The 56,028-nt window shown below is 70.7% G+C and carries 51 protein-coding genes, 1 tRNA gene, 1 other RNA gene and 1 pseudogene; 27 read left to right on the forward strand and 27 right to left on the reverse strand.

Annotation, left to right across the window (positions count from 1 at the left end; translation table 11 throughout):
* Positions 1–1,535 precede the first annotated feature (1,535 nt).
* Together J5X75_RS46410 and J5X75_RS19080 are read right to left on the reverse strand one after the other, a co-directional pair.
* Positions 1,536–1,910, reverse strand: a complete 375-nt coding sequence (locus J5X75_RS46410; protein WP_208468763.1) for an Rv3235 family protein — start codon at positions 1,908–1,910, stop codon at positions 1,536–1,538.
* Positions 1,911–2,731: 821 nt separating this feature from the next.
* Positions 2,732–2,962 carry a helix-turn-helix transcriptional regulator gene (locus J5X75_RS19080; RefSeq protein WP_208468764.1) on the reverse strand — a complete coding sequence of 77 codons (231 nt, stop codon included), beginning with the start codon at positions 2,960–2,962 and terminating at the stop codon, positions 2,732–2,734.
* 148 nt (positions 2,963–3,110) lie between these two features.
* On the opposite strand from J5X75_RS19080, the gene J5X75_RS19085 reads away from it, so the two are divergent.
* Positions 3,111–3,626 (forward strand): DUF6912 family protein, encoded by a 516-nt coding sequence (locus J5X75_RS19085; protein WP_208468765.1) that lies wholly within the window; start codon positions 3,111–3,113, stop codon positions 3,624–3,626.
* Here the strand turns inward: J5X75_RS19085 and J5X75_RS19090 are convergent.
* A complete protein-coding gene (locus J5X75_RS19090; protein WP_208468766.1) occupies positions 3,578–4,528 on the reverse strand; it encodes a hypothetical protein in 951 nt (316 codons plus the stop codon). The two genes, J5X75_RS19085 and J5X75_RS19090, sit on opposite strands and share 49 nt — an antisense overlap.
* A gap of 388 nt (positions 4,529–4,916) precedes the next feature.
* Between J5X75_RS19090 and J5X75_RS19095 the strand changes: the two genes are divergently transcribed.
* From J5X75_RS19095 to J5X75_RS19135, 9 genes are all read left to right on the forward strand, one after another.
* Entirely contained in the window at positions 4,917–5,432 is a 516-nt protein-coding gene (locus J5X75_RS19095; RefSeq protein WP_208468767.1) for a PadR family transcriptional regulator, read from the forward strand.
* A gap of 51 nt (positions 5,433–5,483) precedes the next feature.
* The gene (gene prfB / locus J5X75_RS19100; protein WP_208468768.1) at positions 5,484–6,596 is read left to right on the forward strand and encodes a peptide chain release factor 2; all 1,113 of its coding nucleotides are present in this window, start codon (positions 5,484–5,486) and stop codon (positions 6,594–6,596) included.
* A gap of 141 nt (positions 6,597–6,737) precedes the next feature.
* Positions 6,738–7,418: a cell division ATP-binding protein FtsE gene (ftsE, locus tag J5X75_RS19105; protein ID WP_183224950.1), complete on the forward strand. Its 681-nt coding sequence runs from the start codon at positions 6,738–6,740 to the stop codon at positions 7,416–7,418.
* Between the two features lie 66 nt (positions 7,419–7,484).
* A complete protein-coding gene (gene ftsX, locus J5X75_RS19110) occupies positions 7,485–8,360 on the forward strand; it encodes a permease-like cell division protein FtsX (RefSeq protein ID WP_208468769.1) in 876 nt (291 codons plus the stop codon).
* A gap of 106 nt (positions 8,361–8,466) precedes the next feature.
* Entirely contained in the window at positions 8,467–9,708 is a 1,242-nt protein-coding gene (locus J5X75_RS19115) for a M23 family metallopeptidase (RefSeq protein WP_307798155.1), read from the forward strand.
* A 51-nt stretch (positions 9,709–9,759) separates the two neighbouring features.
* The gene (smpB, locus tag J5X75_RS19120) at positions 9,760–10,236 is read left to right on the forward strand and encodes an SsrA-binding protein SmpB (protein ID WP_208468770.1); all 477 of its coding nucleotides are present in this window, start codon (positions 9,760–9,762) and stop codon (positions 10,234–10,236) included.
* 92 nt (positions 10,237–10,328) lie between these two features.
* Complete coding sequence (locus J5X75_RS19125; protein WP_208468771.1) at positions 10,329–11,036, forward strand: cellulose binding domain-containing protein; 708 nt, start codon at positions 10,329–10,331, stop codon at positions 11,034–11,036.
* A 25-nt stretch (positions 11,037–11,061) separates the two neighbouring features.
* Positions 11,062–11,443, forward strand: a transfer-messenger RNA (tmRNA) gene (ssrA, locus tag J5X75_RS19130).
* A gap of 118 nt (positions 11,444–11,561) precedes the next feature.
* Positions 11,562–12,650, forward strand: a complete 1,089-nt coding sequence (locus J5X75_RS19135) for a hypothetical protein (RefSeq protein WP_208468772.1) — start codon at positions 11,562–11,564, stop codon at positions 12,648–12,650.
* On the opposite strand, the gene J5X75_RS46025 is transcribed toward J5X75_RS19135, so the two are convergent.
* Genes J5X75_RS46025 through J5X75_RS19150 form a run of 3 tightly spaced genes read right to left on the reverse strand, consistent with a single transcriptional unit; the run spans position 12,618 to position 13,577 of the window.
* Positions 12,618–13,001 carry an exo-rhamnogalacturonan lyase family protein gene (locus J5X75_RS46025; protein WP_208468773.1) on the reverse strand — a complete coding sequence of 128 codons (384 nt, stop codon included), beginning with the start codon at positions 12,999–13,001 and terminating at the stop codon, positions 12,618–12,620. The genes J5X75_RS19135 and J5X75_RS46025 overlap by 33 nt on opposite strands.
* Positions 12,955–13,329, reverse strand: coding sequence for a type II toxin-antitoxin system VapC family toxin (locus J5X75_RS19145; RefSeq protein ID WP_208468774.1), 375 nt, complete (start codon positions 13,327–13,329; stop codon positions 12,955–12,957). The genes J5X75_RS46025 and J5X75_RS19145 overlap by 47 nt, the downstream gene beginning before the upstream one ends.
* Positions 13,326–13,577, reverse strand: a complete 252-nt coding sequence (locus J5X75_RS19150) for a type II toxin-antitoxin system Phd/YefM family antitoxin (RefSeq protein ID WP_208468775.1) — start codon at positions 13,575–13,577, stop codon at positions 13,326–13,328. Before J5X75_RS19150 ends, J5X75_RS19145 begins: the two co-directional genes overlap by 4 nt.
* Positions 13,578–13,978: 401 nt before the next feature.
* On the opposite strand from J5X75_RS19150, the gene J5X75_RS45515 reads away from it, so the two are divergent.
* The 4 genes from J5X75_RS45515 to J5X75_RS19165 all read left to right on the forward strand — a co-directional run bounded on the left by J5X75_RS45515 (position 13,979) and on the right by J5X75_RS19165 (position 16,443).
* The gene (locus tag J5X75_RS45515; RefSeq protein WP_274383586.1) at positions 13,979–14,113 is read left to right on the forward strand and encodes a hypothetical protein; all 135 of its coding nucleotides are present in this window, start codon (positions 13,979–13,981) and stop codon (positions 14,111–14,113) included.
* Positions 14,114–14,544: 431 nt separating this feature from the next.
* Positions 14,545–15,147, forward strand: coding sequence for a DUF4360 domain-containing protein (locus J5X75_RS19155; protein ID WP_208468776.1), 603 nt, complete (start codon positions 14,545–14,547; stop codon positions 15,145–15,147).
* Between the two features lie 30 nt (positions 15,148–15,177).
* Complete coding sequence (locus J5X75_RS19160) at positions 15,178–15,768, forward strand: DUF4360 domain-containing protein (protein ID WP_208468777.1); 591 nt, start codon at positions 15,178–15,180, stop codon at positions 15,766–15,768.
* 84 nt (positions 15,769–15,852) lie between these two features.
* A complete protein-coding gene (locus tag J5X75_RS19165) occupies positions 15,853–16,443 on the forward strand; it encodes a DUF4360 domain-containing protein (protein WP_208468778.1) in 591 nt (196 codons plus the stop codon).
* Between the two features lie 45 nt (positions 16,444–16,488).
* Here J5X75_RS19165 and J5X75_RS19170 read toward each other — a convergent pair whose 3' ends face one another.
* The gene (locus J5X75_RS19170; RefSeq protein WP_307798156.1) at positions 16,489–17,166 is read right to left on the reverse strand and encodes an aggregation-promoting factor C-terminal-like domain-containing protein; all 678 of its coding nucleotides are present in this window, start codon (positions 17,164–17,166) and stop codon (positions 16,489–16,491) included.
* 193 nt (positions 17,167–17,359) lie between these two features.
* Between J5X75_RS19170 and J5X75_RS19175 the strand changes: the two genes are divergently transcribed.
* Complete coding sequence (locus J5X75_RS19175; protein ID WP_208468779.1) at positions 17,360–18,688, forward strand: extracellular catalytic domain type 1 short-chain-length polyhydroxyalkanoate depolymerase; 1,329 nt, start codon at positions 17,360–17,362, stop codon at positions 18,686–18,688.
* 51 nt (positions 18,689–18,739) lie between these two features.
* Here J5X75_RS19175 and J5X75_RS19180 read toward each other — a convergent pair whose 3' ends face one another.
* Positions 18,740–19,546, reverse strand: coding sequence for an S-methyl-5'-thioadenosine phosphorylase (locus J5X75_RS19180; protein ID WP_208468780.1), 807 nt, complete (start codon positions 19,544–19,546; stop codon positions 18,740–18,742).
* A gap of 121 nt (positions 19,547–19,667) precedes the next feature.
* On the opposite strand from J5X75_RS19180, the gene J5X75_RS19185 reads away from it, so the two are divergent.
* From J5X75_RS19185 to J5X75_RS19195, 3 genes are all read left to right on the forward strand, one after another.
* Positions 19,668–20,216 (forward strand): YqgE/AlgH family protein, encoded by a 549-nt coding sequence (locus tag J5X75_RS19185; protein ID WP_208468983.1) that lies wholly within the window; start codon positions 19,668–19,670, stop codon positions 20,214–20,216.
* Positions 20,217–20,294: 78 nt separating this feature from the next.
* Positions 20,295–20,367 (forward strand) — tRNA-Ala (locus J5X75_RS19190).
* Between the two features lie 134 nt (positions 20,368–20,501).
* Positions 20,502–21,881: a glycoside hydrolase family 6 protein gene (locus J5X75_RS19195; RefSeq protein ID WP_307798157.1), complete on the forward strand. Its 1,380-nt coding sequence runs from the start codon at positions 20,502–20,504 to the stop codon at positions 21,879–21,881.
* Positions 21,882–22,046: 165 nt separating this feature from the next.
* Here the strand turns inward: J5X75_RS19195 and J5X75_RS19200 are convergent, their stop codons facing one another.
* The 10 genes from J5X75_RS19200 to J5X75_RS19245 form a co-directional block, all read right to left on the reverse strand.
* Positions 22,047–22,439: a response regulator transcription factor gene (locus J5X75_RS19200; protein WP_208468782.1), complete on the reverse strand. Its 393-nt coding sequence runs from the start codon at positions 22,437–22,439 to the stop codon at positions 22,047–22,049.
* A gap of 129 nt (positions 22,440–22,568) precedes the next feature.
* Positions 22,569–23,150, reverse strand: coding sequence for a type 4a pilus biogenesis protein PilO (locus J5X75_RS19205; protein ID WP_208468783.1), 582 nt, complete (start codon positions 23,148–23,150; stop codon positions 22,569–22,571).
* Positions 23,150–23,836 (reverse strand): PilN domain-containing protein, encoded by a 687-nt coding sequence (locus tag J5X75_RS19210; protein WP_208468784.1) that lies wholly within the window; start codon positions 23,834–23,836, stop codon positions 23,150–23,152. The genes J5X75_RS19205 and J5X75_RS19210 overlap by 1 nt, the downstream gene beginning before the upstream one ends.
* A complete protein-coding gene (gene pilM, locus J5X75_RS19215) occupies positions 23,836–24,858 on the reverse strand; it encodes a type IV pilus assembly protein PilM (protein WP_208468785.1) in 1,023 nt (340 codons plus the stop codon). The genes J5X75_RS19210 and pilM overlap by 1 nt, the downstream gene beginning before the upstream one ends.
* A 22-nt stretch (positions 24,859–24,880) precedes the next feature.
* Positions 24,881–25,663 carry a prepilin peptidase gene (locus tag J5X75_RS19220; RefSeq protein ID WP_208468786.1) on the reverse strand — a complete coding sequence of 261 codons (783 nt, stop codon included), beginning with the start codon at positions 25,661–25,663 and terminating at the stop codon, positions 24,881–24,883.
* A 79-nt stretch (positions 25,664–25,742) separates the two neighbouring features.
* On the reverse strand, positions 25,743–26,219 hold the full coding sequence (locus J5X75_RS19225) for a prepilin-type N-terminal cleavage/methylation domain-containing protein (protein ID WP_208468787.1): 477 nt from the start codon (positions 26,217–26,219) through the stop codon (positions 25,743–25,745).
* Positions 26,220–26,340: 121 nt separating this feature from the next.
* Positions 26,341–27,570: a type II secretion system F family protein gene (locus tag J5X75_RS19230; protein WP_208468788.1), complete on the reverse strand. Its 1,230-nt coding sequence runs from the start codon at positions 27,568–27,570 to the stop codon at positions 26,341–26,343.
* 4 nt (positions 27,571–27,574) lie between these two features.
* A complete protein-coding gene (locus J5X75_RS19235) occupies positions 27,575–28,693 on the reverse strand; it encodes a type IV pilus twitching motility protein PilT (RefSeq protein ID WP_208468789.1) in 1,119 nt (372 codons plus the stop codon).
* A gap of 107 nt (positions 28,694–28,800) precedes the next feature.
* Positions 28,801–30,471: a GspE/PulE family protein gene (locus J5X75_RS19240; protein WP_208468790.1), complete on the reverse strand. Its 1,671-nt coding sequence runs from the start codon at positions 30,469–30,471 to the stop codon at positions 28,801–28,803.
* A gap of 30 nt (positions 30,472–30,501) precedes the next feature.
* Positions 30,502–31,518, reverse strand: a complete 1,017-nt coding sequence (locus tag J5X75_RS19245) for a GlxA family transcriptional regulator (RefSeq protein WP_208468791.1) — start codon at positions 31,516–31,518, stop codon at positions 30,502–30,504.
* Positions 31,519–31,571: 53 nt separating this feature from the next.
* Between J5X75_RS19245 and J5X75_RS19250 the strand changes: the two genes are divergently transcribed.
* Together J5X75_RS19250 and fxsT are read left to right on the forward strand one after the other, a co-directional pair.
* On the forward strand, positions 31,572–32,837 hold the full coding sequence (locus J5X75_RS19250) for an MFS transporter (protein WP_208468792.1): 1,266 nt from the start codon (positions 31,572–31,574) through the stop codon (positions 32,835–32,837).
* Positions 32,838–32,883: 46 nt separating this feature from the next.
* Entirely contained in the window at positions 32,884–35,304 is a 2,421-nt protein-coding gene (gene fxsT, locus J5X75_RS19255) for an FxSxx-COOH system tetratricopeptide repeat protein (RefSeq protein WP_208468793.1), read from the forward strand.
* On the opposite strand, the gene J5X75_RS19260 is transcribed toward fxsT, so the two are convergent.
* The 3 genes from J5X75_RS19260 to fxsA are packed head-to-tail and all read right to left on the reverse strand — an operon-like array spanning position 35,299 to position 38,653.
* Entirely contained in the window at positions 35,299–36,960 is a 1,662-nt protein-coding gene (locus tag J5X75_RS19260; protein WP_208468794.1) for a putative bifunctional diguanylate cyclase/phosphodiesterase, read from the reverse strand. The genes fxsT and J5X75_RS19260 overlap by 6 nt on opposite strands.
* 47 nt (positions 36,961–37,007) lie before the next feature.
* The gene (locus J5X75_RS19265) at positions 37,008–38,447 is read right to left on the reverse strand and encodes an aKG-HExxH-type peptide beta-hydroxylase (protein WP_208468795.1); all 1,440 of its coding nucleotides are present in this window, start codon (positions 38,445–38,447) and stop codon (positions 37,008–37,010) included.
* Positions 38,448–38,461: 14 nt separating this feature from the next.
* Positions 38,462–38,653 (reverse strand): FxSxx-COOH cyclophane-containing RiPP peptide, encoded by a 192-nt coding sequence (gene fxsA, locus J5X75_RS19270; RefSeq protein ID WP_307798158.1) that lies wholly within the window; start codon positions 38,651–38,653, stop codon positions 38,462–38,464.
* A 167-nt stretch (positions 38,654–38,820) separates the two neighbouring features.
* Between fxsA and J5X75_RS19275 the strand changes: the two genes are divergently transcribed.
* Both J5X75_RS19275 and J5X75_RS19280 read left to right on the forward strand, forming a co-directional pair.
* On the forward strand, positions 38,821–39,006 hold the full coding sequence (locus tag J5X75_RS19275) for a hypothetical protein (protein WP_208468796.1): 186 nt from the start codon (positions 38,821–38,823) through the stop codon (positions 39,004–39,006).
* Positions 38,996–39,388 (forward strand): hypothetical protein, encoded by a 393-nt coding sequence (locus tag J5X75_RS19280; RefSeq protein ID WP_307798159.1) that lies wholly within the window; start codon positions 38,996–38,998, stop codon positions 39,386–39,388. The genes J5X75_RS19275 and J5X75_RS19280 overlap by 11 nt, the downstream gene beginning before the upstream one ends.
* 19 nt (positions 39,389–39,407) lie before the next feature.
* Here J5X75_RS19280 and J5X75_RS19285 read toward each other — a convergent pair whose 3' ends face one another.
* Positions 39,408–39,692, reverse strand: a complete 285-nt coding sequence (locus J5X75_RS19285) for a DUF427 domain-containing protein (RefSeq protein WP_208468797.1) — start codon at positions 39,690–39,692, stop codon at positions 39,408–39,410.
* A gap of 126 nt (positions 39,693–39,818) precedes the next feature.
* Here J5X75_RS19285 and J5X75_RS19290 point away from each other — a divergent pair, with 126 nt between their 5' ends.
* Positions 39,819–40,865, forward strand: coding sequence for a hypothetical protein (locus J5X75_RS19290; protein ID WP_208468798.1), 1,047 nt, complete (start codon positions 39,819–39,821; stop codon positions 40,863–40,865).
* Positions 40,866–40,956: 91 nt separating this feature from the next.
* Positions 40,957–42,378: pseudogene (locus J5X75_RS19295) on the forward strand (hypothetical protein); the annotation flags it as partial.
* 554 nt (positions 42,379–42,932) lie between these two features.
* On the opposite strand, the gene J5X75_RS19300 reads toward J5X75_RS19295, so the two are convergent.
* From J5X75_RS19300 to J5X75_RS19315, 4 genes are all read right to left on the reverse strand, one after another.
* Positions 42,933–44,741, reverse strand: coding sequence for a GAF domain-containing SpoIIE family protein phosphatase (locus J5X75_RS19300; RefSeq protein ID WP_208468799.1), 1,809 nt, complete (start codon positions 44,739–44,741; stop codon positions 42,933–42,935).
* Positions 44,742–44,872: 131 nt separating this feature from the next.
* Positions 44,873–45,718, reverse strand: coding sequence for a bifunctional DNA primase/polymerase (locus J5X75_RS19305; protein WP_208468800.1), 846 nt, complete (start codon positions 45,716–45,718; stop codon positions 44,873–44,875).
* Between the two features lie 20 nt (positions 45,719–45,738).
* On the reverse strand, positions 45,739–46,737 hold the full coding sequence (locus J5X75_RS19310; protein ID WP_208468801.1) for a beta family protein: 999 nt from the start codon (positions 46,735–46,737) through the stop codon (positions 45,739–45,741).
* A 36-nt stretch (positions 46,738–46,773) separates the two neighbouring features.
* Positions 46,774–48,078, reverse strand: coding sequence for an AAA family ATPase (locus J5X75_RS19315; protein WP_307798160.1), 1,305 nt, complete (start codon positions 48,076–48,078; stop codon positions 46,774–46,776).
* Positions 48,079–48,220: 142 nt separating this feature from the next.
* On the opposite strand from J5X75_RS19315, the gene J5X75_RS19320 reads away from it, so the two are divergent.
* Positions 48,221–48,598, forward strand: coding sequence for a YbaB/EbfC family DNA-binding protein (locus J5X75_RS19320; RefSeq protein WP_208468803.1), 378 nt, complete (start codon positions 48,221–48,223; stop codon positions 48,596–48,598).
* Between the two features lie 965 nt (positions 48,599–49,563).
* Complete coding sequence (locus tag J5X75_RS19325) at positions 49,564–50,232, forward strand: hypothetical protein (protein ID WP_183224913.1); 669 nt, start codon at positions 49,564–49,566, stop codon at positions 50,230–50,232.
* A gap of 116 nt (positions 50,233–50,348) precedes the next feature.
* Here J5X75_RS19325 and J5X75_RS19330 read toward each other — a convergent pair whose 3' ends face one another.
* Positions 50,349–51,257 carry a hypothetical protein gene (locus J5X75_RS19330; protein ID WP_208468804.1) on the reverse strand — a complete coding sequence of 303 codons (909 nt, stop codon included), beginning with the start codon at positions 51,255–51,257 and terminating at the stop codon, positions 50,349–50,351.
* Between the two features lie 131 nt (positions 51,258–51,388).
* Between J5X75_RS19330 and J5X75_RS19335 the strand changes: the two genes are divergently transcribed.
* Positions 51,389–55,780, forward strand: a complete 4,392-nt coding sequence (locus J5X75_RS19335) for a PDDEXK-like endonuclease domain-containing protein (protein WP_238488528.1) — start codon at positions 51,389–51,391, stop codon at positions 55,778–55,780.
* The last annotated feature ends 248 nt before the right edge of the window (positions 55,781–56,028 follow it).

Genomic DNA, 56,028 nt, shown 5'->3' on the forward strand with positions numbered 1-56,028 from the left:
TGGTGGCCGAGCCGGGTTCCGTCCCCGCCGTCGGCGAACACCTGATACTCACCACCTTGAGCGAGGCCTACCGCCCGAGCGGCGCCCTACCCGACCCCGCCGAAACCCCCTGGACGCACCGCGGCCCCCCCCCCCCCCCCCCCCCCCCCCGCCCCCCCCCCCCCCCCGCCCCCCCCCCGGGGGGGGGGGGGGGCGCCGCCCCCCCCCCCCCCCCCCCCCCCGTCCGCATCCCCACCCCACCCCACGCCCACCCCGCCCCGCCTCGCCCCAAGCGGCCCCGCGCCGCGCCGCCTCGCGTCGCCCCCAGAGCTGCCTCCCGCCGCGCCGCCTCGCCCCGAGCGCTCTCGCGCCGCGCCGCCTCGCCCCGCCTCGCGTTGCCTCGCCCCCGCCTCGCCCCGCCTCGTCCCCCGGCCCCGCCTCGTCCCCCGGCCCCGCCTCGCTCCGAGGGCTCTCCCGCCGCGCTGCCTCGCCCCGCCTCGCGTTACCTCGCCCCCGCCCCGCCTCGTCCCGAGCGCTCTCGCGCCGCGCTGCCTCGCCCCGCCTCGTCCCCGGCCCCGCCTCGCCCCCGGCCCCGCCTCGTCCCCGCCTCGTCCCCCGGCGCTGCCTCGCTCCGAGGGCTCTCCCGCCGCGCTGCCTCGCGTTGCCTCGTCCCGAGCGGCCCCGCCTCGCGCCGCGCGGCCTCGCGCCCCGCTAAGTACCCCCGCAGCCAGCAATCTTGGACGTTTTCCCACCGAATACGGTGGCGAGACGCCCAAGATCCAGTGGCCCTGATGGCACTGTCGCCCTCAGTCGGCGACCTTGGACGTTTTCCCACCGGTTCCGGTGGCATGGCGTCCAAGATTCCGACGTTCGGGTGCCCTGCTGCCTGCATCCGGCGTCATCCGTCCCGCCCGCAGCCGGGGCTCCTTTCTCACGGCCGGCGACCTTGGGCGATCGGCCACCGGATGCGGTGGCGAGAGGTCCAAGATCCAGACCGCTGCGTTACGGATCCGACCAGCGCGAAGGCATTGATGTCCCGGCCACCCGCGGCGGACTGTCCGGATGTCAGCCGATCGGTTCCGGCTGCTTGTGAGGGCTGTCTCGAGCGCTCAAGACAGCCCTCATAACCAGCTGGGCAAGATCGGCCACAGTGCACAGCCACCAGAACACCTACAGGCACGCCCATTCGCGCAGCGGCGAGCTTGGTGGTGCGGCCGGGTAGGTGAGGGCCCGGGGCGGCTGCCGCTTGGTGGTGCGGTGATGGGTTGGGCGGGGCGGGATGGTCGCTGCTTGGTGGTGCGGCGATGGGGTAGGTGGGGCCCGGAGCGGCTGCCGCTTGGTGGTGCGACGGTGGGGTGAGTGGGGGCCCGGAGCGGCTGCCGCTTGGTGGTGCGGCCGGGTGGGCGAGGGCCCGGGGCGGCTGCCGCTTGGTGGTGCGACGGTGGGTTGGGTGGAGCCCGGGATGGCCGCCGCTTGGTGGCGGTGAGGTGGGTGAGGCCCGGGACGGCCGCCGCTTGGTTGCTGACGGGCGCCCCGGGAGTGTGAGCGGTGGAGTGTCAGATGATCAGGAGGGCGGTGGTGGCCCAGGTCTGCTGGTGCAGCTCCATCCGGAAGGCCATCGCCCAGGTCCGCTCGCCGGTGGCCAGCGTGACCGCGGCCTCGACGGCGCCTGGCCGCGGCTCGCACAGCCGCAACCGCAGCACCGCGACCGGGGCGTGGCGGCGTGGCGGCCGGGAACGTGGGCGGCTCGATCGGCGCAGTTCGGCGGCCCGGCGTGCCCCGGCCAGGCCCTTCGCCACCACGTCGGCGGCCTCGGCGGGCAGTGCCATCCGCCGCAGATGAGCGGCCGGCCGGAACCCGTTGAGGACCTCGACGCACAGCTGCACGAACCGCCGGGCCGCAAGCCGCGCGTCACTGGAGGCTCCGGCCACGGCGGCGGACGCCGGCCGCGGCCCTGGGGGCGACAGCTGTGCGTTGCCGGGCCAGTCCGCCGACTGCGCTCCAGCTGGTCCCTTCGGCGCTGGTTGTGCGTTCCCGGACCACTCCACCGCCGACTGCGCTCCAGCTGGTCCCTTCACCGCCGCCTGTGCGTTGCCGGACCACTCCACCGCCGGCTGTGCTCCAGCTTGTCCTTTCGTCGCCGGCTGTGCGTTGCCGAGCCACTCCAGGTTCGGCTGTGCTCCAGCTGGTCCCTTCGGCGCTGGTTGTGCGTTCCCGGACCGCTTCAGCGCTGGCTGTGCGTTGCCGGAACCCGCCAAGGCCGTTTCCGTGTTGCCCGACCAACCCGGTGCCGGTTGCGTGTTGCCTGACCAACCCGGTGCCGGTTGCGTGTTGCCCGAACACCCCAGAGCTGGCTGCGTGTTGCCCGACTGCTCCGGGGTCGGCTGCGTGTTGCCCGACCATGCCCGGGGCGGCTGTGCGTTACCCGGCTCCGGGGGTGGCTGTGTGTTGCCGGGCCATTCCGGGGCCGTTTGAGCATGGCCCGGCCAGTCCAGGGCTAACTGCCGGGACGGGGCCCACACCTCCGGGGCGAACTCGTCGTCGAAAGGGGGGTCGGACCGGGGAACCGGGCGCAGCCGAATCGCCGGACGGCTTCCCGTGGACGCCTTCTCGACCGTCGATCGCATCGCCACCGCCAATCCTTGCGTTTGCCTCCGTTTGCCTTCGATGACGTGAAGTCTCGTCCAGTCTCCTTCGACCGGTCAACCGTCGGTCATCGATCCGGGAAGAGGCACAAAAGCCGCCCGCCCCCTCATTCCGCCTCACGGTCGGCCAGCGGGTTGTCGCGCACCCACGCGGCAGTTTCCGCGTACCTCTCCTGGATGTATTTCTCCAGCTGGGAGCGCTCGACGCGCCACTGACCGCGCCCACCGATCTTGATTGCGGGGAGTTCGCCGCTGCGGACCATGTGATAGACCTGCGAGTCGGAGACGTTCAGTTCGGCGGCCACGTCGGACAGCAGCAGGAAACGGGGCTCGGGCACGGATCCTCCTTTCGACGGCCTCAGTTTGCCACCGATGGCGTGCGGCGGACCCGGTGCGACCCCGATCCGGAGACTCCTGATGGAATGGGGCGTGTCCGGGCCGAGATGACGGTGTACTGTGCTCGCCCGACCGCCGAGTGCAGGAGGAATGACGGTGCCGATCACCGACCTGGTCCGGGTCTACCTGCCGGCCACGCTGCCGATGCTCACCGCCTTGCGGGCCGATGGGCGGCTCGGCGATCAGACGCTGGTCGCGCACGCGGTGACGCCCGGGCTCCGGGAGTGGTACGCGGAGGGCGACGAGGAGGAGCTGGAGTACGTCGCCTTCACCCGTGCCGCCCAGGGCGCCCTGCACCTGCTGCGACAGGATCCGTCAGCGCCGCGCCGCCGGGTGGTTCTCTCGGCCGACGTCCCGGCCGCCGGTCTGACCAGCGAGGACACCGAGCTGGGGTCGAGCACGGTTCGGCTGCCGCAACCGGTGAGCCTGGCCGAGCTGGCGAGCATCCACGTGGACGGGACCGATGCGGTCGAGGCGGTGGCGGCGGCCGCCGAGGTGGTCGACGAGGCGCTGGCCGGTGACCCGGACGCCCAGTTCACCGTCGACGGCGCCGAGGATCACGAGTTGGAGTGGTACGCCGTCTCCGAGCTGGACGAACTGATCTGAGACTGCTCGTCGCCCTCGTCACGGGCGGGGCCGAGGGTCCGGCCGACCGCGACGATGGCGGTGAACGCGCCGGCGAAGAGGACGATGAGCCCGTTGTTGAGCCGGGCCGAGCTGAGCATCTGCTGCACCGTCTGCTCCAGCTCACTGACCTTGCCGGCCAGCTCGAGCACTTCGGCGCCGGCGGTACGGGCGAGCAGCTCGCCGATCACCAGCAGCAGGCCGGGGCCGGCGCCGGCCAGCGCGTACAGCGGCCAGCGCAGTCCGGCACGGCGGCGCAGCATGAAGTACGCGATGAGGCCGGCCGTCAGACCGCTCAGCGCCGCCTGGCTGTAGGAGAACCACTGTGCCGCCTGCGCCGACGACGCGGTGTCCCCGGCCCCGAAGGCGTCGAGCACCGGGGACTGGAAGAGATTCAGCACGAACCCGACGAGGAAGACGCCGACCGAGCCGGCCCCGGCCGCGGCGATCACCGACGGGATCCGCAGGCCGGCCAGGGCGCCGCCGATGGTCGCGGCCGCGGCCACGGTGCCTCCGACGACCGCGTAGATCGTGCCGGCCGTGTTGATCGTGATGATCGGGACGGCGCTCAGCAGCCCGACGACCAGGCCGGAGCCGGTCGCCACGGCGAACCGGGCGGTCGGCCCGAGCGGCCGGCGCGCGCTGATCAGGGTGAGCACCAGAAGCGCCACGGCGGAGCCGGCGACCAGGTCGGCGGTGACCGCGCCGGGTAGCGCGTACGCCGTGGAGGTCACCTCCATCGCGGCGTCCGCCCGGCCGGTGATGGTGGCCCGGGCCGACCAGAGCATCGCGCCGGTCCAGGCCAGGGCGGCGGCCGCGAGCAGCGCCACGGTGAGCCGGGATTCCTCGACGGTCTCCGGGGTGGCGGTCTGGCGGTCAGTCATGGGGCTCAGGGTAACCGGCGAAACTGCACAGGCCCGACCGGCCGTCGGTGGGGTGCGGCGATGGGCGAAATCCTGTCCCCGACCGCCGCCCGGTGGCCCGATCCGCGCCGGCGGATCCGCTTCCGGGTGACGAATGTGCTGCTCTGCCCAGATTGTCTGGTTTAGCACGGCAGTATCCGCCTTTTCGCCGGAATCATGCCCGCAACACGCCGTCTGACCGTTTGGGTGCACCATATTACCTGGTCAACGCGCATTTGGAGGCGGAATCGCCAGTCCCGCTCACTCGTTGTCGGACTGTCTGTGCGGGACAGTCGTTTGTGGAGGCGCAAACTGGACGGATCAGGCTAAATCCTGGACGGCGGCGCGACAAAGTGGCAGCTTAGAAGGCATGCCCGACTTCCAAATCAATCCGACGGCGGCTGCCCTCCTCGGCCTCCTCCACGAGGGGGCGATGACCGGTGGTCAGCTGATGGCGGCTGCCGAACGCCGCCTCGGGCCCTACTGGTCGATGACGCGGAGCCAGGTCTACCGCGAACTGCCCGTACTGGCCGAAATGGGGTACGTCCGCCTCGGTAAGCCGGGCCCCCGGTCCAGTCAGCCCTACGCCATCACCGCCTCCGGCAAGCGCGCCTTCAGCAGGTGGCTCGCCGAGGCCCCGGGCCGGGACGCGCTGCGCAACCCGGTCGCTCTGCGGGTCGCCTTCGGTCAGCAGCACTCCGGCGACCAGTTGCAGGAGCTCTACACGTCCGCGAACCAGTACCACTCGGAGGCCATGGCGATGGCGAAGGAGCAGGCCAAGGAGGCGAAGAAGAACGGAGACCAGTACGGCGCGGCCGCCCTGGAGTTCGCGGTCGCCTACCACAAGGCCGCACTCACCTGGCTCAAAGCCGTCCCGACCGAATGAACGGACCCGCCCCGGCCAGCATTCTGGCCGGGCGGCGTAGTCTTGAGTGTCGTGACCGCTGCCGACTTTCCCGAGCAACTGAAGGCCCTCGACGCGACCCTGCGCAACATCGAGAACGTCCTGGACGTCGACAAGTTGCGCCGGGACAAGGCGGACCTCGAGGAGCAGGCCTCCGCGCCGGACCTCTGGGACGACCAGGCCCGTGCTCAGGAGGTGAACAGCCGACTGGCGTACATCTCGGGCGAGCTCTCCAAGCTGGAACGCCTGCGCTCCCGTCTCGATGACGCCGGGGTGCTGCTGGAGCTGGCCGAGGCCGAAGGTGACGCCGACTCGATCGCCGAGGTGGGCGTCGAGGTCGCCACCCTCAGCAAGTCGATCGAGGAGATGGAGGTCCGCACTCTGCTCTCCGGTGAGTACGACGCCCGTGAGGCCGTGGTGGCGATCCGGGCCGGCGCCGGCGGAGTGGACGCGGCCGACTTCGCCGAGATGCTCATGCGGATGTACCTGCGCTGGGCCGAGCGGCACGGCTACCCGACCGAGGTCTACGACACGTCGTACGCGGAGGAGGCCGGCCTCAAGTCGGCCACCTTCGCCGTCAAGGTGCCGTACGCCTACGGCACCCTGGGCGTCGAGTCCGGCACCCACCGCCTGGTGCGGATCAGTCCGTTCGACAATCAGGGCCGCCGGCAGACCAGCTTCGCCAGTGTCGAGGTGATGCCGGTGGTCGAGCAGACCGAGTTCGTCGACATTCCGGAGAACGAGATCCGGGTCGACGTCTACCGCTCGTCCGGCCCCGGTGGGCAGAGTGTCAACACCACCGACTCGGCGGTCCGGCTGACCCACATCCCGACCGGCATCGTGGCCTCCTGTCAGAACGAGAAGTCGCAGCTGCAGAACAAGGCGGCCGCGATGCGTGTCCTCCAGGCCCGGCTGCTGGAGCGGAAGCGCCAGGAGGAGGAGGCCAAGATGGCCGGCCTCAAGCTGGACACCACCGGATCATGGGGCGACCAGATGCGTTCGTACGTTCTGCACCCGTACCAGATGGTGAAAGATCTGCGCACCGAGTTCGAGACCGGCAACCCTTCGTCGGTCTTCGACGGCGAAGTGGACGGCTTCATCGAGGCGGGCATCCGTTGGCGGAAGCAGAATCAGCTCGCCTCATAGGCTGATCCGTGACCGTGCGCAACCTGACCTGAACGCTCGGTCAGGCCGGGTTGCGCCCGTTCCCGGTGTTACCGCAGCTTGTGAATATTCCCGACCCCGGTGGGGTTGGCGATTTCGTTACACCGCGTAGACTCCAGTCCCGTGATTCTGCTCGAGAACGTGACGAAGACGTACCCGAAGGCGTCTCGGCCGTCGTTGGACAATGTCAGCGTCGGGATCGAGAAGGGTGAGTTCGTCTTCTTCATCGGTCCCTCCGGTTCCGGTAAGTCGACGATCATCAAGCTGCTGCTCCACGAGGTCTCCCCGACCCGTGGCAAGGTGGTGGTGAATCAGAAGGACGTGACCACGCTGCGGTCCTGGAAGGTTCCCCACTTCCGGCGCTCGATCGGCTGCGTCTTCCAGGACTTCCGGCTGCTGCCCAACCGCACGGCGTACGAGAACGTCGCCTTCGCCCTTGAGGTGATCGGCAAGACGAAGGCCGTCGCCCGGCGCGTCGTCCCCGAGGTGCTGGAGCTGGTCGGCCTCGGCGGCAAGGAGCACCGGTACCCGCATGAGCTCTCCGGTGGTGAGCAGCAGCGTGTCGCGGTGGCCCGCGCCTTCGTGAACCGCCCGCTGATCCTGCTGGCCGACGAGCCCACGGGTAACCTCGACCCGGACACCTCGATCGAGATCATGCGCCTGCTGGACCGGATCAACCGGACCGGTACGACCGTCGTGATGGTCACGCACGACTCCAACATCGTCAACCAGATGCGCCGCCGGGTCATCGAGATCGAGAGCGGCCGGATCGTTCGGGACCAGGCGCGCGGTGTCTACGGCTAGGCCCGGCTCCGCCCCCCGTACCGAAACTGAAGCAGTGACACGCGGAGTCCTGGAAGGATCCCCCCGATGCGCGTGAAGTACATCCTCAACGAGGTCCTGGTGGGCCTGTGGCGCAACGTCACGATGACGATCGCCATGATCATCACCATGTCGGTCTCGTTGACCATGCTGGGCGCCAGCGTGCTGCTGTACATGCAGGTCGACCAGATGAAGGAGTATTACTACGGCAACATCGAGGTCTCGATCTTCCTGAACGACGACGTCACCGACAGTCAGAAGTTGGCGATCGACCAGGCCATCGACGGTAGCCCGCTGGTGATCTCGAAGACCTACGAGAGCAAGGAAGACGCTCTCAAGCGGTTCCAGAAGCTCTGGGCCGACACGCCCGACTTCGTGAACGCGGTCGGCTCGAACAGCCTGCCGGAGTCGTACCGGGTCAAGCTCAGCAACCCGGAGAAGTACGCCGACTTCGCCAAGGCCGTCGAGGGCAAGGAGGGCATCCGGCAGATCATCGACCAGCGCGAGTTGCTCGACAAGGTCTTCAAGGTCTTCAACTCGATCCAGGTGATGGCGCTGGTGGTGGCCGGCTTCATGGCGGTCGCGGCACTCCTGCTGGTGGGTAACACCATCCAGGTGGCGGCGTACAGCAAGCGGCGCGAGGTCGCGGTCATGAAACTGGTCGGCGCGTCGAACTGGTTCATCCAGTCGCCGTTCGTGCTGGAGGCGGTGGTCGCCGGCCTGATCGGCTCGATCCTCGGCTTCGTGGCGCTGTTCGTCAGCAAGATCATCGTGCTGGACAACAAGCTCCAGGCGCTGGCCACGATCCTCACGCCGATCCCCAACGGCAACGTGTGGCTGATGCTGCCGCTGCTGGCCGGTGTCGCCTCGCTGTTCAGCGCGGTCACCGCTTGGGTGACGCTGCGCTTCTACCTCAAGGTCTGACGCCACACAAGTACGTGTAAGTCCCGATGGCCGCAACCCTGTCCAGGGTTGCGGCTATCGGGCGATTTGGGGCTTTCCGGACGATTAGTCGCGGTAGCGTGGCGCCGTGGGGTGTTGCCGACCTGATCGCCTGATCGCCGCCTGCCTCTGCCTCGTTGCCCTGTTCGGGTTCATGCTGGCGGTGCCGGTGCCCGCCGCGGCTGATCCGGCCGACGACGCGGCCCGCGCCGTCCGTCGTGCCGAGGCGCTCCTGGAGAACGCCGGCGCCCATGCCCGGGCCGCCGCGAGCAGCCTGGCCCGCGCCACCGCCGCCCTGCCGGCCGTCCAGCGCCGGGTGGCCACCGCCCGCGGCGTGGTGATCGCCACCCGGGTCGAGGCGGACACCGCCCGGCGGCAGGCCGACGCCGCCCGGGCCGATCATCAACGGGTCGCCGACGAGTACACCGTCGCCGCCGGCCAGGTCGACGCCGCCCGCGAACGGGTCGAGGAGATCGCCCGCGCCAGCTACATGGGCAGCACCTTCAACCGGCTCAACCTGCTTGCCGGGGCGACCGGGCCGCAGGATCTGATGGACCGCCTCGGGCTGGTCGAACACCTCATGCATCAGGAGCAGGGCGAGGTCCGTACGCTCACCGTGGCCCGCCGGACCGCCCGGATCGCGCAGGACCGGGCCGGCGCCGCGAAGCGGATCGCCGAGACCGCCGAACAGGCCGCCGTCGACCGGCTCCGGGCCGCGCAGAACGCGCAGGCCGCCGCCGTCCGCGCCCAGCAGGACCTCAACCGGGTGGTGCTGGCCCGGCGGACCGCGCTGCAGGCCGCCGAGACACAGCGCGCCGGAGTGCTGGCGCAGTACCGGGCCGCGGTGCGGGCGGAGAACCGGATCCGTGCCGCCATGCGCGGCTGGGAGAGCCGGGCCGGCGTCGGCAGCCGCTACTCCGGCGGCCGCCTGCTGATGCCCGTCCACGGCTGGAAGAGCAGCGACTACGGCAACCGTTACGACCCCTACTACCGGGTGTGGCAACTGCATGCCGGCGCCGACTTCGCGGCCGGCTCGGGCAGCCCGATCCGGGCCGCCGCGTCCGGGCGGGTCATCCAGGCGGGCTGGAACGGCGGCTACGGCCGCTACACGTGCATCAACCACGGACGGGTGAACGGACACGGGTTCACCACCTGCTACGCACACCAGTCCCGCATCTATGTCGGGGTCGGCGAGTACGTCCGTCGCGGCGAGATCATCGGCCGGGTGGGCAGCACCGGCGCCTCCACCGGGGCGCACCTGCACTTCGAGACGCGCTTCGGCGGTGTGCCCCGCAATCCGCTCGTTTACCTGCCCGGCTGCCTGTGCTGAACCCCGGGTACTCTTTCCGTTCGGGTCCACACGAACGGGAGGTCCGCGGTCATGCCACGCGAACAGGGCCGCAAGCTCGTCGCCTCCAACCGCAAGGCGCATCACGACTACGCCATCCTGGACACCTACGAGGCCGGCATGGTTCTCACCGGCACCGAGGTGAAATCGCTGCGCGCCGGGCGCGCCTCGCTGGTCGACGCGTTCGGCCACGAGCGGGAGGGTGAGATCTACCTGCACGGCATGCACATCCCGGAGTACACGCAGGGCACCTGGACCAACCACGAGCCCCGGCGGCCCCGCAAGCTGCTGCTGCGCCGCGAAGAGATCCACAAGATGCTGGGCAGGCTTCGCGACGACGGCGTCACCCTGGTGCCACTCTCGGTCTATTTCCACAACGGGTACGCGAAAGTCGAACTCGGGGTGGCCAAGGGCAAGAAGAGCTACGACAAGCGTCAGGACATGGCCAGCCGGGACGCGCAACGGGAGATCAACCGGGCGATGGGCCGCCGTGCGAAGGGGATGGACTGACGGGGTATTCTGCCCGGCCAGGCTTATTGATCATCCACCGTTGATCATCACCTGTCGCTGATCTTCCGCTACCCCGAGGGAGACCCGCCCCGTTGTCGAAGCACGCCGCACGTCAGTTCATCCTGGCCCGATCCGTCCTCGGTCTGGCCGCCGCCGTCCTGCTCGCCCTGGTCGGCTGGATCGCGTTCCGCTCGGGTGGCTCCGCCGAGGCGGGTGATCCGCGGCTGGTCCTGCCGACCGCCGATCTCCAGGCAGCCGAGGGCTCGCTGCCCGCCACCAGCCCGACAACCGAGTCGACGCCAGCGTCGTCCCCGTCCTCGACGTCGCCGTCGCCGTCCGTGTCACGGTCGGCTTCGGCTTCGGTTTCGCCCTCCGCATCGCCGACACCGTCCCGGTCGGCGTCCACCTCGGCCAAACCCTCGCCGTCGAAGAGCACCGGACGGCCCAGCCCGACGCCGTCGCGCACCAGCTCCACCCCGGCCGCCTCCGATCTGTCGGTCAGCTACTCCACCAGCGCCTCCTGGCGGGACGGGTTCATCGCCGCGCTGCGGGTCACCAACAACGGCACGGCGGCACGGGACTGGACCGTCACCCTGTCCTACCCCTCCGGCAGCGGGCTCGAACTGCGCGGCGCCTGGAACGCCACGGCCAGCCTCAGCGGCAACACCGTCACCCTGCGCGGGAAGTCGCTCGCCGGCGGGTCCTCGATCAGCGTCGGCTTCCAGGCCGAGAAAGACCTGAGGGATCTGGTGAAGCCGGTCACCTGTGCCATCGGTGGCGGCAGTTGCCGGGTGAGCTAAGATTGCGAGGCTGTGACATGGACATGGGGGTGACTGGTTTCGACTTCGTACGTGGAGACAGGGGAAGCGAGCCGAGGAAGCCGACGTCGTCTCGAGAATCGGTCGTCGGAAACCTATAAGCGCCAACGATAAGTTTGACGCTGACCAGTACGCTCTCGCCGCCTGAGGCAAGTAGCGTGGTCTGTCGGTCTGGGAGCGCCTCCGTCCCAGCTGCCGGCATCAGCTAGGAGGCTGGCCAATGGGTCCCGGTCACGGGGACCTTGCGGCGAGATCAATCAGTGACTGGGCCCGTCGTCCGAACTTGCTCACGTGAGTCGGAGGGCCGAGTAGGGACATAGTGAGCTGCGCTCGGAGAAGCCCTGACAAAGCAACGAAGGACCCGGGTTCGATTCCCGGCACCTCCACTGCAAGATCATCGGCCGCGTCACCCGCTCGGGTGGCGCGGCCGAAGTCGTTCTGCTTCCGATACGAGCGGGTCCTGCCGAGCGTGCGGGCATGCCATCGAGAAGGTTTTATGATCTTGAAGTGCCGAAGAACGACGAGGCGTTGGGCCGCCTGATCGCCAACGAGAACAGTGCCAGTGATCTGCTGGCGTTTCTGTTCGAGCGGGATCCGGCGCCGCTGGTCCGGGTGCTGGGGCTGCCGGACGCGGAGTACCGAGTCCGGCGTGAGGGCAAGGCCGCGCGGAGCCGGTTCGACCTGGTCGTGTACCGGGCGGACCATCCGGTGGCGGTGCTGGAGTTGAAGGGCGCGTCGACCGAGCACGGGGATCAGCTCGACCGGTATCGGGCTTGGGCGGAGAAGTATCAGGCGGCCCTCTTCTACTGCACTCTGGATCGTGGCGATGTGCCGCCGGATCCGTGGCGGGCGGTCGGGCTCGTCGAGCTCTACGGGGCGTGGCGTGACAGCACCGATCCGCACGCAGCCTGGCTCGGCGGGGAGATCGCCGGGCTGTTCGCGAGCTGGGACCAGCAGGCCGAGGGTGTCATCGGTGAGTCCCGGGGCTGGTACGTGCCCGACCTCGTCACCCGCCGTGTCGCTCTCGACCTCGACCGGGTGCTGCGGGAGCGGGACGGGGAGGCCGAGGCGACCCGCACGAACCCCGGCAATCCGATGTTCCTGGCCTGGCGTCGGCATCCGAACGGCGACCCGCACGCGTGGATCGGTGTGGACGTGCGCTCCGAGGGCCGAAAGGCCCCGGCGGCCCGGTGGCTGTTCCGGCCGTGTGTACAGGTCGACGTGGGCGAGGGTACCGCTGTCGAGGCCCGGCGGAAGGCGCACGACCTGGCTGTGGCGCTGCTGCCGGCCCTGGTGCTGCCGGCGATCCAGCGGATGCTCGTCGAGCGGGGCCGACCGGAGCTAGGCCAGGCGCTGTCCGCGAACGAACACGGTGGCCTGGCCCGGCCCGCTGACGCCGCCGTGCTGGACGAGTTCCGCGACGGCGACCTCACCGGCTTGCATCCGGTGTTCCGCAACGACTGGAACCGGCGGCTTGCGACCCAGCTGACCCTGGACGTCGCGAGGGTGGACCGGTTTCAGGTGGCCGATCTCACCCTCGCGGTGCTGGATCACCTGGTGGCGTCAGCCCGGGAGCTTGTCGCCGATCAGGGCTAGGCACTGGATGGCGGCCAGGCCCGTACTGGGCTGAGGCGTTGGCGGAGAACCCGGCCTCGTCGACCGGCTCGAGCACGGCCGGCCCTCGACGCGGGTGCCGGCCCAGTTCTGGTTGCGCGGATAGCCGGCGTGCCCGTCGTAGCACTCCTGCCAGGCTCGGATGGCGAGCGCCGGGTTGCCCGCCTTCACCGCGGCGTAGGCGGTCTGGTGGGAGTGCGCCTGCCGCGGGTTCTGGCTGCCGAACGCGGCACCGGTCTCGGTGAAGGTGGTGGCGTTGCGGTGACCCCACGTGGCGGTGGGTGCGTCAGGCGGGTAGGACGGGCACGTCGTATTTGTGGATGTGCGCGTCACGCGTGACCAGGGTCAGGTGTTCTACCTTGGCCTGGGCGATGAGCATCCGATCGAACGGGTCTCGGTGGATCAGCGGGAGCCGTCCTGCGACGATGCCGTGCTCGGCGGTGATGTTCAGGTGCCGGAAGCCGCTGTCGCGGATGCGTTCAGGGAGATCGGCTGGCTTCTCGAGTTTGCCGAGCGACTGCTTGATGGCTACTTCCCAAATCGTCGCCGGGCTGATGTAGACGTCCGGTTCATGATCGAGGCGTTCCTTGATCTCAGCGGAAAGCGTGGGGTCGTCCGTGAGCCACCACAGCACGACGTGCGTGTCGAGGAGCAGGCTCATCCGAGGCCGAAATCCCGCGCGATCGACTCGTTCACCTCGGCGGAGTCCCAGTCGTCTGCCACGACGAGTTGTCCGGCGAGGGAGCCTCTGCCGACCCTGTCAACTCTGCGGTTGAGTGGAATCACCTTGGCGACGGGTGTGCCGGCCCGGCTGATGATGATCTCTTCGCCGTGCTCGACGCGGTCGATGATCCGCGAGAGGTTCGTTTTCGCGTCGTGGATGTTGAACTGCGCGGCTGCTTCGGACATGACGACCTCCTTAGCTAAGAGGTTAGCCCGGTATCGGAGTGCTGGGTGGGGTTCGGTCGGTTATCTGTCGACGGTCGCCCGCGGTTGTTCGACCTGCGCGCCGAGGTTCAAGTAGGCGGTCATCAGCTCCACCCTCTGGCGGCCCCGGTTTGCGAAAGCGAACCGGGGGCCGTTTCCCTTCTGCCCGGAGGTCGAGGCCTCAGACGCCCCGCGTCACGGTGGACCGGCCGGGTCGGTGGGTGCGTGGAGGGCGCTGCCGATTCTGGGTGTCGAGGGAACTCGAGGCCGATCCATGCTGCGGCCGGTGGCGACGGATCGACGTCTATCGTGATCGCTTGCCTGGTGGCCATGGGGGCTCAACCGAGCGCCGTGACCCGGGCGAAGGTCAAGGTGCACACCCGGTGATCGGCGGCCGGAAGGTCCGGATCCGGTGGGAGCGGCGCGGCGATGGCAACGTCTGCGGCTCCGGCTCGCACCCGACCACGGTGAACGTGCCAAGCACCGGAACGAAGCGGCTGAACCTGACGATCGGCTGATGAGCCGGTAAACGGAAAGCGGCCCGGTTCACGAAAAGCGTGAACCGGGCCGCTTCGTCATATTCGTTCCCGGGCCGATCCCCCGGAAACCCCATGGCGACTCCGCCGTTCAGGCAGTCGCTGTTCGTTCGAACCCGATCGGGTGGCGGCGTGAGTAGGCTCGGCGGAGCAATCCAGGCGGTGGCCGGTCTGAGTCACCGGATCATTTACAAGATCACCGGACTGCCCGCGAAGCCGAAAAGCGACCCGTTATTCACCTTGTCAGCGGTGGTCGCGGGCGGGCGGCGACAGGCCCACGCGGCCTTTTCATGGAACCGGATCGAGGTCGCGGCCGTAGCCGCCCAATTTCGCGGGACCATCGCATTCGTCGAGACAGCGAAGTGTCCGGCTATTCAACAATTTTTGGCGCATGCAGTGAATGGGAGGATCCCATGTTCGGGTTGAGAAGGGTGATGGCGGCCGCGGTCGCCGGAGTGCTGCTGACCGTGTCGCTGATCCCTTCGGTGGCGCAGGCGCGGCCTCGGCTGGTGGACCCCGTCGTCACCCTGAACGTCAAGGCTGTCAACGGCAGCGGTTGCCCGGAGTCGTCGAGCGTCACCACCGACGTGCCGGACAAGACGGCGTTCTCCGTGAGCTTCAGCAAGTTCAAGGTGACCGGCAGCAGTTACAAGAACTGCAATGTCGTGATCATCGTCGGCATTCCTGCGGGCTGGACGTATTCGGTGTACGAGGTCTTCAATCGGGGCTACGCCGTTCTCGACAAGGGCGCGTCCGGCCGGATCATCATGAATTCGTGGTTCACCGGTTTCCCGTGGACCCTGCGCGCGGACCAGACTTTCAACGGGGCGTACGACGACTTCTGGCAGACGAACAGTGCCGCCAGCGCGCTGATCTTCGCCCCCTGCGGCACGTCGGCCAACCTGATTCTCAACACCACACTGCGGGTCGCCGGGCCCGCGACGAGTTCGATGGAGTTGTTCGCTCAGGACGCCCGCGTGTCGACCATATTCCATTTGAAATGGAAGCAGTGCTGATTCCACAACATCACGATAAAGGGAGTTCTCATGTTCCGTACGAATAAGAAGGCGGCGGCGACCCTCGCGGGAGCGCTTCTGGCAACGCTTCTCCCGGTGGCGGCTCAGGCCGCGCCGGCGCCGGTGATCACCCTCAAGGTGCTGGGTGCCTTCGGCAGCGGCTGCCCCGCGGGTACCACCTCCGCTCAGCCCACCGCGGACAACACCGCGTTCAGCCTGTCCTACAGCGATTTCCGGGTGTACGGCAACGACTACAAGAGCTGCAAGGTGTCGATCCGGGTGTCCGTACCCCAGGGCTGGACCTATGCGGTCACCTCGGTGATCAACCGGGTGACGCCCGACCTGGGCTGGCAGTCGTGGGCCAGGTTGCAGATGAACGCGTGGTTCACCGGAAGCCCGTGGAACGCGTCGGCCAACAATTCGATCAACGGTCCGACCACCAACCTCTGGACCACGATGAGCAACGTCGGCACCCTCATCTACGCGCCGTGCAACGAGTCGCTCGACCTGAACGTCAACAACACGCTGCGGGTGAAGGGGGCCTCCTCGAATTCCGCCGAACTCATCGACACCGACACGAAGGCGTCGACGATCTTCAACGTGTCTTGGAAGAAGTGCTGACGTGCGAACGCCGACCGGTCGGCGACGGGGCCTTCTGTGGCCGACCGGGTCTCCCCGCCAGATCTCTCGTTGTGAGGGGGTCCCATGTCTGGATTGAAGTTGATCGTGATGGCGCTCGTCGGCACGTCCCTGTTCGTGCCGTCCGCCTCGGCGAGTTCCCTGCCATCGGGGACACAACCGCAGCTCACCGTGAAGCTGCTCAACGCGAACGGCAGCGGCTGCCGCCGCCATGCCGGTACCAGGTTGCCCGTCGACGCGCATGTGCTGCCGTCCGGGACGATCACGGTGCGGTATCGAGATTTCTCGGTCTCGGGCAACGACTACAAGAGCTGCGTCCTCTTCGCGAGCGTGGCTACTCCGGCCGGATGGACCTATCAGATCCCCGCGGTGGACAACCAGGCCACCGTCACCCTCGACGCGACCGAAACCGCGACCCTTTCCACGGCCATGTGGTTCACCGGCCTCAAATGGACGGTACGCGACACCGAGAAGGTGGTGGGCCCGCAGACCGGTGCCTGGAACACCAGCGCCGTACCCCACCCGGCGGCGTGGGCCCCGTGCGGCACATCGGTGAACGTGTCCGTCGCTGAGACGATGCGCGTCACCGGAAGCCCGGCGAGCAACGCCAGTCTGGTGGCGACGACCTTCGGTCCTCCGAAGTGGCGGCGATGCTGAACCGGGATCAGGTGCGCGCCGGCATCGCGGCGCGCAACGATCCGTCTAGTAGGAGCCGGCGTCCTGGAAGTGGTTCCAGGCACCGCACGGGGAGTCGTACCGGCCCTTGACGTAGCCGAGGCCCCACTTGATCTGGGTGGCCGGGTTGATCTTCCAGTCGTCGGCGATCGAGGCCATCTTGCTGCCCGGGTAGGCCTGCGGGATGCCGTAGGCGCCCGACGACGGGTTGGTGGCCCGGTAGTTCCAGCCGCTCTCGTGGTCCCACAGCTTGTTCAGGCAGGAGAACTCGCTGAACTCGAAGCCGGCATCGATCATCAGGGCGCAGCCGACCTCGCGGCTGCCGCTGAGGCTGCGGCACGCCGCCGGGATCGTTCCGGTGTAGGGCACCGGGCCCACCTCGGCGGCCCGCTTGGCGGCGGCCGCCTTCTCCGCCTCCGCCTTCTTCCGGGCGGTTTCCAGCGCCCGCGCGTCGGCGACGGCGGTCTTCACCACGGCGCTCGCCTTCTGCGCGGCGATGCGTTCCGCCTCGTCGCGGGCGGCCCGCGCGGCGGCGTGCTGCCGCTCGCGATCGGCCAGCAGCCGCTGGGTCTCGGCGGCGCCGACGGCGTCCGTACCGTGGCCGGGTCGCTGTGCCAGATAGACACCACCGGCCAGGCCGGCCAGCAGCAGTGCCGCCGCCGCGACGCGCGCGCCGACGGTTCTCATGATGTGCGGTCGAGTCACCGGGGGTCCCCTTCGACGGCCGTGGGTCGTCGCTGTGCAGTGAAATCCGACGGATCATACGCCCCGTCGCCGGTCCGCGCGGCTCCTGGGACGGCCTGGCGCGGCCACCGTCGAAGATAAATACTTGTCGATGCTTAGGGTGCTCCCCACACCGAAGCGTCCCCATCCCCACGAATCGTGCGAGGAACCCCCGATGCGAAAGAGACTCAAGCTCCTGCTCGCCGCACTGGTCACCACGACGATCGCGGCACTGGCCGCGGTCGCTCTTCCCCCGCCCGCCTCCGCGGCCGCGCTGACCGAGGTCACCGGTTTCGGCGCCAACCCGAGCAACCTGCGGATGTACCTCTACGTGCCCGACAACCTGGCGCCCCGGCCGGGTCTGCTCGTGGCCGTCCACTACTGCACCGGCACCGGGCCGGCCTTCTACAGCGGATCCCAGTTCGCCTCGCTCGCCGACCGGTACGGCTACATCGTCATCTACCCGTCGGTGACCCGCAGCAGCCAGTGCTTCGACGTCGCCTCCCCGCAGGCGCTCACCCGCGACGGCGGAAGCGACCCGGTCGGCATCAAATCGATGATCGATTACGTACGGGCGCGGTACCCGGTCGACGCGAACCGGATCGTGGCCACCGGCGTCTCCAGCGGGGCGATGATGACCAACGTCCTGTTGGGTCTCTACCCCGACGTGTTCAGCGCGGGCTCGGCGTTCGCCGGAGTTCCGTTCGGATGCTTCGCCACCACCAACGGTTCCGAGTGGAACAGCGACTGCGCCAACGGCCTCGTCACCAAGACCCCGCAGCAGTGGGGTGACCTGGTCCGCAACGCCTACCCGGGATACACCGGACGCCGCCCGCGCATGCAGACGTGGCACGGCACCAACGACGAGATCCTGCGCTACCCGAACTTCGGCGAGCAGATCGACCAGTGGACGAACGTGCACGGCCTCACCCAGACGCCGTCGTTCATCGACACCCCGCAGAGCGGTCACACCCGGACCCGGTACGGCGGCACCGGTGACAACGCACCGGTGGAGGCGATCAGCATGAACGGGGTCAGCCACAACCTGCCCGTCGACGCGGCCGCCGCCGTCCACTTCCTCGGGCTCGACACCACCACGCCGTCGTCGCCCAGCCCGTCGTCACCCAGCCCGTCGTCACCCAGCCCCTCGGTGCCGAGTCCCTCCGCGTCCAGCCCGTCGCCGGCCGGCGGCTGCCGGGTCGGCTACACGGTCAACGCCTGGAACACCGGGTTCACCGCGTCGGTCACCGTCACCAACACCGGCACCGCGGCGGTCAACGGCTGGACCCTCCGGTTCACCCTGCCGTCCGGGCAGACCGTGACGAACGCCTGGAACGCCACCGTCAGCCCGGCCAGCGGGGCCGTCGCCGCCACCAACGTCTCCTACAACGGGACGCTCACCGCCGGCGGATCCCAGACCTTCGGCTTCCAGGGCACCCACAGTGGCAACACCGCCGAACCCGGCGCCTTCACCCTCAACAACGCCACCTGCGCGGTGGTCTGACCCGTCGCCGCGGCGCCGGGCCTCAGTTCGGCGCCGCGTACGGCGTACGGATCAGGGAAGTTGAATCGGCAGTTTGATGCCCGCCAGGGCGTCCTTGCACGCGCACGTCCGCTCGGCGGGCAGCTTGACCACCGCGTCGAGCAGAACGTCGCGCAGCCGGGCCGTGTTGTCGGCGAAGACGGCGAAGACCTCCTCCTGGGTCACGCCGTGCTCGCCCTCGACGCCCGCGTCCAGATCGGTGACCAGGGCGATCGCCGTGTAACAGAGGGCCAGCTCGCGTGCCAGGACGGCTTCCGGATGGCCGGTCATGTTGACGATCGTGCCGCCGATCGCGGTGAACCAGCGGGACTCGGCCCGGGTGGAGAAACGCGGGCCCTCGACCACGACCATGGTGCCGCCGTCCACCGCCTTCACCCGCTCGGCGGAATCCAGCACCGTCGACCGGCCCACCGGACAGTACGGATCCGCGAACGACACGTGCACCGCACCGGAGTCGTAGAACGTCTGCTCACGGCCACTGGTCCGGTCGATCAGCTGGTCCGGCACCACGAACGTGCCCGGACCCAGCTCCGGTCGCAGGCCACCGACCGCGCACGGGGCGATGATCTGCCGGACACCCAGCGAGCGCAGCGCCCACAGATTCGCCCGATAGGGGATCTTGTGCGGGGGAAAACGGTGGTCACGGCCGTGGCGGGGCAGGAACGCCACCCGGCGGCCACCCACCTCGGCCACGGTGATCCGGTCCGACGGACGACCGTACGGGGTGTCGACCTCGTGCTCGGTGGCGTGATCAAGAAGCGCGTACAGCCCCGATCCGCCGATGACGCCGATCTCTGCTGCCGTAGGTGGCGGGTTCATGTCCAGACCTTATCGGTGGCCGGAAAGCCAAGCTAATGTGCTGACATGGCTACGTCGACTGGACGGCGGTAATCAGGTGTTCGGTGAGCAGCAGCGGATCGGAGGCCGGTCGGTGGAGTCGATGACCGGTCGGCTGCTCGTCGCCACGCCCACCCTCAAGGACCCCAACTTCGACCGGACGGTCGTGCTGCTGGTGGCCCACGAGACGGGCGGCGCGCTCGGGGTCGTGCTGAACCGCGCGACCGAGGTTCCGGTGGCCGAGGTCCTCGGCACCTGGGGTGAGCTGGCCGGTGACCCGGCGGTCCTCTTCGAGGGCGGCCCGGTGCAGCCGGAGTCGGCCATCTGCCTCGCCCGGACCCGGCCCGAGGTGAAGAAGCGGCTGTCCGGCTTCCATCCGGTCAGCGGGGCGCTCGGCACACTCGACCTCTCCGCCGACCCGGAGCGGATGCGGGAGAACGTCACCGGCATCCGGGTCTTCGCCGGCTACTCGGGCTGGTCCGCGGGCCAGCTCGAGGAGGAGATCGCCAGCGGCTCCTGGTTCGTCTTCGACGCGCTGCCCGGCGACCCGTTCGTCGAGCGCCCGGATGATCTCTGGGCCATGGTCCTGCGCCGGCAGGGCGACATCCTCGCCGCGGTCGCCCACTTCCCGCCGGACGTCTCGCTCAACTGAGGGGGGTGCCGGAAGGGGCCCGGTGGGGGTGTGTAGTATTTCCAGCGTGCCCGGGGGAAACGCCCCGGGGGCAAGCAAGGGGCTGTGGCGCAGCTGGTAGCGCACCACACTGGCAGTGTGGGGGTCAGGGGTTCGAGTCCCCTCAGCTCCACCCTTGGACGAAGGCCTGACCGGATCTCCGGTCGGGCCTTTTCTTTTAACAACCTCTCTTGTGGTGGCCGGGTATCGACGCCTATCGTGGGAGCGCTCCCACACTGGCAGTCGACCTCATCCCCAGGAGTGCCCGTGTCCCCATCCCGTTCCCGTTCCAAGATTCTGGCCACGGCCGTGGTGTCCGCCACCGTGGCCGGCGGCCTCTGGGCCGCCACCGGCGCCGCGTCGGCCGGAACGATCAGCGGCACGCTCTACCGCGACCCGGACGCCGCCGTGTCGCGGTGGGTGCAGGCCAACCCGAACGACTCACGTGCCACGGTGATCCGCAACCGCATCGCCAGTCAGCCCGCCTCGCGCTGGTTCGCCTCGTTCAACGTCTCCACCATCCGCAACGAGGTGTCGGCCTACGTCGGCGCCGCCAACGCGGCCGGGCAGATCCCGGTGCTCACCCTCTACGGCATCACCAACCGGGACTGCGGTGGCGCCAGCTCGGGTGGCGCGCCCGATCTGACGCAGTACCAGACCTGGATCAACGGGGCGGCGCAGGGACTCGGCGGCCAGACCGCCGTGGTGATTCTCGAGCCCGACTCGATCGCGTTGCTCACCTGCCTCAGCAGCAACGAGATCGCGGCCCGCAACCAGGCGCTGCGCACCGCCACGCAGACGCTCAAGGCGGCCAACCCGAACGCCAAGGTCTACCTGGACGCCGGGCACTCCACCTGGAACAGCGCCGGCGAGCAGGCGTCCCGGCTGGCGGCCGCCGGTGTGGCCGCCGCCGACGGCTTCTACACCAACGTGTCGAACTTCAACGGCACCTCGGGCGAGGCGGCGTACGGGCGGTCGATCATCAGCGCGCTCAACGGTCAGGGCATCAGCGGCAAGCGGCAGGTGATCGACACCAGCCGCAACGGTGGGGCCAGCGGTGACTGGTGCGGCGACGACAACACCGACCGGCGGATCGGGCAGTACCCGACCACGAACACCGGCGACGCGAACATCGACGGGTACCTGTGGGTCAAGCCGCCGGGTGAGGCGGACGGGTGCCGTTACACGGCCGGGTCGTTCCAGCCGGACCTCGCGTACAGCCTGGCGAGCTCGGCGCCGGACCCGTCGACCTCGCCCAGCGTGACGCCGTCCACGGCCTCACCGTCACCGTCGAACTCGGCGTCGCCGTCCACCTCGCCGTCCGCGTCGCCCTCCGGATCGCCGTCGACGGGCGGGTCGTGCACCGCCACGTTCCGGACGACGAGTTCCTGGCAGGGTGGTTTCCAGGGCGAGGTCACCGTCGCCGCGGGCAGTGGCACGCCGAACGGCTGGGCGGTCACCTGGACCCTGGCCTCCGGTCAGTCGATCAACCAGGTCTGGGGTGGCGTGCTCAGTGTGTCGGGCTCGACCGTCACGGTCCGCAACGCGGCCTGGAACGGGACGCTGCCGGCCGGCGGGAGTGCCCAGTTCGGGCTCATCGGGTCGGGCAGTTCCGGAACGCCGGTGCTGACCTGCGCCAGGGTCTGATTCGGGAGAAACCCGGCGAACAGGAATGGCCCGTGCCGCTACGGGGGGAGCGGCACGGGCCGGGCGTAACGATATCCGTCGTTTCGGGAGAATGCGAGAGGTTGGCGACCATGCATAGGAATTCCACAGGAATTCCCACGCAAGGTCGCCAACCGGCGGATCGGCTCAGGAAGCCGTTCCGGCGTAGCGGCGGCTGATCAGAGCCTGCAACTCGGCCACCAGAGCGCGCGGCGACAGCGGCTTCGCCAGGTAGCCGTCGGCGCCGGCGCTGAGGCCCGCGTCCACGTCGTACGTGTGGCTGTTCCCGGACACCATGAGGATCGCCATGTCGCGGATCTCCGGGGTGTTGCGCGCCAGCCGGCACAGCTCCATCCCGTTCATGTTCGGCATGCGTACGTCGGTGATCATGCCGACCGGTTTGGCGACCGTCATGATGCGGGCCGCGGCGTTGCCGTCCTTCACGGCGACGGCCTGGTATCCGGCCTCCTCCAGCGTCACGGTCAGCATGTCCCGGACGTCACTGTCGTCGTCGGCGATCAGGATCAGGTTCTGGTTCATCTCGGCCCTCCTCCTCGGTGACATCTGGCACTTCGGCGAGGACGGCCGAGGGCGGAGCGCTAATCGGTTGCGAGCCGGTTGCGGTCCGAGCCCGGCTCCGGGGTCGGAGCAGGGCCCGGGCCGGGTGGATCAGGAGTCGACCGAGATGGTCTGAGTCGTGGTGATGAAGGCGCTCAGCGAGAGGTTGAGCTCCCATCCGTCCGTGTTGTCGCCACTGAGCTTGGCGCTCTCGATCAGGACCGCTCGCGGCTGCATGGTTTGCAGGCGCTCCACGAAGTCGATGATCTTGTCGACCTTGCCGCTCTCGATGTTGAGGGTGATCGGCAGTTGCTTGATGGCCGGGGTGGTCTTGGACTCCTCCGGCACCGAGGCGCTGTAGCCGCTGACGTCGACGCCGTACTTGCTGCCGAGGACCTGCAACTGCTTCAGAAACTCGGGGATCTTGTTGGTGTTCTCCCCGTAGGGCAGGGCCTTCTGCGCCTCGACGAGGGTGTCCTCGTAGGTGTCGACCTTCTTGAGCTGTGCCTTCAGCTCGGCCAGCTTCCGCTGTTCCTTGGTCAGCTGGATCCGCGTGTCGGCGGTGTCGGTCTGCACGCTGTCCCGCGCGGTGTACTGGGGCGAGATCACCAGGAACCAGCCGCCCACCGCGAGCAGGATGGTCAGGGCCAGGCCCCCGAAGAGCCAGATCTGGTCGATGCGGCGTGCGTTCATCACTTGCCTTCGCTCGGGCAGTCGGAGGTGAAGCGGCCGCAGAGGGCCTTCTTGGTGATGGCGACCGACACGGTGAAGGACACCTTGCTCTTCTCCTGCTTCGTCACGCTGGTGACGAACGGGTTCTCCACGTGCCGCAGTTTGCCGAGCCGGTTCACGTATTCGGCGACCCGGCGCTTGTCCTGGGCGGTGCCGGTGATGGTCAGGTTGCCGACCGCTCCGGCGGCCGCCTCCTCGTTGCTCTCCTCGACCAGGCCGCCGCTGATCTCGGAGATGTCCACGTCGTCCTCCGCCTGGTCCCGGAGAAGGTTGAGCATGTTGGTCCAGGACAGGTCGTTGGCAAGCACCGAGGTCAGTTCGGCGTTCAAGGCCTTTCCACCGTCCTGGTATTCGACCAGGTCCCTGAGCGCGTCGGTCTTCTGAGCCGTCCGGGCCCGAGCGAGGGACTGGAAGACGTCGTTGTACTCGTCGTCCGCGGCCTGCTTGGCCAGACCGGCCTGCCAGTACCAGGTGCCCAGGCCGGCCAGCGTGACCAGCACCAGCACGATGATCAGCGAACGGGTACGCCGGGCCCGGCGACCGTCCCGGATCTCCGGGGGCAGCAGGTCGGCGCGGATGGTGAGGACCCGGGCCGCCTGCTGCGGCGAGACCGTGGGGTCGAGGGGCATCAGTGCGGTGGGAGTCATCAGGCCGCTCCGAGGGTGAGGCCGATCGACACCGCCGCCGACGGCACGAAACTGTCGAAACCGCGCTCCCGCGCCTTGCGGGTGTCGCGCAGCCGGGCCGCGCTGTCCGCGTACCGGACCGCGACGCCGAGCTGCTCCTGGAGGTGCTCGGCGAGGCCGGGCATGAGCGCGCTGCCACCGCACAGCGAGATCCGGGTGACCTGCTTCTGCCGCTCGCCGGAGGCCAGGTAGGTGAACGAGCTGCGCAGCTCGCTGGAGAGCGGGCGGACCGCGTCGACCAGGGCGGCCACCGCGTCCGGGTTGCCGTTGCCGTGCAGGCCGTACCGGCACTTGAGCGCCTCGGCCTCGGCCGTGTCCAGGCCCAGGCGGCCGGCGATGCTCTCGGTGATCTCGGCGCCGCCCCGGGGCAGGGTACGCACGAACAGCGGCTCACCGTCGGTGTGCACCACCACGCTGGTGATGTTCGCTCCGATGTCGACGATCGCCTCCACCTGGGCGTCCAGCCGGGAGGCGGCGCGCAGCATGGCGAACGAGGAGAGGTCGACACCCTTGACCTTGAGGCCGGCCTTCTGGACCGCCTGGACCAGGGTGACCACGGACTCCTTGGGTACGGCGATCAGCAGTCCCCGTACGGTCGGGTTGTCCCCGGGCTGCTCCAGCGGATAGAAGTCGAGCAGTGAGCGCTCGACCGCCAGCGGCAGTTGCTCCTTGACCTGGAAGGGCAGGGCCTGGCGCATCTGGCCGGCCGGCAGGTTGGCGATCGACGTCTCGCGGACCACCAGCTGCGGGTTGGTGACCGCCAGGGTGACCCGCTTGGTGCCGAACTTGCAGGCGGCCCAGAGCTGCTTGAGCGCCGCGGTGACCGCGCCCGGGTTCTGGATCACGCCGGCCGAGACGGTGCCCGGCTCCAGCGGGAACTGGCCGAAGTTGACCAGGGAGTACTCGTCCTTGCTGCGCCGGACCTCGACGGCCCGGATGGAGGACGAGCCGATGTCGAGCCCGATCGGCGGTGCGCCAGCCATCGGTTTTCCTTCCTTTGAGCAGTCAGACGGTGGGGGTCAGCAGGGTGGTGTACCAGTCGGCGAGCGGCGCCGCGGCGAAGACCGCCAGGAAGGCGCCGGCCAGCATGTACGGGCCGAAGGGCACCCGGGTCTTGCGGCTGACCAGCTTGAGGGCCAGCAGGACGCCGCCGACCAGGCCGCCGAGCAGGAACGCGGCGAAGGCGCCGACCGCTACCGCGTTCCAGCCGAGCCAGCCGAGGTAGAAGCCGAGCAGCGGGGCCAGCTTCACGTCGCCGCCGCCCATGCCCCAGAACGCGAGCACCCGGTAGACCAGGTAGAGCAGGGCCGCGCCGAGGGCGCCGCGGAGCAGGTCGCCGGAGGAGCCGGCGGCCAGCGAGACCGGCGCCAGGAGCGCGACGGCCACGCCGTACGAGGGAAGGACGATCTTGTTGGGCAGCCGCATGACGTCCAGGTCGATCATCGTCAGGGCGATCGCGACGGCGGCCAGGTAGAGGTAGGCGGGCAGTTCCCAGGACCAGCCGAAGCGGGCCGCGACCGCCGCGAAGAGGACCGCCGTGCCGGCCTCGACCAGCGGGTAGCGGGCGCTGATCCGGGTGCCGCAGTCGGCGCACCGGCCGCGCAGCACGAGCCAGCCGAGCACCGGCACGTTGTGCCGGGCCCGGACCGGGTTGCCGCACTCGGGGCAGTGTGACCCGGGCCGGACCAGCGACTCGTCGCGGGGCACCCGGTGGATCACCACGTTCAGAAAGGATCCGATGGCGAGCCCGAGGAGGGCCACGATGCCGATCAGCAGGGTCTGGGGCACGGCGGTCCTCCTCGGGTTCGTCAGGAGATGAGAACGGGTCCGGGTGGCACCGGAGTCGGCGCCACCCGGGAGTGGACGATCAGGCGCAGGTGTCGAGGTTGAGCTTCTTGCCGGCGTCGGCCACCGAACCACCGGTCGCGCTGTCGTACAGGTAGTACTTTTCGCTGCCGCCGGTGTTGGTCGCGCAGATCTTGTAGGCGCTCTCGCCGTTCTTGACGTAACCGAGCTGCGTCTTGTCCGACAGCGTGATGGTCGCCACGGTGCCACCGGTGGCCACGGCCGGGAGCTCCAGCTTGGTGGCGGTGCCGGAGTCGTCCTTCTTCGTGGCCGGGAACTTGTTGTTGTTGTTGGTGTAGAACTGCTCGACCGCGCTGATCGCGCCGCGCACGTCCGACTGAGCCGACTTGTCGGCAGCACCCTGCCGGTAGTTCAGGTAGACCGGCACGGCGATCGCGACCAGAACACCGATGATGACCACCACGACCAGGAGCTCGATCAGGGTGAAGCCTTCGTCGTTCTTCTTGCCGGCGCGGAGTCGGGAGATGATGTCCTGCATGAGGGTGCCTCCATGGGCGTGGTGTGGTTGGGGAAGGGCCGGGCTCGGGCACCCGGGAAGGTGTTGCTGTCGGCCGTCGGGAGTCGGCCGAGAGAACGGCGGTGGCGTCGTTGCCGGGTCGTCAGCCCTGGATGTTCTGGTAGATCGTGAACATCGGCAGGTAGAGGCAGATGACCATGCCGCCGACCACGGTGCCCATGACGAGCACCATGATGGGTTCGATGGACGCGGTCAGGGACTCGGCCGCGGCGTCGACCTCGCGGTCGTAGAAATCGGCAACCTTGTCGAGCATCTGACTGATCTGACCGCTCTCTTCACCGACCTCGATCATCTGGGTGACCATGGCCGGGAAGATCGGGTGGTTCCGTAGTGCCGAAGACATCGGGTTGCCGTCCCGAACGGTCGCCTGGACGTCCTTCATCGCGGCGTTGATGACTTCGTTGCCGGTGGTCTCGCCGACCACCGTCAGTGCCTGCATGACCGGAACACCGACGTTCAGGAGCAGGCCCAGATTGCGGGAGAAGCGGCTCATGGCGAGCTTCTGGAGCAGCGGCCCGAAGACCGGCATCCGCACCTTGATCTTGTCGACCCTGAGGCGGAACTCCTGGCTGTCGCGCATCCGGCGCTTGTAGAGGGCGGTTCCACCGATCACCGAGCCCAGGAAGAGCGGCCCGATCCAGCCCATGTTGTGGCTGGTGGTGACCAGGAACTGGGTGATCGCCGGCAGCTCGCCACCGAGGTTCTTGAACATCTCCTCGAAGATCGGGACGATGAAGATCAGTACGCCGGCGATCATCACGAAGGTGAAGGCCAGCACGATCGCGGGGTAGGTCAGCGCGCCCTTGATCTTGCCGCGGAGCGCGGTGTCCTTCTCCAGGCTCTCGGCGATCTGCTCGAGGGCCTGGTCGATCATGCCGCCCGTCTCGCCGGCCCGGATCATGGCGATCATCAGGCGCGGGAAGACACGGTCGTGTTTGGCCATCGCCGCCGAGAGCCCGGCGCCCGCGGCCACGTCGGTGCTCACCTCGGCGATCGCCTTCTTCAGCGACGGCGCGGAGGTCTGCTCCTCGAGGATCGCCAGCGACCGCAGCAGCGACATGCCGGACGCGGTCATCGTGGCGAACTGCCGTGCGAACACGGCGAGATCCTTCAGCTTGGCGCGGTTGCCCAGGCCCGGGATCTTGATCTCCCGATGGAGACCCTGACCGGCCTCGGTGACGCCGAGCGGCACATCGCCCCGCTGGCGCAGCATGTGGGTGGCGGCGGCCTCGTTGGGCGCCTCGATGGTGCCCTTGGCCTTCTTACCGGTGGCGTCGATCGCCTCGTACCGGAACATCTTGGTGGACGGCATCGGATCACGCCCGTCCCACGAGGCGCTTGAGCTCCTCGGCGGAATGGCAGATCTCCAGCGCGGCCGACAGGCTGACCAGGCCCTCCCGGACCTTCTCGCCCAGGTGCTGGTCGAAGGCGAGCATGCCCTCGCTGCCGCCGGCCTGCATGAAGGACGGGATCTGGTGCGTCTTGCCCTCCCGGATCAGGCTTCGGATGGCGGGCGTACAGGTCAGGATCTCGCAGATCACCAGGCGCCCCTTTCCGTCGGCGGTCGGCGCCAGCGCCTGGGTGATCACGCCCTGGAGGCTGGCCGCCAACTGGGCACGGATCTGGAGCTGCTGGTGCGGGGGGAAGATGTCGATGATCCGGTCGATGGTCTGGGTGGCGCTCTGCGTGTGCAGGGTCGCCATCACCAGGTGACCGGTCTCCGCGGCGGTCAGCGCCGTCGCGGTGGTCTCCAGGTCACGGAGCTCGCCGACCAGGATGATGTCGGGGTCCTGCCGCAGCGCGTGCTTGAGCGCGGTGGCGAAGTTGTCGGTGTCGGCGCCGACCTCCCGCTGGTTCACCACACACCGCTTGTGCGGGTGCAGGAACTCGATCGGGTCCTCGATCGTGATGATGTGGTCGGCCCGGCTGCGGTTGGCCAGGTCGAGCAGGGACGCCAGGGTGGTGGTCTTGCCGGAACCGGTCGGTCCGGTCACCAGGACGAGACCGCGGGGCAGATGGGCGAAGCGGGCCACCGACTCCGGCATGCCCAGCTCGTCCAGCGGCTTGATCTTGTGCGGGATGGCCCGGAAGACCGCGCCGTACGAGGCCCGCTGGCGGTACAGGTTGCCGCGGAACCGGGAGACGCCGACGATGCTGTGCGCGAAGTCCATCTCCTGGTCCCGCAGGAAGATCTCCCACTGTTCCGGGGTGACCGCCGCGCGGGCCAGCAGTTCGGTGTCGGAGGTGTTGAGCCGGCCGTAACCGGGCACCGGCCGCAGCGAGCCGTGCACCCGCATCATCGGCGGGGAGCCGACGGTCAGGTGCAGGTCGGAGCCGTTCGCCTCGACCAGGGTGATGAGCAGCTGGTTCAGCACGTCCAGGTCGTTCGCGGAGGCGCCGGCGCCGGGCCGTGCCTCGTGCTGGAGCGTGCTCATCTGTTCCCCCGGTCCCGCTCGGTGTTTCCCGACGCCTGTTGATTCGGCACCGGGGGAATCCGGTTTAGGAGCGCTCGGGTGCGGTGCGGGTTCAGCCCTGCAACCGTTCAGACGGCCACCCGGGAGACCTCGCGGATCGAGGTGAGGCCGCCCGCCGCCTTGGCCAGGCCGTCGGCGCGCAGGTCGTACATGCCCTGGGCCAGGGCGACCTCGCGGATCTCGCCGGCCGCGGCCCGCCGGATGCACAGCGACTCGATCTCCGGGCTCACCGGCATCACCTCGTGCACCGCGATCCGGCCCTTGTACCCGGTGTTGGCGCAGTTCCGGCAGCCCACCGGCCGGTACAGCACCTCCGGGAAGGCCAGGTCCGCCAGCGGCCAGTGGGCGCCGACGATCTCCTCCTCGGTGGGGGCGTACGGCTCCTTGCACCAGTCGCAGATCCGCCGTGCCAGACGCTGGGCCAGCACGCAGTCGAGTGACGAGCCGACCAGGAACGGCTCGATGCCCATCTCGGTGAGCCGGGTGACCGCGCCCGGGGCGTCGTTGGTGTGCAGCGTGGAGAGCAGGAGGTGACCGGTGAGCGCGGCCTCGACGGCGATCTGCGCGGTGGCGCCGTCCCGGATCTCACCGATCAGGACCACGTCCGGGTCGGTACGCAGGATCGCCGGCAGCACCGCCGCGAAGGTCAGCCCGGCCTTGGCGTTGACCTGTACCTGGTTGATGCCGCGCAGCCGGTACTCGACCGGGTCCTCGACCGTGATCACGTTGATCTCCGGCCGGCTGATCTTGCCGAGGGTGGCGTACAGGGTGGTCGACTTGCCGGAGCCGGTCGGCCCGGTCACCAGCACCATCCCGTGCGGCTTGCTGAACGACGCGGAGAAGCGTTGCAGGTTGTGCTGGGTGAAACCGAGTTTCGCCAGGTCCAGGTCGATGCCGCCGCCGGTGTCCAGGACCCGGAGCACGATCTTCTCGCCCCACACCGTGGGCAGTGTGGCGGTACGCAGGTCGACCGTACGGTCCCGGATCAGGGCGGTGATCCGGCCGTTCTGCGGGATCCGCTTCTCGGTGATGTCGACCCCGGACATGATCTTGATGCGGGAGATCAGCGCCGACATCACGCCCCGGGGCACCAGGTCCACCTCGTGCAGCACGCCGTCGATCCGGTAGCGGACCCGCATGTCGTCCTCGGTCGGCTCCAGATGCAGGTCGGAGGCACGGTTCATGACGGCCTGCTCGATCAGGCTGTTCACGTACCGGACGATCGGGGCGTCGTCGGTGCTGGTGGCCTGGGCCGCCATGCCGGCCTGGTCGTCCTGCCCCTCGTCGGCCAGGTCGGCCAGGTCGGCGCCCTCACGTTGGAGCCGCTCGATGATCCGGCGGACCTCGCTGCGCGCCACCACCACCGGGCGGATGGTCATGCCGGTGGACGCCCGTACGTCGTCCAGCGCCACCACGTCGGCCGGATCGGTGACACCGACCACCAGCTCGTTGCCGTTGATCGCCAGGCCGAGCACCCGGTGCCGGAGCACCACCGGCAGCGGGATCCGTTTCAGCGCGGCCGGCTCCGGGGTGAACCCGACCAGGTCCAGCGTCTTGATCCCGAACGCCGCGGCGGCCGCCTCGGTGAGCTGCTCCTCGGTGACCACCTGATCGTTGATCAGCACCGCGCGCACGGACCGGCCGCTGCGCTGGGCCTCCGCCGCGGCACGGTCGACCGCGGCGGGGTCCACGCCGATCTGTTTGAGGGCGTCGAGCAGCGGGCGGAAGGTCTGATCCATGCGTACCTCGGCGGCGGAGGGAAAGAGGGTTCATTGCCCCATCGGAAGGTTTCGCCCGGAACTGAGCGCGCGAAGATCAGGCCGGAAGGTCCGCCGGTACGCCGACGGCGCCACCCCGATCGTGGCGTGCATGTGCTGCCGCAGCGCGGTGGCGCTGCCCAGCCCGGCCCGCCGGGCCACCGCCTCCACCGCCAGATCGGTCGACTCCAGCAGGATGCGGGCGTGCTCGACCCGCTGGCGCAGCAGCCACTGCCGGGGGCTGAGCCCGGTCTCGTCCCGGAACCGGCGGGTGAACGTCCGTACGCTCATCCGGGCGTGCCCGGCCATCTCCTCCAGGGTGACCGGCTCGGCCAGCCGGTCCAGCACCCAGGCGCGGGTCGGCTCGGTGCCCGAACCGTGCGCGTCCGGCACCGGCCGCTCGATGAACTGCGCCTGACCGCCGTCCCGCCAGGGCGGTACCACGCAGCGCCGGGCCGTCCGGTTGGCCACCGCGGCGCCGTGGTCGCCACGGACGATGTGCAGGCACAGGTCCACCCCGGCGCCCACCCCGGCCGAGGTGAGCACGTCCCCGTCGTCGACGAAGAGCACGTCGAAGTCCCATCGCACCCGCGGGTACAGCCCGCCGATCCGTTCGGCCCAGGCCCAGTGGGTGGCGGCCGGGCGGCCGTCCAGCAGACCGGCGGCGGCCAGCACCGACGCCCCGGTGCAGATGGAGACGATCCGGGCGCCCCGGGCGGCGGCCGCGACCAGCGCCTGCCGCACCTCGTCGGGCAGGGTTCCGTCGGTCACCGGGCCGCCCTTGTGGATCCCCGGGACGATCACCGTGTCGGCCTCGGCCAGCTGTTCCAGGCCGAACTCCGGGATCAGGGTGAAGCCCGACTCGGCGACCACCGGGGCCGGACCGCAGACCCGGACCCGGTACAGCCGGTTCCCGTCGTCGTCGCGCGCCGACAGGAACACCTGGGTGGGCGTGCCCAGGTCGAACGGGACCAGGCCCTCCAGGACCAGGATGGCGATGAGATGCTTCATGGCCTGATTCTTGCGCATGATGGCCTACCGGCCACTCGTCCGATGGTTTCCGGGCCAGCAGGATCAGTGGCGTGAGACGTATCCATCCCGCCTGGGCCGTCGCGGCGGTGACCTTCGTGGCACTGCTCGGCGCGGCCGGCTTCCGCGCCACCCCGTCCGTCATGCTCCAGCCGCTGCACGAGGAGTTCGGCTGGTCACTCGGCACTATCTCGGCCGCCGTCTCGGTGAACCTGCTGCTCTACGGCCTGACCGCGCCGTTCGCCGCGGCCCTGATGAACCGGTTCGGCGTCCGCCGGGTCGCGATGGCCGCGCTGCTGCTGGTCTCCGCGGGCTCCGGGCTGACCCTGTGGATGACCCAGAGCTGGCAGCTGGTCCTCTGCTGGGGCGTGCTGGTCGGCCTCGGCACCGGCTCGCTCGCCCTCGGTTTCGTCGCCACCATCACCGGGCGCTGGTTCGTCCGGCACCGCGGCCTGGTCACCGGTGTGCTCACCGCCGCCGGGGCGACCGGCAACCTGATCTTCCTGCCGGTGCTGTCCCGGATCGTCGAGTCGGACGGCTGGCGGACGGCGGCGGTCACCGTGTCGATCGCGGCGCTCGCCGTCGTACCCCTGCTGGGTTGGAAGTTGCGGGACCACCCGGCGCAAGTGGGCGTCCCGGCACTCGGGGCCACGGAGATCGAGACGCCGGTGAAACCGGCCGGAGGGGCCGCGGGCAACGCGCTGCGGGCGCTCCGCGACGCCGCCCGGACCAGGGCGTTCTGGCTGCTCGCGGGTGGGTTCGCGATCTGTGGGGCGACCACCAACGGACTGGTCGGCACGCACTTCATCCCGGCCGCGCACGACCACGGGATGCCGCAGACCACCGCCGCGACACTGCTCGCGCTGGTCGGCGTCTTCGACGTGGTGGGGACCATCGCCTCCGGCTGGCTGACCGACCGGGTGGACAGCCGGATCCTGCTCGGCGCCTACTACGCGCTGCGCGGGCTGTCGCTGCTGGTGCTGCCGTCGCTGTTCGCGGCCACCGCGCATCCCAGCATGCTGATCTTCGTCCTCTTCTATGGGCTGGACTGGGTGGCCACCGTGCCGCCGACCGTGACGCTCTGCCGGGAGTACTTCGGCGCGGCCGGGCCGATCGTCTTCGGCTGGGTCTTCGCCTCGCACCAGTTCGGCGCGGCGGCCGCCGCCACCGCGGCCGGGCTGGCCCGCGACCGGTTCGGCGACTACACGATCGCCTGGTACGTGGCCGGCGGCCTGGCCATCCTCGGCGCGATCCTGAGCCTGATGCTCTACGCCGGGAAGCGGCTGCCCGTCATCGAGGAACTGCGCGTCCCGGCGTGACCGGGCCTCCTTTTCTGTGGCGAGGTATCCACGTACGGTAATCGGCATGTCGATCCGGGGTGGTCTCCCGCCGCGCAACTCCCGCTTCGTGGGCCGTGACGACCTGCTGAACCGGCTCCGCGACCGGCTCGGCAGCGGCCCGGTGGTGCTGCTGCCGAGCCCGGAACAGGAACTCGGCGGCACCGGGCGCACCCAGCTCGCCGTCGAGTACGCCCACCGCCACGCCGACGCGTACGACCTGATCTGGTGGATCCCGGCCGAGCAGACCGCCGGGGCACGGGCGTCACTGGCCGGGCTGGCCCAGCGGCTCGGGGTGCCGGAGGCCCGTGATCTCAACCGGACACTCGGCGCGGTGCGTGACGCGCTCAGCCGGGGCGAGCCGTACCGGAACTGGCTGATCGTCTTCGAGAACGCCAACCGGCCCGAGGACATCACGCCGTACCTGCCCAGTGGCGCCGGGCACGTGCTGGTGACCAGCCGCGACCCGCGGTGGACGGCCGAGGTGGCGCAGGCGCTGCCGGTGCCGGTGTTCTCCCGGGCGGACAGTGTGGACCTGCTGCGGTCGCGGTCGCCGGAGCTGTCCCCGGCCGACGCCGACCGGATCGCCGCCCGCCTCGACGACGTGCCGATGGCCCTCGACCTGGCCGCCGCCGTCCGCGACGCCACCGGCCGCGGCGCCGCCGCCTACCTGTCCGACTACGAGCGCCGTGCCGCCGACCTGGCCTCCCCCACCCCGATCCGGGTGGCCTGGGGGCTGGCCGCCGAGGCGCTCGGCGCCGGCGCCCCGGCCGACCGGATGCTGCTGGAGCTGTGCACCTTCCTGGCCAGCGCGCCGATCTCCTGGCGGCTGCTGTGGGCGGCCCGCACCCTGCCGCTGGAGGCGGAGCTGGCCCGGGTGGTCCGGGTGGAGCGCCGGCTGCGGGCCGCGATGCGCCGGATCAGCCGGTACGGCCTGGCCGAACTCGACCCGTCCGGGGAGCGGCTCACCGTGCATCCGCTGATCCGGAGCATGTTCGGCCAGGAGCTCAGCCCGGAACGGCACGCGGCGCTGCAGCGTACGGTCCGGGGCATGCTGGCGGCCGCCGATCCGGGCGACCCCGACGACCCGGCCGGCTGGTACCGGTACGCCGAGCTGGCCCCGCACCTGATCCCGTCCGACCTGCTCGGCGGCGACGCCGAGGAGGTCCGCCAGCTGGTGGTCAACTGCGTCCGGTACCACTTCGCCCGCGGCGACTACGACTCCAGCCGGGATCTGGCCGGCTCGGCGGCGGACCGCTGGCGCGACACCCTGGGCGAGTCCGCCGAGCAGACCCTGCTGGCCGGGTTCCACCTGGCCAACGCGCTGCGGGCGGTCGGGCGCACGGCCGACGCGCGGACCCTGAACCTGCGCACCCTGCGCACCCAGCGGGAGGTGGCCGGCGCCGACGACGAGGCCACCCTGACCACCGCCAACAGTGTCGGCGCCGACCTGCGGATCCAGGGTCACTTCGGTCAGGCCCGGCAGCTGGACGCGGACAATCTGGTCCGGTACCGCCGGCTGTTCGGCGAGGGCTACCCGACCGCGCTGCGCTGCGCCAACAACCTCGCCGCCGACCTGCGGCTGCTCGGCGACTTCCGGGGCGCCCGGGTGCTGGACGAGCAGGTGCTGCGGCACCGGCAGGCGATCTTCGTGGACGGCCATCCGGAGATCGTGGCGACCCGGGCCGGGCTGGCCTTCGACCTGTTCGGCCTCGGCGACTACGCGGGCGCCGCCGAGGTGCTGGCGGCCCGCGGCACGGACCTGCCGGAGGACCACGTCTTCGCGCTGTGGGCCGGCCGGGCCGCCGCGATGGCCGCCCGCCGCCGCGGCGACCCGTCGGCCCACGCCCTGGCCGAGGCCAACCTCCGGGTCTGCCGGCAGCGGTTCGGTGAGCTGAACGTCGACACCCTGGCCGCCACCGTGTCGACGGCACACTGCGCCCGCGCCGACGGCGACCTCGATCATGCCCACGAGCTGCTGGAACGCGCCGTGACCCGGTACCACGCCGTGCTCGGCGACGAGCATCCGTTCACGCTCGCCGCATCGGCCGGGCTGGCCGGGATGATCCGGGCCGCGGGCCGGCACGCCGAGGCGCGGACCATCGGCGCGGAGATTCTCGGCGGGCTGCGGCGCAGCGTCGGCGGCGATCACCCGTTCACGCTGGGCTGCGCCAACGGGCTGGCCGCCGATCTCGCGGCGGTGGGCGAGGCGCAGCAGGCCCGGGAACTGGCCGCCGACACGCTGCGCCGCTCCCGGGCGGTCCGCGGGCCGGATCATCCGGACACCGTGGCCTGCGCGTGGAACCTGGCGCTCACCGGCGGCGACGAGGCGGCACGGCAGCAGGCGCTCGACGCGTTCGGCAAGGCGTACGGCGACGGCCACCCGGTGTTCCGGGTGACCGCCGCCGGTCATGCCGTGGAGACGGAGATCGATCTGCCGCCGCTATAGGATCTCCGCCGACTGCTTGTCGAGCAGGTCCGTCACCTCGACGGCCGGCATCGGCCGGGCGAAGTGGAAACCCTGGGCCCGGCCGCAGGCCAGCTCGCGCAGCCGGTCCGCCTGCCCGGCGTCCTCCACGCCCTCGGCCACCGGGTCCAGGTTGAAGGTCCGCGCGATGTGCAGCACCGCCTCGGCCACCGACGCCCCACCGGTCTCCGGCATGGCCTGCACGAACGAGCGGTCGATCTTGACCACGTCGACCGGCAGGGTGCTGAGGTGGCTGAGCGACGAGAAGCCGGTGCCGAAGTCGTCCAGCGCGATCCGTACGCCGAGCGCCTTGAGCTCGTTGAGCACCCGGGCCGACTCGACCAGGTCGGTGAGCGCCACCGACTCGGTCAACTCCAGCACCAGATCCCGCGGGGGCAGACCGGTACGGGCGAGCACCTCCCGTACCTCGTCCACCAGCCGCGGGTCGGTCAGCTGGGACGCCGACAGGTTGACGTTCATCTCGAAGCCGGGGAACTGGTTCTGCCAGTTCATCGCCTGCCGGCAGGCCTCCTCCAGCACCCAGCCGCCGAGCCGGGGCACCTGCCCGAGCTGCTCGGCCAGATCCAGGAAGACCGCGGGCGGGACCAGGCCCTTCTCCGGGTGCCGCCAGCGGACCAGGGCCTCCACGCCGACGGTCATGCCGCCCGCGTTCAGGTCCACGATCGGCTGGTAGTGCACCTCGAACTCGCCGGCCTCCAGGCCGCGCATCAGATCCTGCTCGGCCAGCCGCCGCTGCTCCGCCTTCGCGAACAGCACCGGGTCGAACCGCCGGGCCACCCCGCCGCCGTCCCGTTTGGCCCGGATCAGGGCCTGGTCGGCGCGGCGCAGCACACCGTCCAGCCCGTCGCCGCCGTGCGAGACGGCGACGCCGGCGCTGGCCCGGATGCTGATCGCCAGCCCGTTCAGCTGCAACGGGCGGTGCAGTTCGGTGAGGACGCGTTCGGCCACCCCGACGGCGGCGTACTCGTCCTCCAGGCCGGACAGCAGCACCACGAACTCGTCGCCGTCCAGACGGGCCACGGTGTCGTTGGCGCGCACGTTCACGGCGAGCCGCTCGGCCGCGGCGCGCAGCAGGTCGTCACCGACCGCCTGCCCGAACGTCTCGTTGACGTCCTTCATGCCGTCCAGGTCCAGCACGATCACCGCGGTCTTGGTGCGGGCCGGCTCGGCCAGGACCTCCTCGGCGTACTCGACGAACATCCGCCGGTTGCCGAGCCCGGTGAGCGGGTCACGGAACGCCTGCTGCGCCAGCAGGGCCTGCTGGCGGTTCCGGTCCGGGTCGGCCCGGTGACTGAGGAACTGCCGCGCCAGGCCGGCCGCCGCGAGCAGCAGCAGCAACCAGACCGCGCCCGGGTGCAACGTGCCGGTGAGATGCCGGAGGCCCATCGCGGCGAGTGCGGCCGCCACCGTCGCATACCGCAGCAGACCGCGCCGTGTGTCCAGCAACAGCACGGCCAGGCCCAGGCAGAGCGCCGCCAGCAGCGACACGCTCCGCCCGATCAGCCCGCCGGGCAGCGCGGAATCGGCCGCCGGCCAGGCCAGCAGGACGAGCGACGCGAGGACCACGGCGTCGTCGACGACGATCCGCACCCGATCCCACCAAGCGTTGCGACCCATTTTGCACCTCCGGCGGGACACATCGGTACCGGCCGGGCGGGCTTGAGTCATCCTTGGCGAGGTTTCCCGAGCCAGTCGGCGAGCTCCGTGATCGAGGCCTCCGGCACCGCCCGGGCGGCGGCGCGCATCACCTCGGGCCGGGCACGCACGGCCGGGTGCGGGGAGACCAGGGCGAGGCCCGCCCAGGCCGCGTCGTTTCCACGGTCAACTTCAAGATCTTTTTCGTACGCTCGTCGCGCGCTGCCGTGGGCGCCCCGCAAGCAGGCGGCATCCGCGCCATTGCCGCGACCGCCGGGCGTAGCTGCCGGGTCACCCTTCAGCAGCGCCTTCACCAGGCGCAACCGGGAACTGTCCGGCAGTTCCCGCCCCGACCACGGCACCGGAACCGGGGCCACCTCCGGTGCGTCGCGCCCGGACCGGAAGGCCGCCGCGAGCCGGGCCGTGTCCGCCGGGCCGACGCTCAGGTTCCGTAGCCGCCAGCGCAGCCGGTGGTCGGCGCCGACCAGGCCGGCCAGGCGCTCCACCTCGGGATCCACCGGCTCGGCCAGCCACGGGCGCACCTCGTCGAGCAGGGCGGACACGAACCTGTCCCCGGCCGGGGTGAGCGTGCCCCCGTCCCGTAACCCGGACGCGGCCTCCGCGACGGCCGTGCGCCAGCGGGCGAACTCGAACGCGGCGGTCCGGTCCCGCCGTGCCCGCTCCCGCCAGAACCTGGTCACGGCCAGGTACGCGTAGGCGCCGTGCAACACCCCGAAGGCCGGGCGCGGATCGTCCCGCCACGGCGAATAACCCCTCGTGCCGTCCGGCTCGACCAGGTCGAAGAGCAGGTGGGCGGCGTTCAGGACGCTGTGCTGGGTCTCGTGCAGCAGGCCCACGGCCAGGGCCACCGGATCCGGCGGCACCGACATGGCCACCGCGCCGAACGCCTCCGCCGAGGTGGCGCTGATGCCGTCGGCGGCCGGGTCCGGCCGCACCGGGACGATCACCCGCAGCACCGCGGCCAGGGTGGTGGCGGCCGGGCGGTGCTCGCCGGCCAGCAGCGTCCAGGCCCGTTCCAGGCAGGACCGCCAGTGCGCCAGCTCCGCGGGAGTGACCGGGGCGGACGGGACGAGACCCAACCGGGCGCGGATCGGATCGGTGTCCTCCAGGCGCACCGACAGGGTCAGGCCGCCGCTGGAGGCGGTGAGCCGGTGACCGTCCCGGGGAGCCGGGGCGGGCATCGCCAACGGGCCACGGCGCAGCGCCTCGGCCGCCCACAGGCCGGTCATCGGGTCGGCGATCCAGTCCCGGGCGGAACTCGACGCGGCGGCCGCGCTCTTCGCGTACCAGAGAGGGGTTGACCGAAGGCCGCGCCGCACCTCGCGGAGCAGAAGCAGATGGCGGCTGAGCTCCGCGCGGCGCAAGACGCCGAGGGTGTCACCGGAGGGACGCCCGGCGCCCAGCGCGGCGAAGGCGGCGTCGCTGAGCCGGAAGGGTTGTACGGTCATGGGCGGACCGGCGCTCAGAGTGCGGAGTTGAACCCGGCGATCGGCTCGCCGGACCGGCCGTCCTCGGTGACCCGGCGTAACGCCCGGGCGAGGGCCGAGTCGTCCGGCCCGGCCCGGTCGACCAGGTCCGCGAGGGAGGAATCGGAGAGGTCGATCATCACGGAGTGCCACTCCGCCGGCTCGCCGTCGTCCTGCCCCTCGTGCACTGTCTTCTCCTCCGCGAGCCGCTTGTGGCGATCGATGCGTTGCCTGAAGGTTACGGCGGTCGCCGGGTCGGGTGAGGGGCGGGCGTCGTCGCGGCGGGTGCTCGCGGGGTTTGAACGGCCGTGATCTCATGGGACATCACCGCAGTAACCAGGTAACGGAGGGCAAATTGCTGGGTTTCGATGAGGCCGCCGCGCGGACCGGTGACGAGCCGGAGCCGGACGGGTTCGGGGCCGACGTCGATGAGCCGGTGATGCCGGTTCCGGAGTTCCCGACCTTCCACCACACCCCCACGCTGCCGCATCAGTCGCCGGGCAACGGGTTCGAGAGCGGGCGGGACAGCCGTGCACGGTGAGCCGGGGCCGTCGTTGCCGCGGCGGGGGCCGGCGCCGGCCGTCGACCGGATGGGCAACGCCGAACTGGCCCGGATGATCGAGTCCGAGCACCCCTACCGGGGGAGGGCGCTCTTCGAGCTCTGCGACCGGGTCGCGCTCGACGACGACGCGGCGACCAAGGTGGCGATGCTGTCGCGGCTCACGTCCCTGCGCCGGGCGCGGCTCTTCGACCGGGTCTCGCTGGCCTGGTCGGCGATCATCGCGCTGCTGGCGGCGGAGACCACGCACGCGCGGGAGGAGGCGTACGCGGCGTTCCTCGCGCTGGAGCCCGAGGAGCAGCGTGACCTGCTCGACTATCTGGAAGTCGGAAGGATCGAGGAGGCCCACCCCCGTATCACGTGAGCGGGCCTCCGGGGAAGGTTCAGGCCTCGACGCGGACGTCTCTACGGAACGCCACCCGGTCGCGGACCGCCGCGGCGTCCGGTTTCGGATCCGGGAAGAACCACGCGGCGTCCGGTGCCACCTCGCCGTCCGCCCGGAGTGAGTAGTAGGACGCCCGGCCCTTCCAGGGACAGACGGTGTGCGTGTCCGACGGGACGAGCACGTCCTCACGAACGCTGGCGAGGGGGAAGTAGTGGTTGCCCTCGAGTACCACCGTGTCGTCGCTCTCGGCGATCACTTCGTCGTTCCAGATGGCCTTCGGCATGTCCCGAACGTAGCGCGCTCGCGGCTTTGTGTCTGATATGTGCGATTTATTCACCTCCCGTGGGTGAATTGCCGCTTCGATTCCGACGTTCTAGAGTCGAGTTTCCGATCTTCAGGAACGGATCCGATGTCTCGTCTTGACCAGCTGCGCGGCTCCGGGCGGGCCAAGCGCCACAACGCGCGCACCATCGCCGCGCTCACCGGCAACCCCGGCTGCAACCGCCGGGCCGTCCTCGACGCGGCCGGCGTCGACAAGCTCAAACTCGCCGAACGGGTCGGCTTCCCCGGCGGCTTCGGGCAGAGCCGGTTCGCGCTCACCCGCGGCAACGCCTTCGAGGCCATGCTCAAAGCCGACGACTGCGCCCTGCTGCGGTCCGTCCTCGACGTCGACCTCGGCATCGGCTACCAAGACCTCGGCGCGGACGACGACGACACCCTCGGAGCCCGGCACGACCGTACGGCCGAGCTCCTCGCCGGCGCCACCGCCGCCCTCGTCGACCATCCGCTGCTCACCCTCGACGTCGCCGGGCAGACCGTCTACCTCGAACCGGACCTGATCGCGTACGCCCACCAGGGCCGCCTCCAGGTCGTCGAGATCAAGTCGTTCGCGATCCTCGACGGGCAGGCGGAGAGCGCCAAGGTGTCCGCCGCCGCCGTACAGGCCGCCGTCTACGTGCTCGCCCTGCGCGCCCTGCTGGAACGGCTCAGCCTGGACCCGTCGCTGGTCAGCCACGACGTCGTGCTCGTCTGCCCGGAGAACTTCTCGCTCCGGCCCATCGCGGTCGTCCTCGACGTGCGCAAACAGCTCTCCACCCTGCGTCGCCAGCTCTCCCGGCTGGCCTCCGTCGACGCGCTGGCCGCGGCCCTCCCCGGCGACCTCAGCTTCGACCTGGCCCTCGACCCGGCGGCGCTGGTGGCGGCACTCGGGCACATCGAACCCCGGTACGCGCCCGAGTGCCTCTCCGCCTGCGAACTCTCCGCCTTCTGCCGCAGCGAGGCGGCAGGCAGCACGGCGGCACTCGGCCGTTCTGTTCGGGAATCGCTCGGCGGCATCGAAACCGTCGAGGAGGTGCTGGCGCTGGCCTCCGGCGAGCGCGAGCCCACCGAGGAGCAGGCCGAGGCGGCGGCGATGCTGCGGGCCGCCCTCCGCCTGCGCACCGAGGTCCTGCCTTGACCCGCCTTCACCCGCTGGCGGACGGTCCGTCCGCGGCTCGCGGCTCGTCCGTGGCCGGGCCTCGTTCCGGCGCGCTGCCGGTGGTGTCCCGGTGAGCACGCTGACCGCGCTCGCGCGGGCGATGGCCGTCGCGGAAGGGCGGGCGCAGCCCATCGCGACCGTCCGCCACCTGCATGTGCACGACCATCCGCTGATCCTGATCCCGCTGGCCATGGCCGGCGAAGCGAACGCGCCCCTCGCCGCCCTGGTCGGCACCGACCCGGCCCGGCCCCGGCTGCTGACCGTCGCCCAGCCGCGGAACCGGGACGACCGGTTCGCCTTCGCCGCGGAACTCGCCGGAGTGCTCGTCCCGTACCTCGACTCGTTCACGGACCAGACCGAGGACGTCCCGGTCGATCGCGGCAAGGACGTCCGCCAGCGCTACGTCGACGCCCCGCAGATCTGGGTGCCCAACCCGGGCGGCGTCGACTTCCTGCGGCTCTTCGGGCGATCCACCCGCTTCCGGACCGTCGACGGCGAGAACCCGGTCCCGGCCGCCGTACCGCTGCTCGGCCGATGGCTCACCTTCTTCACCAACACCGCCGAGGTGCCCGGCTCGTCACTGCTGGTCAACGCGGTACAGGCCCTCGGCCTGCACTGGGCGACCGGGCAGAGCAGCGCCGAGGACGCCCAGTTCGGCGCCCAACTGGCGTGGATCGAGTCCGGCGCGGCGGCCGCCCGCGAAGCCGAGAACGGCCCGGTCGCCGGCCCCGCCACCGACCCCGACTTCGACAACCGGGTCCTGGCCCCGCTCATCGAACGGTCCGCCCCGGAACTCCCGGACGTCCTCCGCGACCTGCTGCTCCCCACCTGGGAGCGGATGTGGCGCACACTCACCCTGCTCCGCGGGCTCCCGGCCGGCGAACGGGTCCGGCTCCGCTGGGACACCGACCGCGACGCCTTCACCGCCTTCACCCAGCACCTGGCCGAAGGCGGCCCACCCCAGCCCCGCCGCGACGGGGCGGTCGCCGCCGCGGCCCGGTTGCAGCGCCTGGAGAACGCCGCCACCCGGTACGCCGTCCAGCGCGCCTTCGACGACCCGCTGGTCCTGGCCGAATACCGCCTCACCGGTGCCGCCTTCGCCGGGGTCGTCACCCTGGCCAAGGCCGACCGCATCGACGACAGCGGCAAACGGCCCGTCCTCCGCCCGCGCATCATGGTCCACACCACCGAGCCGGTCCGGGTCGAACCCGGCACCTCCCTCACCTCGCCGACCCGCCCCACCCAGAAGGCCCGGGTCGTCTCGGTGACCCCGGCGGCCCCCGAAGGACACGACGTCCTCCTGGAGCTTTCCGGCGGGATGGGCCGCAAGCTGGTGGCCGAGCCGGGTTCCGTCCCCGCCGTCGGCGAACACCTGATACTCACCACCTTGAGCGAGGCCTACCGCCCGAGCGGCGCCCTACCCGACCCCGCCGAAACCCCGTGGACGCACGGCGGCCCGCCAGCGCCCGCCCCCACACCGGACCCCGCCCCCGCCCTCACACCGGACCCCGCTGCCGCTCCCGCCCTCGCGCCGGAGCCGGCTGCCGCTTCCGCCCTCGCGCCGGAGCCGGCTGCCGCTTCCGCCCTCGCGCCGGACCCCGCTCCCGTACCCCCATCGGAACTCGCTTCTGTCCTCGCGCCCTTACCGGAACCCCCTTCCGTTCTCGCGCCCCTACCGGAATCCGCTTCCGTTCTCGCGCCCCAACCCGAACCCGCTTCCGTTCCGGATACCAACACCGAACCGTCCGGATAGCAACTGATCGGTTTCGGCTGGTCGTGGGGGCTGTCTCAAGCGTTCTGAAACAGCTCTCGAAGCCAGCCGGGCAAGATCGACAACAGTGCGCGAAACAGGCGGGCCCGCCGACGGCGTATCGCCGCCGGCCCAGCAGACCGCTCGTCCGGTCGGGCTCGCGGCCGCGGCCCCTCTCGCACCGATCGAGCGTCGATCTTGGACGATTAGCTACCGCGTTCGGTGGCGAAGCGTTCAAGATCGCCCGGTCCGGCATGCGGGAGACTCGCAGCCCTCCCGTGACCGCGACAAGATCTCTAGCTGAGCCGGACCAGTAGGAGGGCGATGTCGTCGCTGCGGCGCGGGGCGACCTCCAGGAGGCGGGTGCACAGTTCGTCGCCGGGACGGCCGGCATGGGTGCGCAGGACCGCGGACAGGCGGTCGATGCCGTCGTCCAGGAACTGGTCCCGATCCTCGACGAGGCCGTCGGTGTAGAGGAGCAGCGTCGAGCCCGCCGGCACATCGCGATGATCGGTGCTGCGCGGCTCCCGTGGCGGCAGGCCGAGCAACGGCTCCGGTGGCACCCACCAGACCTGGACCGAGCCGTCCGGCAGGAGCAGCAGCGGTGGTGGATGGCCGGCGTTGCCGAAGTCGATCGCGTAACCGGTCGCCGACTTGCGGACCCGGGCCAGCACCATGGTCGCGGAAGCCGGGACCCGCAGGCCGTGCAGTGTGTTGTCGAGCGCGCTGAGCAGGGCGCCGGGCTCCTCGTCCCGCCCGTACGCATCTCCTCGAACCAGATTGCGCAGCTGCCCCATGGTCGCGGCCGCCTCGATGTCGTGCCCCGAGACGTCCCCGACCGCGACGATGACACTGCCGTCGGGCTGGACGAAGGCGTCATACCAGTCGCCGCCGACCGCCGCGCCGTCCTGCGCGGGAAGGTAACGGGCGTGCAGCTCGACGCCGGGGATGGCCGGCAGATCGGTGAGCATGCTGCGCTGGAGCACCTCGGCGACGTGCCGCTGCTCCCGGTAGAGACGGCTGTTCTCCACGGCGAGCCCGGCCCGGCGGCCGATCTCGGCGGCGGTCCACTCCTCGGCGGCCGTGAAGCCCTGCCGGTCGGGGTGGTTGACCAGCAGCACCGCGCCGAGCGCGCGCGGCCGCACCGGTGAGGTGATCGGGACGATCAGCGACGCCCCGAACCCGGCGCGGGTGGTGATCTCGGCCAGTTCGGTGTCGCTGATCCGGCTTCGCAGGTCGGCCGCTCCGTCGCCGCTGCGGAACGGCCGGCCGCCCCGCCGGACGGCGAGCAGCATCGAGCGCAGATCGTCACGGGCGAAGTCGGCCAGTGCGGCGAGGCGGCCCATATCGGCGGCGCGCTCCGGATCGCGGTGCGTGGCGACGACGGATGCCGGGCCGCCCGGATCGTCGGCGACCGCGACCACGCACCAGTCGGCGAGCCGCCCCGTGACGATGTCGCCGAGGCGGCGCATGGCCTCCTCCACATCCATGGTGGCGGCCAGCGACTCGGTCAGCTCGGCCAGCAGCTCCAGTTGGTGGTGTGCCGATTCGGCGGTCCGCCGGGCCTCGTCCGCGGCGGCCCGGGCGATCCGCAGGCACACCTCCGAGGAGCAGACCGCGGCCAGCTCGCTGAGCAGGGCGATCTCACTCGGGGTCCAGACGCGGGGCTCGTGGTCGACGGCGCACAGGGTGCCGACGATCAGCCCGTCCGGATCGGTGATGGGCGCTCCCGCGTACGCGATGGCGTTGATCTCGGTGATGGCGGGGTTGTCCCGCATCCGCGGGTCGGCGCGCACATCCCGCACGACCTGCATCTCGCCGGAGGTCACGACGTGGCGGCTGAAGGAGTGGGTGAGCGGCATCTCGCGGATCGAGGCCAGCGGGTCCGGCACACCGACCTGACCGGCCAGCACCTGACGGTCCAGGTCGACCAGGCAGACCACGCCCATCGGGGCGTCGACCAGCTTGCGGACCAGCATGGCCACCCGGTCGAAGGCCTCGTCGGGCACCGGGCCACCGATCAGCCGGCGAACCGACCTGAGGCGTAACGGATCAGCGAGCACTCTCCGCTCGGCTTCGCCGATCAGGTCCCACTGAAGCACCATCGCCCCCCGGCCGGTTCGCTGCCAGGCTACCGGCGGGAGGTGGGGAGCCGCCGCTCCAGCTCTGACCCGATCATCCGTTTCGCCTCGCCCGATCGGATGACCCGACCCCGTAGCCGGGCCGAATTCGCCGGTCAGGCCGCGTTTGGTGGACCGTGCACGAATGGCTGACGCCGGCCTGCGGTCAGGCCGGACCGGAGCGTGCCGCGAATCTCCGTCCAGCCGAGCCCGGCGTGCCGGGCGGCCGCGGTCAACTCCCAGCACACCGTCGACTCCGCCAGCAGCCCGGCTCCGACCAGCCGGCCGAGGGCGAAGGCGGCCCGGTTGAGCGTGTCGTTCCGCGAACCGGCCGGGGCGCGGGCGACCCGGTCGGTCTCCGCCTCCAGGGCCGCTTCCGCATATCGCCCGGGATGGGCGACCGGACGCTCCCGCACGGGTGGGGGAGGGCCCGCGACCAGCGCCAGCAGGGTCGCCGGCCCGACGGGGAGGGCCACCGCCGGGCGCCGGATCCAGCGGTAGTCGCCGCCGCCGGCATGCCTCGACGGCGGGGCCAGGACGTAACCGCCCGCCCCGCGCCAGTCGAGCCCGGGCAGCAGGCGGACGCGATTGCCATAGCCGGTCGGACGGAACCACAGATGACGGCCGCCCCCGCCGGTGCGCACCTGCGGGCCGGCCGGGAGGTCGCCGCCGAGGAGGTGACGCAGCCCGTGCCAGCCCTCGGCGGAGTCGACGTCGGCCACGTCCATCACCACGCCGGTCCGCAGGCCCACGTTGGCACGCGGCCAGAACGTCCACCACAGCCGGATCTGACGGGGATCGGTGGACGCCTCGCTGAGGCCGTGCCTGAGCCGGGGGTGCTTGCCGGGACTGTCGCATCGCGCTCCTCTGTGGCAGGAACAGACGCCACCCTGGTCAGGCGTGTGCACCGGCAGGACGGGGATGCCGTGCCGTGCATACGCGAGGGCAGCCGTGAGCGACATTAGAACAACCGTACGACATCTCAGCGCCCCGGCAGAGCCCGCAGAACGTGCGCGATGTGGTGCGAGGTGCTCCACGCGATCCAGCTGGCCGAGCTGCCGGCGCCCCGTGCGGTCCGGGCCCGCCGGGCGATCTCGGCATCGCCCCAGGAGAAGCGTGCGCCGGCCGCCGGCCACTGCGGTGAGGTCACCAGCGTGCGGCAGAGGTCGTGGCACCGGTCGTCGCTGCGGCCGCCGCGCCGGGCCCAGCGGTAGATCCACCAGTCCGACTCGGTGGTGTAGCGCAGGGTCGGCAACTGCCGGTGATGCTGGACGCCGTGACGCCGTACCGGTGAGGTGACGCCGTAGTCCGCGTACCCCACGCCGGGCTCGCCGAGCCGGGCCCAGAGCCGGGCATCCAGGCGGCCCACCGCGACCGGCCGGTCGGTCGGCAGGTCGTCGAGGTTGGGCGGCATGGCGCCGGAGGCCACGCTGATCGACCGCCACGGTGTCGCCCGGGCCCAGCGCAGCACCCGGCGGGCCCGGTCCTCCACCTCGCTGGCGTGTGCCGAGCAGGCCGTCTCGGCCAGGTCGATGAGCAGGTGCACGTCGTCCGGATCGAGGGTGGAGGCGCGCAGCAGCCGCTCGGTGACGGCGTCGGCCGCGGCCGGGTTGCCGGCGTCGGCGTGCGGCCGCAGCCGGAGCACGGCCCGGCGCCGGTGCATGCGCGCGGCCCGGCCGTGTGCGGCCAGGCGTGGGCCGCTCTCGTCCGGCCGCAGCACCGGGATCAGGCCGAGGCCGAGGTCGGCCAGCCGCCCGGCGAGGTGCTCCGGGGCGTCGATCTCGGGCAGTTGCCCGAAGTCGACGGCGATCGTCCCGGTGCCCGGGCGGAGCTCCCGGAGCATGGCGAGCAGCCCGCTGTCCGGCTCCAGTTCGACGACCGGGATCACCCGGGCCGCCTCCTCCGTGGAGAGGTGCGCGAGCGCGGTCAGCTCACCCCGGCGGGGTCGCAGAATCGGGAGGTAGGCCCCGTCGAACGCCATGTCTCCACGGTAGACGTATCGACGGTTACCGTTGGGTTACGTTCGGTGTAAATGGGCCAGCATCGCCTGATTCGCCTCCCAGCCGTCCGGGAACTTGACCGGCACGTTGAGATGAACCGGCTCGGTGGACGGGTGGGCGTCGAGCAGCTCGGCGATCCCGGCGCGGGCCACCAGCACGCAGGCGTGCCGGTGCCGTGAGGTCAGCACGCACAACCGCCCCGACTCCAGGTGGAAGGCGGTGGCGTCGCGCCGGCCGGAGAGCGGGTGCAGCACGACGGTCAGGTCGTACTCCCGGCCCTGCAGACGGTTCGCCGTGTCCACGGTGACCTCGGCGGCCTCCGGTTGCAGCAGGGACCGGATCGCCGCCACCTGGTCGCGATGGGCCGCGCCGATCGCGATCCGCTCCGGCGTGAGCCGCCCGCTCCCGGCCTCGGAGACGGCGATCCCCTCCCGGGTCAGGGCCCGTGCGGCCAGCTCGGCACATGCCGCGGCGGCCTCCGCATCGGTACGCACGGTGAAGCGCTCCGGCAACTCGTGCAGCCCCCAGCCGGTGGCCGCCGCGGTGTCCAGCACCGTGTCGAGCGCGTCCCGTGCGGGCTGCTCGAAGGTGAGCGTGCGATCGCCCGGCCCGGTCCCCGAGCGGAAGCCGGTGAACGGGTAGAAGGCCCGGGCCACCACCGGCGCCGCCGACGCGGGCAGCCGCCAGGAGACCGGCAGCCGGTGCACCGGAAGCTCCGGATTGTGCCGCAGCAGGACGGCCACCGCGCTCTGCATCGGATCCCAGGAGAGGCCGATCCACCGGTCCACCTCGACGGTCGAGAACGGGTCGAGCTGTCCGGGGTCGCCGACGAACAGGGCTCGCTCGAACCGGGGCGCGACCCGCAACAAGGCGTCCGAGCGCATCTGGTACGCCTCGTCGACGATCGCCCACGGCCACCTGCCCTCGGTCACGGTGGCCCATTTCGCCGCCGTGCCGATGGTGACCGGTGGTGAGCCCAGGTCGGCCACCTTGGCCGCCACCCGGCACCGCGGATGCGCCCGCACCCGGGCGGTCGGCTCGTAGTCGACCGCGGACAGCCGGCCCACCCCGATCTCCGGCGACCGGGTGCCGAGACGGTCGATCAGATCATCCACCTGCTCGTTGGTCTGCGCCACGATCATCAGGGGCGCACCGGTCGCGGCCAGCTCGCCGGCCGCCCGGACCACCAGCGTCGACTTGCCGGCGCCGGGTGGGGAGTCGACCACCACCCCACGATGGGCGCCGCTGAGCAGATCGCCCAGGACGGCGGCGATGACGGTGGCGGCCTCCTCGGCCGGAGTGACGACTGCGTGCGAACTCACCCAGGCACGGTATCGCCCGTCCCCGACAGAACCACGGTCATCCACAGAGCGAGGTTGTCCACAGGCCCGTCTCCGGGCTCGCGCCGATCTCACTACCGTCTGCCGCGAAGTCGTCACGCTGACCGAGGAACGGGGAGGTGCCATGTTCGACGGACGGGATCTGCACGAGGCCGAGCGGTGGATCGACGAGTGGCGGTGCGCCATCGACGAGCGGGCGGACCGGGCTCGCGCCCTCTCCGCCCGGCTGGCACGGCTCTCCGAGACCGCCCGCAGCCCCGACGGCCTGATCACCGTGACGGTCGGTGCGGGCGGTGACCTGACGGCGCTCGGTCTCGGCGAGGGCGTTCGCCGGCGGCCCGCGGGCGACACCGCGCGGGAGATCATGGCGACCCTGCGGGTCGCCCGGAGCCGGCTGCTCACAGCCGTGACGGCGGTTACCCACGAAACGGTCGGTGCGGATTCCGCGACCGGTCGCGCGGTTATCGAGACCTATACGGCCGGGGTGAACCGAACCGATTAAGCACGGAGCGGCCCGGCCGCACTCCGAAATGGCGGCCGAATGGGCTTCGCTGACCCGATATCCGAAGTACTTTCCGGCGCAATTTTCCGGCGCGAATGGAATTTACGCCTCGGTAGGGAAGGATCTTGCCTGCTGGGGCGCGGGTGGGGGTGATCGACGGAAAGGGAGAATGGGTGCAAGAAACGGCACGCAGGCGGTGTGGAAATGTCACGACCGGCTCCCGGTCCGGGTGCGGCGGAAAGCGCTGCAACGTTTCCGCTGGTGACGACCCATGAAGGGCGGTTTCCGGGCGGCTCGGGGTGCGGTAGGGAAACGGCCCGTGTGCGGGCTCGGCTGTGAGCAACACGACAGCCGCCGCGCGTCCGGGTGGAGCGGCGCCGGACCGTGCGACACATGATCGGCTAGGCGTGACCAGCCTCGTGTCGGAGAGCGTTTCCCGCTCCACCCGCTCGCTTCATGAGCGAAGTGACGGGTATCCGACAGTTGGCCTCGATCCGTTGACGGGGTCGCCCGGCGGCGGACCGCGCGGGTCGCGGCCGGCCGGGCGGATGGTGAAAAGGGACGCGCGTACTGCAACGCATTTCAAGGCTTCGAGGGCGCGCCGACGGGGTGGCCGAGCGATCGATCAACTCGTGCTGTCGCAGGTCACGCGTTATTTGATCACGCTTTGTGAAACGATGTTTGCCTGTGTGTCACCGCACGGAAATAACTCTCGGCTTCACTGTCAAGTGTCGGCGAATAGTGAAGCGAGCGTGCAACTTGCGCGCTCCCTTCGTCGCGCAAGTTGCACGTTTCGGGGTTCGCCGCGCCGCCGCTCCATCGTTGTGGCAAAGCGTTGATCGACATGCTCGATTTCATTCAAGGTTGTTTTTGTGATCTCGCCGTTGCCCCTTCCAGTCGATCATTGGAAGTGCAACTCTTCTAGCCAGCAGTGACGTCGGCATCACGGACGGTGGTGGTGGAGAATGCGTCCAGACGTTCTCGTCGGTCCGAGCGATTGGCTGATCGAGCAGTTCGGCGACAAGGTCGCCGACGAGCTGTGGACCCGGGTGCCGGAGGCCTTGAGCACGGCGATCGACCGCGAGGTGCACGCTCACCCAGCCATGACGCAGACCATGGAGCGTGTGCTCGCCAATCCCCGCTGGCCTCTTCCATACGAGGAGCTGGTCCTCTTCCTGGGCACGCTGCCCGGGGCCGAGATCATCAGCGTGCCGCGCTCGGTCTATCAGCTGGTCCTGATCAACGGGCATGTGGTCGTGCCGTGGTGCTACGGCCAGTCCGCCCGGATCTCCATGCGGGACGCCGAGGTGGGCCGCTCGTTCGGCCGCCTCGCCCGCGAACTCCTGCGCCGCTTCGGCCCGCCGTGGCGACGCTCCCCGGTCGAGGCCCCGCTGCCGCTCGACGCCGTCGACGAGCGGGAGGTCGCCAAGATCTGCGCGGCGATCGCCGGCATCGAGCCGAAACCCGAGGTGATCATCGCCGGATATGCGGGGGCGCCCAACCTGGGTCTGCTCCGCGCCTGCCTCGGCGAGATCAAGTCCACCGACAACGGCACCCTCAACTGGAGCCACCTCGACGACCTGCCGCTTCCGCCGCCGGTGATCCCCCGGCCGCGCCGCATGCAGTTCCCCTGACCAGAGACCGAAAAGGCCGCGGGCTGCTCCTCCAAGGGGCAGCCCGCGGCCTTTTCGACGGCCGGGCCAGGCGATTCCGCGGGAGTGTGGGGATCGCGAGGTGGGTGGCGGGGGGATCAGGCGGCGGGGCGCTCGGCTTCCGGTGTGAGGTAGGCGGTGGAGAAGGGCTCACGGCGTGCCCGCATGTCCGCGTACGCGGTGACCAGCAGCGGTGTGATGTAGATGCCGGCGACCAGGTAGTACAGCCCGCTCCACAGGCTGGACACCACCACGCCGGGCGTCCCGCCGACGGTCAGCTCCAGCACGGTCCCGGTCGCGGCCAGCACCATCGAGGCGCCGATGGTGACCGCCCAGATGCTGCCGACGCGGGCCAGGCTGGCGCCGATGTCGGCGTGGAAGAGGGAGAAACTGCGCCCGATGCCCACGCCCCGCTCGATGGTGACCACCACCGGGAGGATCATGAGCGCCGCACCGACGTACAGGATCGGCAGGAAGCAGGCGAGGAACGCCAGGGCGCCGAGAAGGCCGCCGAGGATCTGCCATCCGATCACCGCCGGGCCGCGGCGCAGCGCGGTGCGGAGCGCCTCCCGCAGGCTGACCGGCTGACCGGTGGCCGCGAGGACGACGAGCCGGACGGTGGCCGCGGTGACCACCGCGGACACCAGCGCGGCGACCATGGTGGCGGCCAGGAGCCAGCCGGCCGCCGTCAGGAATTCGGTCAGGGTCGACATGTCCGGCGGGTTGGCCTGGTCGAGCGTCGCCGTCTGGAGCTCCCGCTGCTCGGTGGTCAGCATGACGTTGGCGGGCACGGTGAGCGCGAGCAGCGGCAGGAGGGCGACCGCGTTCAGCTTCAGCGCCGGCTTCCAGATCTTCTTCGCCAGTGCTCCGGCCCGCGCCCACCAGCCCTCGTAGTTCGGGCTGACCAGCGGGTCGTCCGGCATGGCGTAGTACGACGGCGGAATCGCCGGCGGCTGCGCCGGCCAATAGTGACCGTTGCCGTCCAACTCCGCCCACCCCTGATTCACGTGTATCCCCAAGACCATCGATGCAAGATCAGCGGGCGTCACCTTAGCGGTTCCTCATGCCTGCGCGCCGCCCCCGGAACAGGCTGGTACGCACACTCACAGGATCAATCTCACGGCCTAGACTCCCGAGGATGGCCGAGCAGCGCGAATCGCCCTCCACGATCCGGGATCGGGCCGTTGCGGTCGCCGACTATCTGCTCGCCGTCCGGGCCCAGATGGACCGTCCGGCGCGCACCGTGCCGGCCGACGCGCACTGGCTGCACACGCTGCCCCGGCACCCGGAGTGCCAGATCGGCCCGGGCGCCGACGGCTCCTCCTGGCTCCGCGTCGGCCGTCCCGAGCTGCCCGGTCCGGTGCCGGTCCCGGCCGCGCTGCGCCGGCGGCTGCGCGGTGAGGTGCTCGCGGGCGCCGAACCGACCGCGGAGCCGACGGGGGCGAGCGCGGAGCGGAACGGGAAGCGGATCGGGGAGCCTGCCGAGGCGGGCACGGAGCGGGACGGGGAGCCGGCCGGGCCGGGCGCGGCGCGGGACGGGGAGCCGGCCGAGGCGGGCACGGAGCGGATCGGGGAGCCGGCCGGGCCGGGCGCGGCGCGGATCGGGGAGCCGGCCGAGGCAGGCGCCGGCGACGACTTCGAGACCTGGCGCGACGAGGTCTGGCGACCCTGGTCACTGCTCACGGGGGCCGCCGAACAGACCCGGGAGCTGCACCGCCGCCTCTTCGACCGGATGCATCAGCTGGACATGGCCACCGCCACCACCGAGCTGGTGTGGGGCCACGGCATCGTGGAGACGGTGATCGACGGCGCCCGGGTCCGCTATCCGCTGGTCGCCACTCCGGTCCTGATCGAGTACGACGCCGACCGCGCGTTGATCACCGTCTCCCCGGCCGGCCCGTCCCGCCTGCAGGTGGAGGCTCTCGCCGGGCTGGACGATCGCCACCTGGCCCAGCTGGCCGCTCTGACCGGACCGGGCGGCACCGTCGAGGTCGATCTCTGGACCGACGCCGACCGCCGTGAGCTGTTCGAACGCGCCCTCTCCCGGCTGGGTTTCGACCGGGTGATCGTGGACGCGCCGGACGGGAAGCCGGCGGAGGGGACGTTCATCCGGGATGTCGCCGTGCTCTTCGCCCGGCCCCGGCAGCGTCACCTTCGCGGCTTCCTGGAGAGTCTGCGCGACGGTCTCACCGGCGGCGACGTGCACCGGGTGGGTGCGCTGGCCGCGGTGGTGGCGCACGAGCCGAGCCGTCTGCTGATGCCGGACGACCGGCCGGAGACCTGGGAGCGGGTGGGGGAGCGGCTGCTCATGCCGCTGCCGACGAACGAGGCGCAGGAGTCGATCGCGCGCCGCCTCGCCCACCATCGCAACGTCGCGGTGCAGGGCCCGCCGGGCACCGGCAAGACGCACACGATCCGCAATCTGATCTGCCATCTGATGGCGAACGGCAAGCGGGTGCTGGTGGTCGCGCAGAAGGAGGAGCCGCTGCGGGTGCTCCGGGACGGTCTTCCCGAGGAGGTGCAGCCGCTCTGCCTCGCCGTTCTCGGGCGGACCACGGATCAGCTGGTGCAGTTGCAGCTGGCGGCACGGGAGTTGTCGGACCGGGCCGCCACTTTGGACAAGGACGCCGAGAGCCGCCGGGTGGATCTGCTGACCCGCAATCTGGAGGAGGCGGAGCGGGAGCTGGCGGCGGCCATGGCCGGGTTGCGGCTGATCGCCGAGAGCGAGGCTCAGACGTACCAGATCGGTGGGGTTGCTCTGATGCCCGCCGAGGTGGGCGCGTGGCTGCGGGAGCGCGCCGCCGCGCACGGCGGCATCCCGGATCCGGTGTCCGGTCCGCCGCCGCTGACCATCGAGGAGTTCGCCACTCTGCTGAAGCTGGCCGCCCGGCTGACGCCGGAGGATCGTGCGGCCGCGATGCGCCCGCTTCCGGAGATCTCGGACCTTCCGGACGCCGCTTCCGCGGCCGCCGCCCGGGCGAGGATCGCGGAGACCGAGGAGCGCATGTCGCTCTTGGCGGATCAGGGCGTCGACATGACAGCGGTACGCGGTGAGCGCCGGACCGGCATGTCGGACCTGGTGGCCGACCTGCGGGAGGCGGTGTCCTGGCTGAAGCGCCGCGAGGGCACCTGGACCGACCGTCTCGGCCGGCTGCTGGACGACCCGCATTGGCGCACCCTGTGGAACGACCAGGTGGTGACCACCGAGTCGCTCTTCGCCGAGCTGACCACTCTGGCCCGGGAGGTGACCGGGCACCGGATCGTGATTCCCGGCCCGATCCTGGCGGAGCCGAAGCTGCTGCTGTCCCGGCTGGCCGAGATCCGTCAGCGGTTCGCCGCCGGGAAGGGCCTGAACCGCCTGCTCCAGGCCGGTCTGTTTCGGCTGGCCGACGAGGTCCGGGTGGACGGGGAGCCGTTGCGTACGGTGGCCGACGTCGATCTGGCGGCCGCGGGCGTACGCCGTGAGCAGACCCGCCGCCGACTGGGTGACGCCTGGTCGGAGTGGGTGGAACGGTTGCGGGTCCCGGAGCCGCCGGGCGGCTGGGGTGATCCGGAGGTGTGGGCCGGCACCCTTCTCGCCGAGGCGAACCAGTCCCTCGACTTCGATCTGAACCGCTGGCCGCCGCTGGCCCGGCGGATCGCCCCGTTGATGCCGCAGCGGGAGTTGACGGTGGACGCCGCCGGCCTGACCGTGGTCGCCGACGCGTGCGAGGCGGCGGCCGAGGTGTTCGGCCTGGAGCAGGCGCGGGCCGTGGAGCAGGCGGTCGCCGAGCGGGTGGCGGCCTGGCCGGAGCTGGCCGAGTCGTGGCGCACCCTGGAGGACTGGGACGCCGCGATCGGTGAGGTGCGCCGGCTGGTGCTGCTCCAGCCGGACGTGATGCGGTTCGACGCCGCCTTCCACCGGCTCGTGGCGGCCGCGCCGGAGTGGGCCGCGATGATCGCGGCCGGCGATCATCCGGTGCTCTCCGGTCAGGCGGTCCTGTCGGCGTGGGAGTGGCGGCGCGCCCAGACCTGGTTCGACGGGGTGGTCGGCGAGGTCGATCCGGCGGTGCTGGCCCGCCGGGTGGAGCGGGCCCGGTCCCGGATCCGCAGCCTGACCGCCGAGCTGGTGGTGGCGTCGGCGTGGCTGGAGGTGTCCCGGGCGCTGGACGACCGCCGCCGGGCCGCGCTGGCCGACTGGGCCACCGCGCTGCGCAAGATCGGCAAGGGCACCGGGCGGGGCGCCGCGGCCTGGCAGGCGCACGCGCAGCGGGCCATGGAGTCGGCCGTGTCGGCGGTGCCGGTCTGGGTCATGTCGGTGGACCGGGCGATCGAACAGTTCGCCGGTGGCGCCCGGTTCGACGTGGTGATCGTCGACGAGGCGTCCCAGGCGGATCTCTTCTCGCTGCCGGTGCTGACGCTCGCCGAGCGGGCCGTGGTGGTCGGCGACGACCAGCAGATCGGCCCGCAGCTGGGGTTCGTCGGCTCGGTCGCCGGCCTGATCCGGCGGCACCTGGACGGGGTGCCCTCGGCCGAGCACTTCGACCCCGAGTCCTCCCTGTACGACCACGCGGTCCGCCGTTCACCGGAGCGGATCCTGCTGACCGAGCACTTCCGCTGTGTCCCGCAGATCATCGAGTTCTCGTCGCGGCACTACTACGACGGCAGGATCCGGCCGTTGCGGGCGGACCGTCCGTCGCTGCCCCCGATCCAGACGGTGTTCTGCGAGAGCGGGGAACGCCGGCCGCTGGCCGGGTACGGCGACGTGAACCTGGAGGAGGCCACCGCGCTGGTCGACCGGGTCACCAAGATCGTGGCCGATCCGCGGTACGACGGCCGCACCCTCGGGGTGATCAGCCTGCTCTCCAGCAGCGGGCAGGCCGCCTACCTGCTGGAGCAGCTGCGCGAGGCGATCGGCGAGGACGAGATCCAGGCACGGCGGCTGCGGGTGGGTGACGCGTACACGTTCCAGGGCGACGAACGTGACGTGGTGCTGATCTCCACCGTGGTGTCGGAGCGGGACCCCAGGATCGCGGCGTTCACCAAGCGCGACTACCACCGGCGGATCAACGTGGCCGCCTCCCGGGCCCGGGACCAGCTCTGGATCTTCCACTCGGTGCGGCCCGGGGCACTGCTCGCCGACGACGCCCGGGGACGGCTCCTGTCGTACGCCGTCGATCTGCCCGCCGAGGCCGCGGCGGCCGATCCGGCCGTGCACTGCGAGACCGATTTCGAGAGGGACGTGCTCAAGCTTCTGGTGGGTCGCGGGTACCGGCCGATTCCGCAGTTCCGGATCGGGGACTACCGGATCGACTTCGTGCTGAACGCGCCGGACGGCCGGCGGCTGGCGATCGAGTGTGACGGCGACACCTACCGCGGGCCGGAGCAGTGGGAGAGCGACATGCGGCGGCAGTCCGTGCTGGAACGGGTGGGGAATTGCGTCTTCGTCCGCATCCGTGGCAGTGTCTTCGCGCGCGAGCCGGAGGTGGCGATCCGTCCGGTCTGGCAGCGGATCGGTGAGCTGGAGATCACCACGGTCGACGGCGACTGATCCGTCACGCACCGCGTGATCGCCGTCGCGCTGGGTGCATGTTCGAGCCTGGATTCAGGTAGGGAAATGCGGAAGGTTCTACAGCAAATACACGTAGTGACTGTCTGTCATGGAGTTGGCGAGGCTTTTTCGGTGGAATTGTAAGGGAACGAGGTCGTCCATTCGGTTGTTTCGTTGCTCTGGATGGGCGATAATTCCCTGCTCCTGGCCTTGCCTGCGGATACGTCAAAACTTTGACGCTTGCGTCC

This window comes from Actinoplanes flavus (assembly GCF_017592555.1).
GTDB classification, from domain to species: Bacteria; Actinomycetota; Actinomycetes; order Mycobacteriales; family Micromonosporaceae; genus Actinoplanes; species Actinoplanes flavus.

What these genes read in the sequence shown, in the direction of transcription:
- J5X75_RS19175 (WP_208468779.1), top strand. Translation starts at nt 17,360, where the DNA reads ATGCGAAAGAGACTCAAGCTCCTGCTCGCCGCACTGGTCACCACGACG.
- J5X75_RS19335 (WP_238488528.1), top strand. Translation starts at nt 51,389, where the DNA reads ATGGCCGAGCAGCGCGAATCGCCCTCCACGATCCGGGATCGGGCCGTT.
- J5X75_RS19210 (WP_208468784.1), bottom strand. Translation starts at nt 23,836, where the DNA reads ATGACTCCCACCGCACTGATGCCCCTCGACCCCACGGTCTCGCCGCAG.
- smpB (WP_208468770.1), top strand. Translation starts at nt 9,760, where the DNA reads ATGCCACGCGAACAGGGCCGCAAGCTCGTCGCCTCCAACCGCAAGGCG.
- fxsT (WP_208468793.1), top strand. Translation starts at nt 32,884, where the DNA reads ATGTCGATCCGGGGTGGTCTCCCGCCGCGCAACTCCCGCTTCGTGGGC.
- J5X75_RS19095 (WP_208468767.1), top strand. Translation starts at nt 4,917, where the DNA reads ATGCCCGACTTCCAAATCAATCCGACGGCGGCTGCCCTCCTCGGCCTC.
- J5X75_RS19155 (WP_208468776.1), top strand. Translation starts at nt 14,545, where the DNA reads ATGTTCGGGTTGAGAAGGGTGATGGCGGCCGCGGTCGCCGGAGTGCTG.
- J5X75_RS19320 (WP_208468803.1), top strand. Translation starts at nt 48,221, where the DNA reads ATGTTCGACGGACGGGATCTGCACGAGGCCGAGCGGTGGATCGACGAG.
- J5X75_RS19150 (WP_208468775.1), bottom strand. Translation starts at nt 13,577, where the DNA reads ATGTCCGAAGCAGCCGCGCAGTTCAACATCCACGACGCGAAAACGAAC.
- J5X75_RS19260 (WP_208468794.1), bottom strand. Translation starts at nt 36,960, where the DNA reads ATGGGTCGCAACGCTTGGTGGGATCGGGTGCGGATCGTCGTCGACGAC.
- J5X75_RS19310 (WP_208468801.1), bottom strand. Translation starts at nt 46,737, where the DNA reads ATGGCGTTCGACGGGGCCTACCTCCCGATTCTGCGACCCCGCCGGGGT.
- J5X75_RS19265 (WP_208468795.1), bottom strand. Translation starts at nt 38,447, where the DNA reads ATGACCGTACAACCCTTCCGGCTCAGCGACGCCGCCTTCGCCGCGCTG.
- J5X75_RS19235 (WP_208468789.1), bottom strand. Translation starts at nt 28,693, where the DNA reads ATGAGCACGCTCCAGCACGAGGCACGGCCCGGCGCCGGCGCCTCCGCG.
- J5X75_RS19200 (WP_208468782.1), bottom strand. Translation starts at nt 22,439, where the DNA reads ATGAACCAGAACCTGATCCTGATCGCCGACGACGACAGTGACGTCCGG.
- J5X75_RS19300 (WP_208468799.1), bottom strand. Translation starts at nt 44,741, where the DNA reads ATGGTGCTTCAGTGGGACCTGATCGGCGAAGCCGAGCGGAGAGTGCTC.
- J5X75_RS19240 (WP_208468790.1), bottom strand. Translation starts at nt 30,471, where the DNA reads ATGGATCAGACCTTCCGCCCGCTGCTCGACGCCCTCAAACAGATCGGC.
- J5X75_RS19230 (WP_208468788.1), bottom strand. Translation starts at nt 27,570, where the DNA reads ATGCCGTCCACCAAGATGTTCCGGTACGAGGCGATCGACGCCACCGGT.
- J5X75_RS19085 (WP_208468765.1), top strand. Translation starts at nt 3,111, where the DNA reads ATGACGGTGCCGATCACCGACCTGGTCCGGGTCTACCTGCCGGCCACG.
- J5X75_RS19305 (WP_208468800.1), bottom strand. Translation starts at nt 45,718, where the DNA reads ATGTCGCTCACGGCTGCCCTCGCGTATGCACGGCACGGCATCCCCGTC.
- J5X75_RS19245 (WP_208468791.1), bottom strand. Translation starts at nt 31,518, where the DNA reads ATGCGCAAGAATCAGGCCATGAAGCATCTCATCGCCATCCTGGTCCTG.
- pilM (WP_208468785.1), bottom strand. Translation starts at nt 24,858, where the DNA reads ATGGCTGGCGCACCGCCGATCGGGCTCGACATCGGCTCGTCCTCCATC.
- J5X75_RS19205 (WP_208468783.1), bottom strand. Translation starts at nt 23,150, where the DNA reads ATGAACGCACGCCGCATCGACCAGATCTGGCTCTTCGGGGGCCTGGCC.
- ftsX (WP_208468769.1), top strand. Translation starts at nt 7,485, where the DNA reads ATGCGCGTGAAGTACATCCTCAACGAGGTCCTGGTGGGCCTGTGGCGC.
- J5X75_RS19225 (WP_208468787.1), bottom strand. Translation starts at nt 26,219, where the DNA reads ATGCAGGACATCATCTCCCGACTCCGCGCCGGCAAGAAGAACGACGAA.
- J5X75_RS19325 (WP_183224913.1), top strand. Translation starts at nt 49,564, where the DNA reads ATGCGTCCAGACGTTCTCGTCGGTCCGAGCGATTGGCTGATCGAGCAG.
- J5X75_RS19165 (WP_208468778.1), top strand. Translation starts at nt 15,853, where the DNA reads ATGTCTGGATTGAAGTTGATCGTGATGGCGCTCGTCGGCACGTCCCTG.
- J5X75_RS19145 (WP_208468774.1), bottom strand. Translation starts at nt 13,329, where the DNA reads ATGAGCCTGCTCCTCGACACGCACGTCGTGCTGTGGTGGCTCACGGAC.
- J5X75_RS19185 (WP_208468983.1), top strand. Translation starts at nt 19,668, where the DNA reads ATGACCGGTCGGCTGCTCGTCGCCACGCCCACCCTCAAGGACCCCAAC.
- J5X75_RS19180 (WP_208468780.1), bottom strand. Translation starts at nt 19,546, where the DNA reads ATGAACCCGCCACCTACGGCAGCAGAGATCGGCGTCATCGGCGGATCG.
- J5X75_RS19160 (WP_208468777.1), top strand. Translation starts at nt 15,178, where the DNA reads ATGTTCCGTACGAATAAGAAGGCGGCGGCGACCCTCGCGGGAGCGCTT.
- J5X75_RS19290 (WP_208468798.1), top strand. Translation starts at nt 39,819, where the DNA reads ATGTCTCGTCTTGACCAGCTGCGCGGCTCCGGGCGGGCCAAGCGCCAC.
- J5X75_RS19090 (WP_208468766.1), bottom strand. Translation starts at nt 4,528, where the DNA reads ATGACTGACCGCCAGACCGCCACCCCGGAGACCGTCGAGGAATCCCGG.
- J5X75_RS19285 (WP_208468797.1), bottom strand. Translation starts at nt 39,692, where the DNA reads ATGCCGAAGGCCATCTGGAACGACGAAGTGATCGCCGAGAGCGACGAC.